Source organism: Pseudomonas sp. CCI3.1 (genome assembly GCF_034313985.1).
In the GTDB taxonomy this organism is placed as follows: Bacteria; Pseudomonadota; Gammaproteobacteria; order Pseudomonadales; family Pseudomonadaceae; genus Aquipseudomonas; species Aquipseudomonas psychrophila.
On the sequence record NZ_JAVIWO010000001.1, the window covers coordinates 2,187,437 to 2,244,026 of the forward strand.

Genomic DNA, 56,590 nt, shown 5'->3' on the forward strand with positions numbered 1-56,590 from the left:
TGCTGGCTTCTCGAAGACCCGGAGACCTTACGCACCCTGCGCCTCAATGCTCGTCGGCATGCCAGCCGCCAAAGCTGGTCAGGGATTGTCGAACAGTTCGAAAGCCAGCTGCAGCGAGCTTGCCAGGGCTCCATGTGTGCAGCCCCGGTGCCCATTCACGTCGTGGTAAAAAAACCTTAAGCCAGGGATTTTTCAATCGCCTGAATCACCGTGGCATCGTCTGGCGCGGTGCGCGGTGAGAATCTCGCCAACACCCGGCCATCCTTGCCGACCAAAAACTTCTCGAAGTTCCAGGTGATCTCCCCCTCAAACTCGGCCCCCTCGCCTGCCAGCAATCGATAGAGCTGGTGACGGTCAGGCCCGTTGACCTCAAGCTTGCTGCTCAGAGGGAAACTGACCCCGTAGTTGAGGCTGCAAAACGCCTGGATTTGCTGTTCGGTACCCGGCTCTTGCCCGGCGAACTGATTGCAGGGCACACCTAAAACGCTGAAACCCTGGCCCTTGAATTGCTGATACAGGTTTTCCAGTGCTGCATATTGAGGGGTCAAGCCGCACTTGGAGGCCACGTTCACTACCAGCACCACCTTGCCTTTAAAGGTTTCCAGTGGGAGCGGCTTGCCATCCAGCGCATCTAGGATAAGTTCGTGAAAAGCACTCATGACGGACTCCAGGATTTCTGTATCTACATTCAAACAATCGTCCGATGCACCGATTGCAGTAATCGACCAGGATAAAAAAAGGCGCCCGTAGGCGCCTTCCTGGCAAGTTCACACGTGAGCGTAGCAGCACTTATCAGTGCTGGTGACCGCCTTCACCGTGTACGTGGCCGTGAGCGATTTCTTCTTCGCTTGCGTCACGAATAGCAACTACCTTGACCTTGAAGTTCAGACGCTGACCAGCCAGTGGGTGGTTACCATCAACGGTCACGTCGTCGCCGTCCAGATCACGGATGGTCACGATCTGCATTTGGCCGTCCGGCGCCGAAGCGTGGAACTGCATGCCAACTTCCAGTTGGTCAACGCCTTCGAACATGCTGGCGCTCAACGTGCTTACCAGCTCAGCGGAGTACTCGCCGTAAGCGTCTTCAGGTTCAACGCTGACGTCCAGCTCATCACCAACAGCCTTACCGATCAGAGCCTTTTCCAGACCCGGAATGATGTTACCTGCACCTTGCAGGTAGACCAGCGGCGCGCCGCCGGCAGAACTGTCGATGACCTCACCAGCGTCATTGGTCAGGGTATAGTCGATGGAGACAGCCTTATTGGCGGCGATCGTCATGGGGCGAGACCTTTTGCAAAAAAATAATGAGTTCGCAAGTTTAACCAAGCAATCGCCCGAAAGCGAACACAACCAAGACCAACGGATAATTTTGAAAACTTCAACGATCATTGGCTGGCGTCAGGATGAAGAGGAGCACTGGGTTGCCGTGCTCTCCTGCGGCCATACCCAACACCACCGTCACCAACCGCCCTGGCAATCAAGACCCTGGGTGCTTGACCCTGAGCAACGCCAGGCAAAAATAGGCCAGCCCTTTGACTGTGGCTGGTGTGCTCAAGACGCGGATAGCGCTAATCTTGGCAATTGATTCAGGCACAAGCCCGCTTAAAGGGTGTTGCCCTTGCACTGCCACGTCAGGAAGCTCGCATGCAAACTTTCTTTATCGCTCCCACCGACTTTGGTGTGGGTCTGACATCCATTAGTCTGGGCCTGGTTCGCACCCTGGAGCGCGCCGGGTTGAAAGTCGGGTTTTTCAAGCCCATTGCCCAGCCGCATCCAGGCGATCTTGGCCCTGAACGCTCTACCGAGCTGATTGCCCGCACCCATGGCCTCAAGCCGCCTACCCCGCTGGGGCTGGCGCATGTGGAGCGCATGCTCGGTGACGGCCAACTGGATGAGCTGCTCGAAGAGATCATCAACCTCTATCAACAGGCCGCCATCGGCAAGGACGTTCTGATCGTAGAAGGCATGGTGCCCACCCGTACCGCCAGCTATGCGGCACGGGTCAACTTGCACCTGGCAAAGAGCCTGGATGCAGAAGTGATCCTGGTCTCGGCACCTGAAAACGAAGTGCTGACCGAGCTTTCCGGCCGGGTTGAGTTGCAGGCACAGCTGTTTGGCGGGCCCAAGGACCCGAAAGTGCTCGGTGTGATCCTCAACAAGGTGCGCACCGACGAAAGCATGGAAGTTTTTTCGGCACGCCTTAAAGAGCATTCGCCCTTGCTGCGTAGCGGCGATTTCAAGCTGCTGGGCTGCATTCCGTATCAGCCTGAACTCAACGCCCCGCGCACCCGGGATGTCGCCGAACTGCTTGGCGCCCAGGTGCTCAATGCCGGAGATTATGAAACCCGACGCATGTCGAAAATCATTTTGTGCGCCCGCACCGTGCTCAACACCCTGCAACTACTCAAACCAGGCGTGCTGGTCGTCACCCCCGGTGATCGCGACGACATCATCCTGGCCGTCAGCCTGGCCGCGATGAACGGGGTTCCGTTGGCGGGTCTGCTGCTGACCAGCGACACCCAGCCCGATCCGCGCCTGATGGAGCTTTGCCGTGGGGCATTGCAAGCAGGGCTGCCCGTGCTGTCGGTGAGCACGGGGTCGTACGACACGGCCAACCGCCTCAATGGTCTGAACAAGGAAATTCCGATCGATGACCGCGAGCGTGCGGAGATCATCACCGACTTTGTCGCCAGCCACCTCGACGCCCATTGGTTGCATCAGCGCTGTGGCACGCCACGGGAAATGCGCCTGACCCCTGCCGTCTTCCGCTATCAACTGATCCAGCGCGCCCAGCAAGCCAACAAGCGCATCGTGTTGCCCGAAGGCAGCGAGCCGCTGACCGTGCAGGCGGCAGCCATATGCCAGGCTCGCGGCATCGCCCGCTGTGTATTGTTGGCCAAGCCCGAAGAAGTCCACGCGGTGGCCAAGGCCCACGGTTTCGAACTGCCCGAGGGCCTGGAGATTCTCGACCCGGACCTGATCCGCGCCCGCTACGTCGAACCCATGGTGGCCCTGCGCAAAACCAAAAGCATCAACGCCCCCATGGCGGAGCAACAGCTGGAAGACCCGGTGGTGATTGGCACCATGATGCTGGCGCTGGATGAGGTCGACGGTCTGGTGTCAGGGGTTATCCACTCCACCGCCAACACCATCCGCCCTGCCCTGCAGTTGATCAAAACGGCACCGGGCTGCACGCTGGTGTCGTCGGTGTTCTTCATGCTGTTCCCCGAACAGGTGCTGGTGTACGGCGACTGCGTGATGAACCCGCACCCCTCGGCCACCGAACTGGCCGAAATCGCCCTGCAAAGCGCCGACTCTGCCGCAGCGTTCGGCATCACCCCGCGGGTGGCCATGATCAGCTATTCGAGCGGTGAGTCCGCCAGTGGCGAGGAAGTCGAAAAAGTCCGTGAAGCCACTTTGCTGGCTCACGAAGCCCAGCATTCACTGCTGATCGACGGCCCGCTGCAATACGATGCCGCCGCCAACGAAGTGGTCGCCAGGCAACTGGCCCCCAACAGCAAGGTGGCAGGCCGGGCCACGGTTTTCGTGTTCCCGGACCTGAATACCGGCAACACCACCCACAAAGCCGTACAACGCAGCGCCGATTGCGTCAGCCTTGGGCCGATGCTGCAAGGCCTACGCAAGCCGGTGAACGATCTGCCACGCGGCGCTCAGGTGGACGACATTGTCTACACCATCGCTCTCACGGCGATTCAAGCCGCCAACCGACCTATGGATATTTAAATGCTGGACTTCTTGCCTGCACCGTTACGCGGCGTCATTGCTTCGCTGCTGCTGGCGCTCAACACCATCGTGTGTTGCACGCCATTGTTTATCGTCGCGATTTTCAAACTGTGCCTGCCATTCCCGGCAGCCCAGCGGGTAACCGACGAATTGATGCGCCGTATCCATGAAGCCTGGATCGCCAATAACAATCGCTGGATGGACTTGCTGCGCAAGACCCGCTGGCACATCAAGGGCCTTGAAGGGCTGGACTATGAGCACTCGTATCTGGTGACCAGCAACCACCAGAGCTGGGTCGACATCATGGTGCTGCAATACGTGCTCAACAAACGTATCCGCCCGCTGAAGTTTTTCCTCAAGCAAGAACTGATATGGGTGCCGGTCATTGGCCTGGCGTGGTGGGCGCTGGGCTTTCCGTTCATGAAGCGTTACTCCAAAGCCTACCTGGCCAAGCACCCGGAAAAAAAAGGCGCGGACCTGGCGACCACTCGTAAAACCTGCGCCAAGTTCAAGAATAAGTCCGTGGGGATCTTCAACTTCGTAGAAGGCACGCGGTTTACCGAGGCCAAGCACGCGCAGCAGAATTCGCCGTTTCGCTACCTGCTCAAGCCCAAGGCCGGCGGCATCGCCTTTGTGCTGGATGCGATGGGTGAACAACTGCAATCGATCGTCAACGTGACCATTCACTACCCGGGCGGGCGTCCAGGGTATTGGGACTTGCTGTGCGGCAATGTGAAGGACGTGGTCGTGGTGTTTGAAGAGGTGCAGATCCCGGCTGAGTTTCTGGGTAAAAACTACGATCAGGACCCCGAGTACCGGCTGGCGTTTCAGGGCTGGATCAACCAGTTGTGGGAAGACAAAGACCGGCTGCTGGAGGAGTTGCATCGCGAGTTTCCCAACACCTGATGTCTCTGGATCTTGTGGGAGCGGGCTTGCTCGCGATGCTTTCAACTCGGTTATTCAGTCAAACCGGGGCGCCTGTATCGCGTGCAAACCCGCCTCCACAACGGCGTTTTATCCGTACTAATAAACGAGGCTTGGTGAATTCAGTGCTCTAATAGGTGGAAAGGGATTAAATAATAACGCCTCAAAATCTACGGGATAACCGTGAAACATCCCAAAATCAATAGATCCAAGCTCATACTGTTTCGAGGTGAAATACTCAATCGTTAGCCACTTCCACTTTTCCAGACAGCCATCACCAGCAACCGTCGGATGTCGTGTCAGCACTTCTGGAATCAACACATCCGTATGATACCAAGCAGAATACTTCTTAACAGAAAACCCCTCAGGAACAGTACTTGGCCGATCATGAAACGGACAAGTATTATCTGGATCAATATTATGCCAACTGGTAGTGCTTTCCTTGCCCAATGAATGCCCGCCATTACCAATGGACTGCCATGCCAGCCGTTTTATACTTTCGATAGCCGTATCCAAATCAGAAGCAAGCCCTGTACGAATCAAGTTATTGGCATAATGCCCCACCGAGTTTATAGATATGACTGCCCCACCCGGAACACGCCTATCGTGGTTCGCCGTATTATGGGCCGTTGTGTGAAAAAAATTTACACCTGCCTTATATAAAAACAACTTGCCATTGAAAACCAGCGGCGCTGCCTCTGTATAGATAACATCCGTACTGACAGGGGCATACTCTTGAAATATTAGATCTGACAGCCCCTTAAAAACCTCTACGAGACCATCAGAAGGGGAAGCATCAACCAGCTTCTTTAAATTGAAAAAATACAACACCGCATCACTTTCACCCTTGGCGCACGCTTGCTTCCAGGTTTTTCGACACACTTGCAGATACTCTTCAAGGCGCACGACGCCCTGAGCAATATCACTTTCATCTATCACATACACTTTCAACTTCAAGCCTTTATTATTCGATGCCGCTATACGTCCAAACATGCAAGGCTGATTGCGTTTAACCCATGATCGCAGTATTTCTTCTTTTTTCGACTTGCTCTCCGCAGAAAAAAGCAAGTTGTTGGTTCTGTCAATGTCATCGCCGTAAGAGAGCGCCTCGCCTTCTCGAACTGGCAGAGCATCCAAAAGATCAATAACATTCATCTGATCACCTCATATCAATATTTGACATCCCTCTAAACAAATCCATTAACCTTTTTATGCGGCGTAGCGTTTGTTTGTGCCGACACACTAATAAGAACCAAAGCGATTAAAACCAGCGACGCACCGCCCAACTGAAGTAATGAAAGCTTTTCATCCAGAAAAATAAAAGCCCCCGCGATTCCGACCAGCGGCACAAAGTTCAAATAGACGCCTGCAAGTCCAGCGCTTATATGCCGTAACGCAACCATGTAAAAAACAAAGGCCAGTGCGTATTGTATGACGCCAGAAAGCAAAGCCAAACTCCACGCCCCCCACGTAATGGAAGGCAAAGGGACGCTGACGTCACCAGAGTACCCCGTCCATTCAAACGGCAGAATAAGAGCAGTCACAAATAGGGCTAGCGTTTGCTGACTGGCAACAATATAAAAAACATCATACTTTCGTGCTATCCGAGAAGAGAGCACCACATAAAATGCGGCTGCCAACATGCCCAACGTAATAAGTATCGTCCCTCGCCACTCCTTAGCAATTAAATGACCCTCCGCCCCGAGCACAGTAGAGAGGCCCAGTAAAACCAGCACAGAATAAAAAATAAACTTCCTCGTCGGAAATTCGCGAAACATCAAAGCAGCAATCAATATAATCATTATTGATTCCAGCGACTGCAGCAGCGATGCCTCGCTCGCACCTGAGTACGTCATACCTGTCAACACTAACAAGTAAGTCAAGAAAGGCTCGAGCAAACCAAGCCAACATGACTTCGTAAATTCAGACAAGCCCGGACGTGCACGGCGCCTTAACAATACGACACACCATAAAAATATAACACTCGATAACAACTGAACGAACAGGAGTGTTATCGGCGGAAAATCATTCAATGCGCCTTTTGACATAACTATTGCAACGCCCCAGCAGAGCGTTGCTAAAAATGCAGCTGCAACTCCGATATTCTTGCTTAAAATTGGCACACTAGCGTCCTCATAGAATGAATTGCGCTTGATGGCAGTGCGTTATCGATAGACGCTCAACATACTGCACTCTTGCTTTTCGTGGACTCGATCAAAAAATCAATAGGAGCAATTGAATCGACTCTGCACGATTTAGCATTTTGCGTATGTCGTCCAGCTCCATTAATCACATCAGAAATTTCGTCAAACCCGAAGCATTACCAGGTAAGGATGATTGACTGTGTTTGAAATGTGCCCCTCACTACTCGAGCCGACTTGCTATGCGGCAATGTGAAAACCCAGTGGTGTTTGAAAAACTGGATACCCCGGCTGAGTGTCTGGGTAAAAACTACAACCAGCTATGGGAAGACAAGGACCGGCTGCTGGAGGAGTTGCATCGCGAGTTTCCCAACACCTGATGTCTCTGGATCTTGTGGGAGCGGGCTTGCTCGCGATGCAGGCGCCCCGGTTTGGCTGAAGAACCGGATTGATACCATCGCGAGCAAGCCCGCTCCCACAGGGGCATTTCCGGCATCTGAAACCCAATAAAAAGCCCGCCACCGATCTCTCGGTGGCGGGCTTTTTAGTGCGGCTTAAATCGCGCCGCGTTGACGCAACAGGTCCAGGACCAACTTGACGCTCTCTTCCAGCGACAGCGATTGGGTATCGACCACTAGGTCGGCATCTAACGGCACGTCATACGGGAAGGATTCACCCGGAATGTTGTCACCACCCGCTGCATAAAGCCCTTGCGGGTCACGCTCGGCGCACACGGCCGGGGAGGCCTGAACATAAACGGTCACCAGGCGGTCGCTGCCAATCAGCGCCTTGGCCTGTTCACGGCCTTCGGCATCCGGGGCCACGAAGGCGGCCAGTGTCAGTAGACCGGCTTCGTTGAACTGACGCGCCACGTGAGCCGCACGACGCCAGTTTTCAGTGCGCCCGGCACGATCCTGTGGCAGGCCCTTGTTCAGGTCATGGCGCAGGTTCTGGCCATCCAGTACAAATACCGCACGCCCCATATCGAACAACTTGCGTTCAACCGCATAGGCCAAGGTGCTTTTACCAGCACCCGACAGGCCGCTGAACAACACGGTGGCCGGTTGCTGACCAAAACGCTGGGCACGCTCTTCAACAGCCACGTGCGCCAGTTTGCCGTGATGGGTTGCGCTGCCATGACTCAACGGCTGGGCAACGATCATGCCTGCACCCACGGTGCCGTTGGTCAGGCGGTCGATGATGATGAACGAACCGGTGGTGCGGTTGCTGTCATAACCATCCAGCGCAATTGGCGCGTCGAGGCTGATTTTGACCTTGCCGATTTCGTTCAGCTGCAAAGCGCTGGCCGGACCTTCTTCCAGGGTGTTCACATCGACTTTGTTGACGATGCTGGCAATCGAACCCGGTACGTAGCTGGTCGCGCGCTTGATGTCGTACTTCTTGCCCGGCAGCATCGGCTCTTCAGCCATCCACACCAGCATGGCTTCGAAGTTGTCAGTCACCAGCGGCACGTTGTCGGCATGCACCAACAGGTCGCCACGGGAGATATCGATTTCGTCTTCCATGGTCAGCGTAACTGCCTGCCCGGGGCCTGCGTGCTCCAGCTCACCCTCAAAGGTCACGATGGATTTGACACGGCTGCTCTTGCCCGACGGCAGCACAACGATTTCATCGCCCTTGTGCACAATGCCGCTGGCCAGGGTGCCGGCAAAACCACGGAAGTTGAGGTTCGGACGGTTCACGTACTGCACCGGGAAGCGCAGGTCGGTGAGGTTGCGGTCGGCCGCCACTTCCACGGTTTCAAGGATTTCCATCAGCGACTGGCCGGTGTACCACGGCGAGCGCTCGGACTTGTTGACCACGTTGTCGCCCTTGAGGGCTGACATCGGCACAAAGTGCAGACTGGTCGGCTTGAGCTTCAAGCCTTCGGCAAATTTCAGGTAGTCGGCCTTGATCGATTCGAACACACCTTCGTCAAAACCCTTGAGGTCCATCTTGTTGATGGCCACGACGATATGCTTGATGCCCAGCAACGAGGCAATAAAGCTGTGGCGACGGGTCTGGGTCTGCACGCCGTAACGGGCATCGACCAGAATGATCGCCAAGTCACAGGTGGACGCACCGGTGGCCATGTTGCGGGTGTACTGCTCATGGCCAGGGGTGTCGGCAATGATGAATTTGCGCTTGGCGGTAGAAAAATAGCGATACGCAACGTCAATGGTGATGCCCTGCTCGCGCTCGGCTTGCAGACCGTCTACCAGCAGTGCCAGGTCGATATCGTCGCCCGTGGTGCCGCTTTTTTTCGAATCGCGGGTTATGGCTTCCAGATGGTCTTCGTAAATCATCTTGGAGTCGTGCAGCAGGCGCCCGATCAGGGTGCTTTTGCCGTCGTCGACGTTGCCGCAGGTCAGGAAGCGCAACATCTCTTTGCGCTCGTGCTGGCCCAGGTAGGCGAGGATGTCCTCGCTGATCAAATCAGATACATGCGACATGACAACCCCTTAGAAATAACCTTGACGTTTTTTATCTTCCATTGAGCCTGCGCCATCGTGATCGATGACTCGGCCCTGGCGCTCGGAAGTTCGCGTCAGGAGCATTTCCTGGATGATGTCGGTCAGGGTTTCAGCCTCTGACTCCACAGCTCCCGTCAGCGGGTAGCATCCCAGGGTACGGAAGCGGACCTTTTTCTTGACGATTCGAGCCTTGTCTTCATCAGACAGGTGCTCAAGGATGCGTTCGTCGTCGATCATGATCAGCGTGCCGTTCTTCTCGATCACGTCGCGTTCGGCCGCAAAGTACAGCGGCACAATCGGGATGCCTTCGAGATAGATGTATTGCCAGATATCGAGTTCGGTCCAGTTCGACAGCGGGAAAACCCGGATCGACTCGCCCTTGTTGACGTTGCCGTTGTAGACGTTCCACAACTCGGGGCGCTGGTTTTTCGGATCCCAGCGGTGCTTGCTGTCACGGAAGGAGTACACGCGCTCTTTGGCACGGGACTTTTCTTCGTCGCGACGGGCGCCACCAAAGGCGGCATCGAAGCCGTACTTGTCCAGAGCCTGCTTAAGGCCCTCGGTTTTCATGATGTCGGTGTGCTTGGCACTGCCGTGGGTGAAAGGGTTGATCCCTTGAGCCACGCCGTCCGGGTTAACGTGAGTGATCAGGTCCAGACCCAGCTCGGCGACCATCTTGTCCCGAAAGCTGTACATCTCCTGGAATTTCCAGCGAGTGTCGACATGCATCACCGGAAACGGCAGCTTGCCAGGGAAAAATGCCTTGCGTGCAAGGTGCAGCATCACGGCGGAGTCTTTACCGATCGAGTACAGCATCACCGGGTTATCGAACTCGGCGGCCACCTCGCGGATGATGTGGATGCTTTCCGCCTCCAGCTGTTTCAGGTGCGTCAGTTTGTCGACCATGGCTACTCACGAAAGCTATCTTATGAACGGCCTGCGGGCCGTGTTCGAGCGGGGAATGCTAGCACAGCGCCCCCTTATATAGATGACCCCAACTAGATCGAAACGGTCTAAGAATAGACCCCGGAGTTTGGGCTGTAATTGCCTGTGGGAGCGAGCCTGCTCGCGAAAGCGATGCAGCTGATGACCTCTACGCGAGCAGGCTCGTTCCCACGCGTTTAGGATTCAGATCGGATTTGGGCAATCGATAAACAAGTGCTCAACGGCAAAGCGCCGCGCCAGGTAGTCACCCAATGCCTGCACGCCATAGCGCTCGGTCGCGTGGTGCCCGGCGGCAATAAAGCTGATGTCGTTTTCCCGGGCACTATGGAAAGTCTGCTCCGAGGCTTCGCCGCTCAGGTACAGGTCAACGCCCGCCAGCACCGCCTGATCGATGTAACCCTGCCCGCCACCGGTGCACCAGCCCACGCGGCGGATCATTTCACTGCCTTCAATCAGCAGCGGCTCACGCCCGAGCGCCTCTTGCACACGGCGCGTAAAATCACGGGCGGTCACAGGTTCGGCCAAAGAGCCCACCAACCCCACCACTTTCGAATTACCAGGATCAAGCGGGCCTTCGACGGTGATATCCAGTTGCCGCGCCAGTTGCACGTTGTTGCCCACCTCGGGATGCAGATCCAGTGGCAAGTGATACGCCAGCAGGCTGATGTCGTGCTTGAGCAGGGTTTTGAGGCGACGCTGCTTCATCCCGGTCACGCAGGGATCTTCACCCTTCCAGAAGTAACCATGATGCACGAGCACCAGATCAGCCTGGGCTTCGACGGCGGCATCCAGCAAGGCCTGGCTGGCGGTCACGCCACTGACGATGCGCATCACTTGGGGGCGGCCTTCGACCTGCAGACCGTTGGGGCAGTAATCACTGATGGCGGCGCAATTAAGGTAACGATTTGCTTCTTCTACCAGCGTGCTCAGAGCGACAGCCATAAAAGACTCCTAAATATAGCGTTCAGAGCCGGGCGGCCCTCGTATAATGGCGCCATTATGGGCCGTCAGAATGGCTCTGCAACCTTCAGGACTGAGTTCAATGTTTAAGGCTTTGCGTTTTTTTGGCTGGCCATTGCTGGCTGGCGTGCTTATCGCTTTGCTGATTATTCAGCGTTACCCGCAATGGGTTGGACTGCCGAGCCTGGACGTTAATCTGCAACAAGCCCCGCAAACCAGTTACGTACAGCAGGGGCCGGTGACCTATGCCGACGCGGTGGTGCGTGCCGCGCCTGCCGTGGCCAACCTGTACACCACCAAGGTGGTGAACAAAAATGCCAGGCCATTGTTTGAAGACCCGCAGTTCAGGCATTTTTTCGGTAACAACGAGCCCAAGCAAAAACGCATGGAGTCCAGCCTCGGTTCGGCGGTGCTTATGAGCCCCGAAGGCTACTTGCTGACCAATAACCACGTGGTCGCAGGTGCAGACCAGATTGTGGTGGCGCTAAAGGACGGTCGTGAAACACACGCCCGGGTCATCGGCAGCGACCCCGAAACTGACCTTGCAGTGCTGAAGATAGACCTCAAGAATCTGCCGGCAATCACCATCGGCCGCTCGGACACTCTGCGTATCGGTGACATTGCCCTGGCGATTGGTAATCCGTTTGGCGTGGGTCAAACCACCACCATGGGCATCATCAGCGCTACAGGCCGCAACCAGCTGGGCCTGAACAACTACGAAGACTTTATCCAGACCGATGCCGCGATCAACCCGGGCAACTCGGGCGGCGCACTGGTCGATGCCAACGGCAACCTGACCGGGATCAACACCGCGATTTTCTCCAAGTCAGGCGGCTCGCAAGGCATCGGCTTCGCAATCCCGATCAATCTGGCGATGGAGGTCATGAAGTCGATAATCGAGCACGGCCAGGTCATTCGCGGCTGGCTGGGGATTGAGGTGCAGCCCTTGACCCAGGAACTGGCCGAGTCGTTTGGTCTCAGTGGACGCCCGGGAATTGTTGTCGCGGGCATTTTCCGTGGTGGCCCGGCGCAAAAAGCCGGCCTTGAACTGGGGGACGTGATTCTGAGCATCGATGGCGAGCCTGCCAGCGATGGTCGTCGATCAATGAATCAGGTAGCGCGGATCAAACCTTCGGACAAGATCACGATCCAGGTCATGCGTAACGGCAAAGAGCTCAAGCTCACCGCCGAAGTGGGCCTGCGCCCGCCGCAAGAACAGCCGCCACAGAAAGAAGAGTAAGCAACGAGCCCTCACCGCCTGATGTGGGAGCGGGCTTGCTCGCGATGGTATCGCCGCGGTTTGCCTGAACTACCGCGGCGCCTGCATCGCGAGCAAGCCCGCTCCCACAAGAGCCGCGGTCAACCTCTATTCGATATCCGACAACCCTTCAATCAACGCCGCATTCTGCTCCGGCGTGCCGATGCTGATACGCAGGAACTGAGCAATGCGCAGATGCTTGAAGTGGCGCACGATCACGCCCTGCTCCCGCAACTTGGCCGCCAGCGCCGCGGCATCGTGCTCCGGGTGACGAGCGAAGATAAAGTTCGCCGCCGATGGCAGCACTTCAAAACCCAACGCCTGCAACTGCCCTACCACGTGTTCGCGACTGTCGATTACTTGCTTGCAGGTGTGCTCGAAGTATTCACGGTCGGCAAACGCAGCCGCAGCGCCCGCAATGGCGATACGGTCCAGCGGGTAGGAGTTGAAGCTATTCTTGATCCGCTCCAGCGCTTCGATCAGATCCGGGTGGCCCACTGCCAACCCGACCCGCAAGCCGGCCAGGGAGCGCGACTTGGACAGGGTTTGGGTCACCAACAGGTTCGGGTAACGATCCACCAGACTGATGGCCGTCTCGCCACCAAAGTCGATGTACGCCTCATCCACCACAACCACTGAATCAGGGCTGGCCTTGAGGATCTGCTCGATGGCCTCCAGCGCCAACAGGCAGCCGGTCGGGGCATTAGGGTTCGGGAAGATGATCCCGCCATTAGGCCTGGCATAGTCCGCAGGCTGGATCTGGAACTGCTCATCCAACGGCACTGCGTCAAATTCGATGCCGTACAAACCGCAGTAAACCGGATAGAAGCTGTAGCTGATATCCGGGAACAGCAGCGGTTTATCGTGTTGGAACAGACCATTGAACACATGGGCCAGGACTTCGTCCGAGCCGTTGCCCAGAAACACCTGAGCGGTCTGCACGCCGTAGTAATCGGCCACCGCCTGCTTGAGCAAGTCGCTGTTCGGGTCAGGGTACAAACGCAGGTTGTCGTTGATCTCGGCCTGCATCGCCAGCAACGCCTTGGGCGATGGGCCGTAAGGGTTTTCGTTGGTGTTGAGCTTGACCAACTTGGTCAGCTTAGGTTGCTCACCCGGTACGTAGGGCACCAGATCCTTAACGAATGGACTCCAGAACTTGCTCATGCTTATTGCCCCTTTTCGTCGGCGATGATGCGGTATTCGGCACTGCGGGCGTGACCGGTCAGCGATTCACCGCGGGCGAGAATCGACGCCGTCTTGCCCAGGTCGGAAGCACCCTGCTCGGAGCAGAAGATGATCGAGGAGCGCTTCTGGAAGTCATACACCCCCAGCGGCGACGAAAAACGTGCCGTGCCGGAAGTTGGCAATACGTGGTTGGGGCCCGCGCAGTAATCACCCAGGGCTTCAGACGTGTGTCGGCCCATGAAGATCGCGCCAGCGTGACGGATCTGCGGCAGCCAGGCTTGCGGGTCAGCCACCGACAACTCCAGGTGCTCCGGAGCAATGCGGTTGGCAACATCGATGGCTTGCTGCATGTCATTAACCAGAATCAGTGCGCCACGACCATTGATCGAGGTTTCGATGATTTCGGCCCGCTCCATGGTCGGTAGCAGCTTGGCGATGCTGGCCGCGACCTTGTCGAGGAACTCGGCGTCGGGGCTGACCAGAATCGCTTGCGCGTCTTCGTCATGCTCGGCCTGGGAGAACAGGTCCATGGCGATCCAGTCCGGATCGGTCAGGCCGTCGCACACCACCAGAATTTCTGAAGGGCCGGCGATCATGTCGATACCGACTTGACCAAACACGTGGCGTTTGGCGGTGGCAACATAGATATTGCCCGGGCCGACCACTTTGTCGACTTTCGGGACGCTTTCTGTGCCATAAGCCAGTGCCGCAACAGCTTGCGCGCCGCCGATGGTGAACACGCGATCAACGCCCGCAATGCAAGCGGCAGCCAGCACCAGCTCATTGATTTCACCACGGGGGGTCGGCACTACCATCACCACTTCGGTAACGCCTGCAACTTTGGCAGGAATGGCGTTCATCAGCACCGACGACGGGTACGAGGCTTTGCCGCCCGGTACATACAAACCCGCACGGTCCAGCGGCGTGACTTTTTGGCCCAGCACCGTGCCGTCGGCTTCGGTGTAGCTCCAGGAGTCCTGCTTCTGTTTTTCGTGATAGCTGCGTACACGTTGCGCGGCTTTTTCCAGCGCATCACGTTGCGGCGCGGTGATGCGGGTCAGGGCCAGCTCCAGGCGCTCGCGGGGCAGGATCAAGTCCGCCATTGAGTTGACGCTCAGTCCGTCAAAGCGTTGGGTGAACTCAACCAGTGCAGCGTCGCCACGCTCGCGCACGGCTTTGATGATGTCGAGCACACGCTGGTTGACCGAGTCGTCAGACACACTTTCCCAGCTCAGCAGATGATCCAGATGCTGCGCGAAATCCGGGTCAGCAGCGTTGAGTCGGCGAATTGCAGTGGGAGCGGTCATAGCGAGGGCCTCGGTATTGGGCGGATGCTTAGAATGGATGATGTTACACAGTGAAGGCAGCAAGACTACCAAGCCATCCGCGCAGGTCGCTGAAATTTCTGGCTATTACACGGATAGATGGGCGCGACTCAAGGTCGCGCAGGTGAGTCAGCCGCGGTGTCGGGATTCCACTGCCTTGCGCAGGGTATCGATCAGGGCTTGAATACGGGCGTGCTGCATTTTCATCGAAGCCTTGTTAACCACCAGGCGGGAGCTGATGGCGGCAATGAATTCCTGAGGTTCCAGGCCATTGGCACGCAAGGTGTTACCGGTATCGACAACGTCGATGATCTTGTCTGCCAGGCCAATCAGCGGGGCCAGTTCCATCGAGCCGTACAGCTTGATGATGTCGACCTGACGGCCTTGCTCAGCGTAATAACGCTTGGCGACATTGACGAACTTGGTGGCAACGCGCAGGCGGCCTTTTGGCTCAACGGCACCGATGGCACCGGCAGTCATCAGCTTGCACTGGGCAATCTGAAGATCCAGCGGCTCGTAAAGGCCCTGGCCACCGTATTCCATCAGCACGTCTTTACCCGCGACACCGAGGTCTGCCGCGCCATGTTCAACGTACGTCGGCACGTCAGTGGCGCGTACGATCAGCAGACGTACATCGGGCTGGGTAGTCGGAATAATCAGCTTGCGGCTTTTGTCCGGATTCTCGGTCGGCACAATGCCCGCTTCAGCGAGAAGCGGCAGGGTGTCGTCAAGGATACGGCCCTTGGACAGTGCAATGGTCAACATGGGAAACGTAAGTCCTTATCAGGGTACTTTTGCCCGGGCGCAATCGGCGCCGGACAAGCATCGAGCCTGATATCAGGCACGACTTGAACGATTCGAGGCCAGGTAAGGTAACGCTTGCAAGCCATTACGTCACCTGGCGGCTGGACACTATCCCTGTGCCCATGATGCCAAACAGCAAAAACTAGCCCGGAACGCGGCGAATTTTGGCGCCCAGCATTTGCAGTTTTTCTTCGATGCACTCGTAACCACGGTCTATGTGGTAGATGCGGTCGATCAGGGTATCGCCTTCAGCGACCAGAGCCGAGATGACCAGGCTGGCCGAAGCACGCAGGTCAGTCGCCATTACCGGTGCGCCTTTAAGGGTCTCAGTACCGGTGACGATGGCAGTGTTGCCTTCGACCTGGATCTTGGCACCCATGCGGTGCAGCTCGTAAACGTGCATGAAGCGGTTTTCGAAGATGGTCTCGATCACTGCCCCCGTGCCTTCGGCAATGGCGTTCAGGGAAATGAACTGCGCCTGCATGTCGGTCGGGAACGCCGGGTACGGAGCCGTACGCACGTTCACCGCTTTAGGGCGCTTGCCGTGCATGTTCAGCTCGATCCAGTCTTCACCGGTGGTGATTTCTGCACCCGCTTCCTTGAGCTTTTCAAGAACGGCTTCGAGGATGGTCGGATCGGTGTCCTTGACCTTCACGCGGCCGCCGGTCACGGCAGCAGCTACCAGGTAAGTACCGGTTTCGATACGGTCCGGCATCACGCGGTAAGTTGCTGGGTGCAACTCTTTAACGCCATCAATGGTGATGGTGTCAGTGCCTGCACCGCTGACCTTGGCGCCCATGGCGTTCAGGAAGTTGGCCAGGTCGACGACTTCAGGCTCGCGAGCAGAGTTCTGCAAGACGCTGCGGCCATTGGCCAGAGCTGCGGCCATCATGATGTTTTCAGTACCGGTCACACTGACGGTATCGAAGAAGAAGTTGGCACCGCGCAAGCCGCCTTCCGGAGCCTTGGCCTTGATGTAGCCGCCCTCAACGTCGATCACTGCGCCCATGGCTTCAAGGCCGCGGATGTGCAGGTCAACCGGACGCGAACCAATGGCGCAACCGCCTGGCAAGGCAACTTCGGCATAACCGAAGCGCGCAACCATCGGACCCAGAACCAGGATCGAAGCACGCATGGTTTTAACCAGTTCGTACGGCGCAACCAGGGTTTTGATGGTGTTCGGGTTGATTTCGACGCTGAGTTTCTCATCGATCACCGGCTCAATGCCCATGCGACCGAACAGCTCGATCATGGTGGTGATGTCATGCAAGTGCGGCAGGTTGGCCACAGTGACCGGGCCATTGCACAGCAAGGTCGCTGCCAGAATCGGCAGGGCGGAGTTCTTCGCCCCGGAAATGCGGATTTCGCCATCTAGACGAACACCGCCGGTAATAATCAATTTATCCATAACAATCTCGACGCCAATGGGCTCAGGGGGCTCAGGTGCGCTCGGCCCAGGCCGCGCTGCTGAAGAATTTCATAGTGACCGCATGGATGCTGCCATCAGCAATCCACGGGTTCAAATGGGCATAGATGCTTTGTTGACGCTTGACCGGGCTCAGGGCCACCAGTTCGTCACTAATCACGTTCAGCTGAAAGTTGCAGCCTTCGCCCTCAACTTCTACCTGGGTTCCAGGCAGCTTTCCCTCAAGAAAGCTCTTCACTTCTACGGCCTGCATGCTCAACCTCAATCGGCGCCTAACGCGCGCGGGTCGGCCATCATACAAAAAAGCCCCGCGCCTGCGAACCCCGTACAACAGGACTCTGACGGGGGGACTTTTCTACACGTGGCTATTAATGATGTGCCAGCAGCTCGGTCAAGCCCGAGACCTGGGCGATTTCACGCATGTCTTCGGGCATGTCACGAATGCTCAATGGCTTGTTCAGGGCTTGCGCATCACGGATGTAACACAGCAGCAGCGACAAACCGACGCTGCTGGATTTTGTGACACCCGAGCAGTCAACGACCAATGCCTTGGCCAAGGCTTTTTTGATCAGGGCCTGGCCTTCTGTGCGCAAACGAGGGCCGGTCTGATAATCGAGCACGCCACAGAGGCGCAACTCACTCTCGCCGGCCAGGGTTACAGCCGCTTCACTCATTGGCCTGCAGCCTTGGGCGAAGCCGCATCGGTAGTTTCCTTGGCCTTGGCAACTTCGCCAGCCCAGTTATCGATGGTTTTATCCAGATTATTGCCGTTGCGCTGCATGGCGTCGGCGAACTGATCACGGAACAACTTGCCGATGTTGATGCCATTGATGATCACGTTGCGCACCTTCCACTCGCCATTCACCTTGTTAAGGGTATAGGACAGAGGGTAAATGGCACCGTTATCGCCTTTGACGGTCATGTCGACACTGGTGCGATCCCCGCTTTCATCCTTGGCGGGCGAAACGGTGATGCCCTTGTTGTTGAACTCAAGCAAGGCATTGCCATAGAACTGCATCAGGCTGCGCTTGAAGTTCTCTTGAAAGCGTTGCATTTGCGCGGGGGTCGCGTTGCGCGAGTACTTCACGGTCATGATGCTTTTGGAAATACCGTCGACATCCACCACCGGTCCGACAATACCGTTCAAGGCATCGTAGAACTTGCTCGGGCTTTGCTTGTACTGCTCTTTATTAGCAGCTAGGTCAGCCAGCAACCGGGTTGTCGTGTCTGAAACGATGTCGTGAGCAGACTGCCCCGGTGCCGCGTTCGCCACCAGAGGGAGGGCTGCAGCCATAATTACCAACAGGCCACGGCGCAAGAGAGAAATCATCTTAAAGCTCCTTATTTGGCGTCTTTGCTAACGGTATTGAGCAGGAATTTACCGATCAGGTCTTCAAGGACCAGCGACGACTGAGTGTCGTGAATGGTGCCACCGTCCTTGAGCACAGTGTCTTCGCCACCCACGCTCAAACCGATGTATTTCTCGCCCAGCAGGCCCGCTGTGAGAATAGACGCAGTCGAGTCGGTCGGCAGGTTATCCACCGCTTTTTCGAGCTGCAGTGTGACACGGGCCATGTAGTTGTCACGGTCCAGATCAATCGCCGTAACCTTGCCTATGGTCACGCCCGCCATGGTGACTTTGGCGCGCACGGTCAGGCCGGCAATGTTGTCAAAATTGGCATACAGCTTGTAGGTGTCGGTACTGGCGGTCGGGGACAGTCCGCTGACCCGCAGGGCGAGCAGTAGCAAAGCCAGGATGCCAGCCAGCAGGAACAGGCCGACACCGATTTCCATGGTGCGGTTTTGCATCAGAAATCTCCAAACATCAAGGCAGTCAAAATGAAGTCCAGCCCGAGTACTGCCAGAGAGGCATACACCACGGTCTTGGTAGTGGCACGGCTGATCCCCTCTGATGTGGGCTCACAGTCATAACCTTGAAACACGGCAATCCAGGTCACCACAAAAGCAAAGACGATGCTTTTGATGATCCCGTTAAGTACGTCACCACTGAAGGTCACGCTATTTTGCATATTGGCCCAGTACGAGCCGTCATAGACACCCAGCCAGTCCACTGCAACCCATGAACCGCCCCAAATGCCGACCACACTGAAAATCATCGCCAGCACAGGCAGGGAAATAAACCCGGCCCACAACCGTGGCGCAATGATGTACTTGAGGGGGTCGACCCCAATCATTTCCAGACTGGACAACTGCTCGGTCGATTTCATGTTGCCGATTTCAGCGGTCAACGCAGAACCTGCCCGCCCGGCGAACAGCAAAGCGGTCACCACCGGCCCCAGCTCACGCAACAGAGTAAGGGCCACCATCTGCCCAACCGCCTGCTCGGAACCATAGCTGGACAGAATACTGAAACCTTGCAGCGCCAGCACCATGCCGATGAATATGCCGGACACCACGATGATCACCAGCGACATGACGCCAACGGAGTGCAGTTGCTTGATCAGCAACCCAAACCCGCCGCCAAGACCGCCCCGCCCAAGCAGTGCATGAAACAGGAAAATCGTCGACCGCCCCAGCACCGAGACGATGTCGATTCCGGCTCGACCAAACAAGCCGATACGGTCCATTAATGAATGTCTGCGCATCAGCGCTTCCCCAGTAGATCGGTTCGGTAGTCCGACGCCGGAAAGTGAAACGGAACCGGGCCATCCGGATCGCCGGTCATGAACTGACGAATGCGCGGGTTATCGGCGTTCATCAATTCTTCAGGCGTCCCCTGCCCCAGCACCTGACCATCACCGACTACATATAGGTAGTCAGCGATACTCGCGGTTTCAGCCAGGTCGTGCGACACCACAATACTGGTGATACCCAGCGCATCATTAAGCAGACGAATCAGCCGTACCAGCACCCCCATTGCAATAGGGTCCTGGCCCACGAAGGGTTCGTCATACATCAGGATTTGCGGATCCAGGGCAATCGCGCGCGCCAAGGCCACCCGACGCTTCATGCCGCCGGACAACTCGTCGGGCATCAGATCGATAGCCCCGCGCAAGCCCACCGCCTGCAATTTCAGCAGCACGATGTCACGAATCATTTCTTCAGGCAGTTGGGTATGCACCCGCAGCGGGAAGGCAACGTTCTCGAATACATCCAGATCAGTGAACAGCGCACCACTCTGAAACAACACACCCATGTGCTTGCGGGCATCAAACAAATCACTGCGCGACAGAGTCGGCAGGTTTTGATTGTTGACCCACACTTCGCCGCTGCTGGGACGCAGTTGCATGCCCATCAGGCGCAATAGTGTGGTTTTGCCGCAGCCCGACGGGCCCATGATTCCCGTGACCTTGCCACGGGGAATTCGAATATCGACATTATTGAAGATGCTGCGCGTACCGCGCTTGAAGGACACTCCCTTCAGCTCGACCGCGTAGGCGTTATCGGCGCTCATCTAAACTCCTTGCGATGCAGCCTCTGCCTCTCACCCGGACACCAAACTTCTTATCAAGAAGCACGCGTTCCCTGGCGGGCCGAACTGGCGGCGAACTATACCACTGCTCATAGTGACCGCCCAAGACCGAAGGAGTGCCGGTTAAGCCTCAATACAGCGAAATAAAGACGGTTTTTCTGTAAACACACGAACACTTTACCTATGCAGGCAATAAAGCACTGCGATCAAGCGTGAGGGAACGCCACATAACCGCTATAATCGTTGCCTTTTCTCAGGCTACCCGACTTCAACCATGAGCCAATCCAGCGACCTGATTCAATCTGCCCAACGTACCATCCGCCTCGAACTGGAAGCCGTAGAGGGCTTGCTGACTCATATCGACGCAGATTTTGTACGCGCTTGCGAGATGATTTTGGCAAGTAAAGGCCGGGTAGTCGTGGTCGGCATGGGCAAGTCAGGGCACATAGGCAACAAAATTGCCGCCACCCTGGCAAGCACCGGCACCACGGCTTTTTTCGTCCATCCGGCAGAAGCCAGCCACGGTGACATGGGCATGATCACCCGCGATGACATCATCCTCGCGCTGTCCAATTCCGGCTCAACCGCCGAAATCGTCACCTTGCTGCCTTTGATCAAGCGCCTGGGCATCAAATTGATCAGTATGACGGGAAATCCGCAGTCGCCCCTGGCCAAGGCTGCCGATGTGAGCCTTGATGCAAGCGTGGCCCAGGAGGCCTGCCCGCTAAACCTAGCGCCCACCTCCTCCACCACGGCCACCCTGGTGCTGGGCGACGCACTGGCCATAGCACTGCTCGAAGCCCGTGGTTTTACGGCCGAAGACTTTGCCTTCTCCCATCCTGGTGGAGCACTGGGCCGCCGTTTGCTGCTCAAGGTCGAAAACGTCATGCACTCTGGCGATGAGTTGCCGCAAGTCATGCGTGGCACCCTGCTCAAAGAAGCGTTGATGGAAATGACCCACAAGGGCCTGGGCATGACTGTCGTCATTGAAGAAGATGGCCGTCTGGCCGGGATTTTCACTGACGGTGACTTGCGCCGCACCCTGGACCGCGAAATCGATATCCGCAACGCAACCATCGATGCTGTCATGACCCCCCACGGCAAAACCGCCCGCGCCGACATGCTGGCAGCCGAAGCCCTGAAGATCATGGAAGACCACAAAATCAGCGCACTGGTTGTTGTCGACAAGCAAGACCGCCCGGTTGGCGCCTTGAACATGCACGATTTGCTACGCGCAGGAGTAATGTAATGACCCAGGACCTTCTCAAGCGCGGCAAGGGCATCAAGCTTGCCATTTTTGACGTTGACGGTGTGTTGACCGACGGCCGCCTGTACTTTCTCGAAGACGGCAGCGAATTCAAAACATTCAACACCCTCGACGGCCAAGGCATCAAAATGCTGATGGCGGCCGGTGTTCAGACCGCAATTATCAGCGGTCGCAAAACCCCTGTAGTCGAACGCCGCGCGCAAAATCTGGGCATCCCGTATCTCTATCAGGGCCGGGAAGATAAATTGGTGGTGTTGGACGAGCTTCTTGGCCAACTCAACCTAAGCTATGAACAGGTTGCCTATCTGGGCGACGATTTGCCTGACTTGCCGGTTATCCGTCGCGTCGGCCTTGGCATGGCAGTAGCCAATGCCGCAAGTTTTGTTCGCGAGCACGCCCATGGCGTTACCCAGGCACGTGGTGGCGAAGGTGCCGCCCGCGAATTCTGCGAGCTGATTCTGCGTGCCCAGGGCAGCCTGGACGCAGCCCACGCCGCCTACCTATAGAGCTTTATATGCTGAGCAAAAAGATTCGCCAAATACTGCTGTTCGCGGTCATTGCTTCGCTGTTTGCAGCAGTTGGCTATTGGAATATCAGGCCAGAACGCTTTCTCGACGCCCCGACCGTGGCCGTTGACGAAAATGCTATCGACTATTTCGCAACCAACGCACGCAGCCTACAGTTTCTGCCCGACGGCAAGCTGCAGTACGAGATGACCTCCGAGAAGCTTGAACATTTGAAAGCCTCGGAGGTCACTCAACTGACCAACCCGAAAATGCAGCTTTATCGCGGTACGGCTTACCCATGGGACGTGAAAAGTGAGCGCGGCGAAGTCAATCCGGACGGTACCGAGGTCGAGCTGATCGACTCGGTGCGCATAGCCCGTACCGACGAGAAAAAACGCACCACTATTATTACCAGTACACGCATGACTGTATTCCCGCAGAAGCAATATGCGCAGACCGAGCGAGACGTTAGAATCGACGGTGCTGGCGGCGTTACTACTGGCAAGGGAATGAAAGCATATTTGAAAGACGGCAGGATGGACCTGCTGTCCAACGTAAGAGGACAGTATGAGTCTCGTTAAAACCCTCCCTTTATTGCTCAGCTTGAGCGCAGCACTGGGAAGCGTGAGCGCCTGGGCTCTGCCGAACGACAACGAGCAACCTATCCGCATTCAGGCCAACGAAGCACAACTGGATGACAAGCAAGGCATCGCCACCTACAAGGGCGATGTGATCATCACCCAGGGCTCGATGAAAATCACCGGCAACACCGTCACCATCACCCGTAACGCAGCGGGCGAAATCGACGTGGTGACCTCCGTAGGCAACCTGGCTTACTTCGAGCAACTGCAAAAAGCCACAGATCCTAAACCGGTTCAGGCTTACGCCGTGACCATTCAGTACCATGCGCCGCAAAATCGCATCGTGCTGATCGACAAGGCCAAAGTCATCAACGACGGCAACACCACCGAAGGCGAGAAAATCGTTTACGACACGGTGAAACAAGTCGCCAACGCCGGTCGTGCAAATGGTAGCCAGGTAACAGCGCCTCGCCCACGCATCGACATGGTGATCCAGCCCAAGAAGAAAACCGACCCGCAGAAGGCCCAGTAATGGCAACTCTGAAAGCCCAGCATCTGGCCAAAAGCTACAAGAGCCGTCAGGTAGTACGTGATGTCAGCCTGTCGATCGACAGCGGGCAAATCGTGGGCTTGCTCGGCCCTAACGGTGCGGGCAAGACTACGTGCTTCTACATGATTGTCGGCCTGGTGCATGCCGATCAGGGTCGCGTCCTGATCGATGATCTGGATGTCAGCCACGAACCGATGCACGGCCGCGCACGCGCCGGCATTGGTTACTTGCCGCAGGAAGCCTCGATTTTCCGCAAACTGTCTGTAGCGGATAACATCATGGCGATCCTCGAGACACGCAAGGAGCTCGACAAGGCCAGTCGGCGCAAAGAGCTGGAAAGCCTGCTGCAGGAGTTCCACATCAACCACATCCGCGACAACCTGGGCATGAGCCTGTCGGGTGGTGAACGTCGCCGGGTCGAAATTGCCCGCGCCTTGGCCACTGCGCCCAAGTTCATCCTCCTCGACGAGCCGTTCGCCGGGGTTGACCCGATTTCGGTGGGCGATATCAAGCAAATCATTCATCACCTCAAGGCCAAAGGCATTGGCGTGCTGATCACCGATCACAACGTGCGCGAAACACTCGATATCTGCGAAACCGCTTATATCGTGAACGACGGACAGTTGATCGCTGAAGGTGATGCAGAAACGATTCTTGCCAACAAACTGGTGAGAGAAGTTTACCTGGGCCACGAGTTCCGCCTGTAAATCCAGGCATGGAGCGTGTTGCCAGAGCACCAGGGGCAGTAAAAAGTCCCCATGATTTTTATTGCCCAGCCGCTCATTGGCGCGCTCTAAATTGGTTTGCCCATCGCCGTGGAAACTAATTGAGAACGCCCCCTAGGCAAACGCACCGGTTTCAGGCATATAATTTGCTTATGTTTGGCGCTCACGCGCCCTGTAGTGGATGGCGCCATGTGCGCCGGCGAATAAGGTGTTAAGCCCCTGCCATGAAACCATCGCTAGTCCTGAGAATGGGCCAGCAGCTGACTATGACACCTCAGCTGCAACAGGCCATCCGCCTGCTCCAATTGTCGACCCTCGACCTGCAACAGGAAATCCAGGAAGCCCTGGAGTCCAATCCGATGCTCGAACGCCAGGAAGAAGGCGACGACTTCGACAATGCAGACCCCTTGGCCGACAACATCGAGCAAAAACCCAATACCGACGTTCAGGAGCCCACCTATCAGGAGTCCGCACAGACTGTAGACAACCTGGAAGACGGCGACTGGGGCGACCGCATCCCCAACGAGCTGCCTGTGGACACGGCCTGGGAGGATGTTTATCAGACCAGCGCCAGCAGCCTGCCAAGCAACGACGATGACGAGTGGGACTTCACCACCCGTACGTCTGCTGGCGAGAGTCTGCAAAGCCACTTGCTATGGCAGTTGAACCTTGCACCGATGTCCGACACCGACCGACTGATCGGTGTAACCCTCATCGACTGCATCAATAACCAGGGCTACCTGGACGAAACCCTCGAAGAGATTCTCGAAGCGTTCGACCCTGAGCTGGATATCGAACTCGACGAAATTGAAGCCGTATTACACCGCATTCAGCAATTCGAACCCTCCGGCATTGGTGCTCGTAATCTTGGCGAGTGCCTGCTGCTGCAATTGCGCCAGCTCCCGGCCAAGACGCCGTGGCTGAGCGAAGCCAAACGCCTGGTCACGGATTACATCGACTTGCTGGGCGCACGCGACTACAGCCAGCTCATGCGCCGCATGAAGCTCAAAGAAGACGAGCTGCGCCAGGTCATCGAACTGGTACAAAGCCTCAACCCGCGCCCCGGCTCGCAAATCGAGTCCAGCGAAGCCGAGTACGTCGTTCCGGACGTGATCGTGCGCAAGGATAACGAACGCTGGCTGGTAGAACTCAACCAGGAATCAGTGCCACGCCTGCGGGTGAACCCGCAATACGCAGGCTTCGTGCGCCGTGCCGACACCAGTGCCGACAACACCTTTATGCGCAACCAGCTGCAAGAAGCGCGCTGGTTTATCAAAAGCCTGCAGAGCCGCAACGAAACCCTGATGAAAGTGGCGACCCAAATCGTCGAGCATCAGCGCGGTTTTCTGGAGTATGGCGACGAGGCCATGAAGCCACTGGTACTGCATGACATCGCAGAAGCAGTGGGCATGCACGAATCCACCATTTCGCGTGTTACCACACAAAAATTCATGCATACCCCGCGTGGTATTTATGAGCTGAAGTATTTTTTCTCCAGCCACGTCAGCACCTCTGAAGGCGGCGAATGCTCCTCCACTGCCATCCGTGCCATCATCAAAAAACTGGTTGCCGCTGAAAATCAGAAAAAGCCGTTGAGTGACAGCAAGATCGCTGGTTTACTGGAGGCACAAGGTATTCAGGTAGCCCGTCGCACCGTCGCCAAGTACCGCGAATCCCTAGGGATAGCGCCTTCGAGCGAACGCAAGCGTTTGATGTAAGCCACGGACCCCGGCGTTTCAGTGGCAGGCTGCTCGGCCTGCCACTTTATGCAATGGCATCAAAGGAGAAACTGTATGCAAGTCAACATCAGTGGACACCAACTGGAAGTCACCGAACCGCTACGCGCTTACATCGGCGAAAAACTCGACCGACTTGAGCGTCATTTCGACAAGATTACCAACGTACAGGTAACGATGGCGGTCGAAAAACTGAAACAGAAAATCGAAGCTACCTTGCATATCCATGGAGGAGAAGTCGTTGCCAACGCCGAGCATGACGACATGTATGCCGCCATTGATCTGCTCACTGACAAGCTTGATCGCCAACTGAAAAAGCATAAGGAAAAGACCCAAAGCCTGCTCCAGGGCGCGACCGGTCGTTAATACTCCCTACCCATGATCCGACTTGAAAGTATCCTGACCCCCGGCCGTTCCTTGGTGAACGCGCCGGGCGGCAGTAAAAAGCGCGCACTCGAACACATTGCCAACCTGATCAGCCGCGAAGTGCCTGGTCTCGAAATGCAGGATGTTTTTGAGAGCCTTATCGCCCGTGAAAAACTGGGTTCCACTGGTTTTGGTAACGGCATCGCCATACCCCATTGCCGCCTCAAGGGCTGTGAGTCGCCTGTAAGCGCCTTGCTTCACCTCGACGCCCCTATAGATTTCGACGCCATCGATGGCGCGCCGGTCGACCTGCTTTTCGTTTTGCTGGTGCCAGAAGCGGCAACCGATGCACACCTGGAACTGCTTCGGCAGATTGCCAGCATGCTCGATCGTAAAGACGTGCGCGAAAGACTGCGCACCGCACCCAGCAACGAAGCGTTGTATCAGGTTGTTCTGGACGTACAGAACGGTCATTAATCATGCGCTTAGTAATTGTCAGCGGACGCTCCGGCTCCGGTAAAAGTACTGCCCTCGCCGTCCTTGAAGACAACGGTTTCTATTGCATCGACAACCTGCCGGCAGGTTTGCTGCCGGAACTGGCCGAGCGCGCGCTGATTCACACCGAATTGGCTCAGCCGTTGGTGGCCGTGTCGATTGACGCGCGAAACCTGCCAAGCCACTTGTCACGCTTTCCTCAGTTGCTTGAAGAGGTTCGCAACCGGCATATCCAGTGCGATGTCCTGTACCTGGATGCCGACGAAGAAACCCTGCTCAAGCGCTTCTCGGAAACACGCAGGCGTCACCCGCTCAGCAGTGCAAGCCGCTCGCTTGCCGAGGCCATTCGCGATGAAACCCAACTGCTTGGACCGATCGCCGACCTCGCTGACCTGACCATCAACACCACCAATCTGAACCTGTATCAGCTGCGCGACACCATCAAGCTGCGCTTGCTGAACAAACCAGAACCCGGCACCGCCTTTTTGGTTGAGTCGTTTGGCTTCAAGCGCGGGATGCCAGTGGATGCCGACCTGGTCTTTGACGTACGTTGCCTGCCCAACCCGTATTGGAAACCGGAACTGCGTGAGCAATCCGGATTGGATCAGCCGGTTGCCGACTACCTGGCAGCACAACCTGATGTCGAAGAAATGTTCCAGGACATCTCCAGCTACCTGCTGAAGTGGCTACCACGCTTTGCCGCAAGCAATCGTGCCTACGTAACGATTGGGATTGGCTGCACGGGCGGACATCACCGCTCCGTCTACCTGACTGAACGCTTGGGCAAGTGCCTGCAAGAAACTCTGAAGAACGTCCAGGTTCGCCACCGCGACCTTACTTGAAGGATCTACCCTGCGATGCCTGCACTGGAAATACAAATCATCAACAAACTGGGTTTGCACGCCCGGGCATCTGCAAAGTTCGTCGGTATCGCAGGTCAGTTTCCATGCCAGATCCGGGCAGGTCGCACACCTGAGTCAATGGTTGACGGCAAGAGCATCATGGCAATGATGATGCTCGCCGCCGGCAAAGGGACCACCATCCACCTGAAAACCGAAGGCGAGAAAGAACAGGAAGCTTTGGATGCGCTGGTCGCGCTGATCAACAACTTCTTCGATGAAGGTGAGTAGCCGCACGTCAACCTGTAGCCGCTGCCGCAGGCTGCGATAAGGTCCTAAGGACCTTCATTTCCCGAAAACCGCGCCCGATCGCAGCCTGCTGCGGCAGCGGCTAAAGAGATCGGCTCAACCTAACGCTGTATCCATCACCATCATCAGGCAGAAGCCCACACACAACCCCAGGCTCGCCAGCTTTTCGTGACCATTGCGCCGCGACTCCGGGATCACCTCTTGTGTGACAACCAGCAGCATCGCTCCTGCAGCCAATGCCAACCCCAATGGCAACAACACTTCGGCCAGATTGACCAGCCAGGCGCAGAGCACCGCAAACACTGGCTCGACCAAGCCCGAGGCTGCTCCAATCAGGAAGGCCTTGACCCGCGACATCCCAGCCCCAGCCAGCACCAAGGCAATCACCAGCCCTTCCGGCACATCCTGCAACGCAATCCCCATTGCCAAGCTATCGGCATCAGGCATTCCGCCACCCGCTGACACCCCGACCGCCATGCCCTCAGGAATGTTGTGCGCCACAATCGCGATTACAAACAGCCATATTCGTGGTGCAATAACCGGCTCGCCGGGACGGCTGGCAAAAACCTCCGGCCCGGCGCCCGATACCTTTCGATCTACCAGAAACAGGCAAAATGCACCCAGCAGGATGCCCACACTGATCAGACCGCTTGAGGCCCAGGGCGACAACCCCAGACTTTGAGCTGCAGCAATACCCGGCACAATCAGCGAAAAAGCCGTGGCGGCCAACATCACCCCGGCACCAAAGCCCAGCAAGGTGTCGCTGACCGCAACTGGCATTTTACGAATGACCAAAACCGGCACCGCGCCCAACGCAGTACCTAACGCACAAAGCGAACCGCCTTGCAGCGCCCGCAGTAATCTGGGCTCAAGGTCCAGCCAGACCAATCCTTTGGCCACCAGCAAAGCTGTGCCCGCCAACAACAAGAGCGTGCCGAGGGCATAACGAAACATCCGAACACCACCGACTGCCAACATTTGCGTGCCCATAATCCGCCTGAATCCTGTTAAGTGGGCTCAGCCAATCGCGGCTTGATAACGACGCGCCACTTCTGGCCAATTAATCACGTTGTAGAACGCGTTAATGTACTCCGGACGGCGATTTTGATAACGAAGGTAGTAGGCATGCTCCCACACATCCAGCCCCAGAATTGGCGTATTGCCATTCATTAACGGGCTGTCCTGGTTACCACTGCTTTCTATCACCAGTGTTTTTTGCGGCGTCACGCTCAACCACGCCCAGCCACTGCCAAAGCGCGTCAACGCAGCCTTGGTGAAATTCTCCTTGAACGTCTCCAGCCCACCCAGTTGCTGGTCAATCGCCTTGGCCAGCGCACCTTCTGGCTTGCCTCCGCCCTTCGGGCTCATGACCTCCCAAAACAGCGAGTGGTTGGCATGCCCGCCACCCTGGTTGATCACCGCAGCCTGCAGCTTCTCGGGCAGTTGATGAACACTGGCCACCAGTTTTTCTACAGGCCATTGCGCCCACTCCGTCCCCTCTACCGCCGCATTCAGATTATTGATGTAGGTCTGGTGATGCTTGGTGTAGTGGATTTCCATGGTTTGCGCATCAATATGCGGCTCAAGCGCGTCATAGGCATAAGGCAAGGCAGGCAAGGTATAAGTCATATCAATGTGCTCCTAAGTGATGACCGCTAATTGTCGAGAACTCATGGCTGCTCTGAGCCACATTGCGTTTGAGCAAAAGATTTGAGCGCGGGTATTCGCCGTGCTCACTGATGAAATTCAAAAGCTCGACATAAGTTTTACTGCTCTGACGCAACGCTGCTTCACGCAACGCTGACGACAGACGGGCGTTCTGCATGGTTTGCAATAAGCGCTGATGGATCGCACAGAGGTACTCGACGCTTTCCTCCGGCTGATTGAGGCGCAAATGCAGATCCGCCAGGTTGTGATGCGAAATGACACAGGCCGCCACTGCTTCGTCGGCATCACTCCAGCGCTCGAACAACACTTGAGCCAGCGCAAGCGCCTGCAAATAGTGCTCCCGGGCATCGACCAGTTCGCCTTCTGCGAAACAGCGGTTGGCTCTTTCGATCGTGCGTTTCCAGTGCTCCATGTGAACCTCCAAAGCAGTGTCGATGGATTAAACGCCGCCGGCGGTCAGTTTCTCGGGGTCGAGCAAGACCTCGAGCTGGCTGCGTGGCAAATCCGTGTATTCAAGGGCCACATCAATCACCGGGCGCCCCTGCTGGTATGCGGTCTTGGCGATTTCGGCGGCTTTTTGATAACCGATGATCGGGTTCAGGGCCGTCACCAGAATCGGATTGCGCGAAAGCGCCTCTTTAAGCTTGGCGTCGTTAACCTTGAAGCTGGCAATAGCCTTGTCGGCCAGCAAGCGACTCGAATTTGCCAACAACTCAATGCTGCTCAGCAGGTTCTGGGCAATGACCGGCAACATCACGTTCAGCTCAAAGTTGCCGGACTGACCTGCAACGGTAATCACCGTGTCGTTACCGATAACCTGAGCCGCAACCATTGCAGTGGCTTCCGGAATCACCGGATTGACCTTGCCTGGCATGATCGAAGAACCTGGCTGCAAGGCCTCAAGTTCAATCTCGCCGAGGCCCGCCAACGGCCCGGAGTTCATCCAGCGCAGATCGTTGGCGATTTTCATCAAGGACACGGCAGTGGCTTTGAGCTGCCCCGATACCGATACGGCCGTGTCCTGCGAACCAATCAACGCGAACAGGTCCTTACCCGGCGTGAACTGCACGTGAGTCAGGGCGCTGAGCTGCTGACTGAACAACCTGGCGAATTGCGGGTGCGCATTAATCCCGGTGCCCACCGCTGTACCGCCCTGCGCCAGGGATTGCAGCGCAGGCTGCAGGTTGTGCAAATGCTCGATATTGGCCTTGAGCTGTTGCGCCCAACCGTTGAGCACCTGGCTCATGCGCACGGGCATGGCGTCCATCAAATGTGTTCGACCGGTTTTAACGTACACGTGGACCTGCTCAGCCTTGTGCTCGATCACCTGTACCAGGTGCGTCAGCGCGGGCAACAGTTGTTCGTGCAGGCCCAACGCCGCGCTGACATGAATGGTGGTCGGGATGATGTCGTTGCTGCTTTGCCCGCAATTGACGTGATCGTTGGGGTTAACCTCCTCGCCCAGCAGCCGCGTGGCCAGCGTCGCGATCACTTCATTGGCATTCATGTTGGAACTGGTGCCCGAACCGGTCTGGAAAATATCCACCGGGAAGTGCTCCATGAAATCGCCGGTCAGCAGGATCTGTGCCGCCTCGACAATGGCCTCGCCCTGGGCAGCACTGATCTGCTTGAGTTCGACGTTAGCCTGAGCAGCAGCGGCTTTGGCCAGGATCAGCGCGCGAATGAATTGCGCTGGCATGCGTTGATGACTGATGGGGAAGTTGTCGACCGCACGCTGTGTTTGAGCGCCATACAGCGCCGCCTCAGGTACGCGCAACTCACCCATGCTGTCACGTTCGATACGAGTGTTACTCATCAGGAAATCCTTGCACCAGTTCTGTTAAAGAAATTGAAGGTTCGAGCTCGCAGGTAGCCAACAGCCAGGCAAAGCTTTGCCAGCGCTTGAGTCGGCAGGTACACAGGGCTTGGGTTTCGAGGTCACGCAGCGGGCGCCACGCGTGGTCCAGACACAAGGTGCGCCAATGCCATGGCAGCGCAGTGTCAGTTGCGGTATCCAGCAACAACCGGAACGAGGTAACGGCAATCATCCAGGGAGAGGTCGCCGTACAGCCTGCAAGATAGCGGCCTTCGGCCAGGTAATGCTCGATCAGGCGCGGTTCGTCCGGCGCCAGTGCGCAGCGGATCTGGCGGCTCATCCAGCGCCAGCTTTCTAGATACGGCCCTTCACGCAACGCAGAACTCATGACTCAAGCTCACTCGATAATGAGATTCATTATTAAGCGATATTGATTATCAAAACAAGCCTGCCAAGGGTTTAGCGCCCGCCATCCAGCCCCTTGAAGCCCCGCTCATTGACCGAGGATATTTTTAAAGTCGTGAAAAACCTTACATAAACTGTGTATTTATCGCGCTTTGGCACTGTCGCCTTCATATCAATCTTCGGGTATCCCCTACAAACCAATAGGGCATGCCTCGCATCCTATCTACAGCCAAGAACCTATTATTCGCGCGTATTCACGCAGCCTCTAACGCAACTTCCCGCGACTTTAAAGGTTACACATGAAAAAGCTAATACTTGTCTCCAGCATTATTGCAGTCACTTCTTTTATGCAGTTGTCTCAGGCTAAAACAGGTGACATCAACTTTACCGGCAGCCTGACGGCAGCCACATGTTCCGCAACGGCTCCAGGCAGCACGGCCAACAATATTAACGTCCCAATGGGCATTGTCTCCATTGCTGATCTTGAAGATGGTTCTACGGGACAGGCGTCTACAACGACCCAACTTCAACTGGACATTAACTGCACGGGCGCGACCGATTTATCCAATGCACATATGTCATTCGACCCGGTGAGTGGTTCAGGCATGGATGCTGACGATACACGTCTGCTGAAGATCAATACCGGTGGTGCTACTGGCGTCGGTATTGCACTGATGGATGGCACTGACAAGATCTTGAATCTTGGTGCAGGCGATCGACTGACTACGGCACTGATCGTTGATGGCACCGGTGCAGCCACTGCGAAACTTGATCTGCGCGCAGCCTACATCAAAAACGGCACTCCACTGGCCGCCGGTACTGCCAATGCAAACATGCCTTTTACCTTCATTTATGACTAAGTAACAGATAAGGGAAGACCTGTGTCTTCCCTGAACGTTCACACGCGCAGTGAGACTATTGACATGTTACTTCCAAACTTAAACACGGTAGCCCTCTTAATTACCCTGTTTCTGTGCAGCCAGGCACAGGCTGCAATTACACTCAGTTCAACCCGAGTGGTATTTGAAGGAAACAAAAAAGAAGCCAGCGTCACTGTCCGTAATTTGGGCACCGACGAAAGGCTGATTCAATCCTGGCTGGATAGCGACCTGCCGGGTATGAGTTCAGCGTCTATCCCGTTTGCCATAACCCCGCCGTTGGCCCATATGGCCGGTCAAAGCAGGCAGATTCTGCGAATCCTGTACAAAGGGGTTGGGGTGCCTACCGATAAAGAGTCGGTGTTTTGGCTGAATGTTCAGGAAATACCAAAAACCGCTGAGGGTGAAAACATACTTCAACTTGCCGTGCGTCAGCGCATCAAGTTTTTCTACCGCCCAACCGGACTGCCTGGCACCGCAAAAGAGGCACCCGAAGTTCTAACCTGGACGATTGAAGGCAGGAACCTGATCATTAAAAACCCCACTGCCTATTACGTGACGCTGACCGACATCCATATCAAGTCTGCCGATTACACCAGCGCCCCTATCAACAACTTCATGCTTGCACCGGGCGACACCAAGTACCTCGATATACCAGGACTTCCTCGTACCAGCGCCATGACACTCACGACTGGCAGCATTGATGACTTTGGCGCAAAAAACGTGTACAGCACATCGTTAAGCACAACGCCAACACACCTGAAGCCTCTTCAACCCTAAGCGCTTACTCACAACTTTTTTAGCCGACACGTAACAATACTTTACCGGGCTATGACATCGAACTGCCTATGCGCAACATCAGTACCGAGGCGTTACATGACTGCTTTAATTGTATTAAACAACCGCACTTCTCCTCATCGGTTATCACGATCAGCAAGTGTCGACGCGCCCACTCAAGTCAGCGTACTTTTGCACTCTCTGGTGTTGGGCACTGTTGTTTTTTCTTCGACAGTCACTTTTTCCAGTTCTAATGAACCTACTAAAAAACCAACATTCAGCACCCACTTTCTACAAAAAGGCGGGCAAGGTGTAGACCTTAATGACTTTCTGCAAGGTAGTACTGTGGCGGCGGGTAGTTACCGGGTCGATATTTATATAAACCGCTCATTAGTTGGGCGCCAGGATGTCAGCTTTACCAAACAGGAATTAACTGGACAAGTTGAGGCCTGTTTGACAGTTCCTATTTTTAAATCACTTGGGCTGGATCTCAAGTTGCTTCGAGACGCCGGAAAACTGGATGAAACCCGACCCGAGCTTTGCTACGACCTGCTCAGCCTGATCGAGCAAAGCAGCGTCGACTATGACGCCAGTCGCCAACACCTGAGTATTAGCGTGCCGCAAGCTTCCATGCTGCGTAGCGCACGGGGCTTTGTAGACCCGGCTTTATGGGATGAAGGCGTTACGTCAGCCTTTGCCAACTACAACATCACCGGTCGTCGCAATACCACCCGGGCAGGTGATAACGACAGCTACTCGATTGGCCTGAACAACGGCATCAACCTAGGGCCATGGCGCCTGCGCAATGACTCAAACATCAGCAGTACCGAGGCCAATGGCGTCAAGCTGACGAGCAACCGCACCTTTGCTCAGCGCGATATCACCTCACTGAAGAGCCAATTGACCCTGGGCCAGACCTTCACCAGCTCGCAAGTCTTCGACAGCGTTCGTATCAAAGGCCTGACCCTGGCATCCGATGACTCCATGCTGCCAGACAGCCTGCGCGGTTATGCCCCCACTATCCGGGGTGATGCCGAAACCAATGCGACCATCGAGGTGCGCCAGAACAACTACTTGCTGTACAGCACCACCGTGGCCCCCGGCCCCTTTGTGATTGACGACATCTACCCCAACGGATCCAACGGCGATCTTGAAATTACCGTGATCGAGGCTGACGGCCGCCGCCGGGTGACCACCCAGGCATTCGCGTCCTTGCCACAAATGGTGCGCCGCGGCACGTTTCGCTACAACTTGGCCATGGGGCAATACGACAGCAATGGCTACTTCGGGGTTACACCCATGGTGGGCATCGCCGGGCTGACGTATGGCGCGGCCGATAACACCACCCTGTTCGGCGGCGTGCAATGGGCGCCGGATTTCAGTGCCATCAATCTGGGCGCCTCGCAGAACACGGCCATCGGTGCGTTCTCGGCGGATGTCACCCAATCCACCAGCACCAACGCTGTCGGTCAACGCAACAAGGGCCAGAGTGCACGCCTGCTGTACTCCAAAACCCTTGCCAGCACCGACACCACCTTCAGCCTGGCCAGCTATCGCTACTCGACCGAGGGCTATCGCACCTTGAACGAGCACGTCAGCGATATGGACATCACTCATCGGCACCGCCGAGATGGCCGAGCAAAAACGCGTTTTGACCTCACCCTCAACCAAAGTCTGGGCGGGCGTCAATACGGTGCGCTTTACCTGAGAATGGGCGAGCAGCGCTATTGGAACCTGCCAGGCAAAACCCGGCAATTTACCCTGGGATATGGCGGCAATTGGGGGTCTATGACCTACCACCTGAATGCCACGCAAACACTGAGCCCTGACGCCTCCCGGGAAAAGTCGGCAGGCACACGGGTTTCGTTGTCGCTGTCGTTCCCGCTGGGCAGCAGCAGCCGACCTACCCGGGTCAGCAGCACGCTGGCGACTGACAACAATGGTGCTCATAGCCTGCAAACCGGTGCCAATGGCTCAGTCATGGACCGTGGCGATTTGTTCTATTCGGTGAATGCTGGTCACGAAAGCCTGGGCGGCAAAACCTTCAGCGGCAATCTCAATGGCACCACCCCCGTGGCCCAAGTGGGTGCCGGATACGCCCAGGGGGACACCTTCAAGTCCCTCAACGGTACAGCCGCCGGCTCCATCGTGGTGCACGCTGGCGGGATCAACTTCGGTCAAACCGTGGGCGAAAGTTTTACCCTGGTAGAAGTCCCGGGCGTGGTCGGGATCCCGGTGGGCAACAACGCCGGAGTCACCACGGGCGCCAATGGCTATGCCGTGGTGCCGAACGCGCAACCCTACCGCACCAACTGGATCAACCTGGACTCCAGCCAGTTGGGCTCGGACATCGAAATCGACAACACCACCCAGCAAGTCATTCCGCGCCGTGGCTCGGTGACCGTAGCCCGGTTCAACATCAAGCAGGGTCGCCGCGTGCAGTTCGAGCTGGTCAAGGCCGATGGCACGCCAATGCCCTTTGGCACCCGCGTAGAAAACGCCGAAGGCACGCTATTGGCCATCGCCGATCCAAGCGGCCAGGCGCTGGTACTGGTCGAGTCGGACAAAGGCACATTGAACATCAAGTCGGGTGCGCTGGCGTGTGAGGCGGGTTATGCATTGCCGGAACGCAGCAGTACCCAGGGTTATGACCAGATGAAGTTGGTGTGCCGATAATTAATTTACGGGTCACAGCACAAACTTTTAATATATTTAGAGCGGGGAACATAATGAACACTCTTACATATCGAGCACCTCGTAAATTTTGTTGCCCGGCTAAAACAGCAAAAAAAATCATCATGACGCTCGTCGTTATGGGCGGGAGTTTTTTTAGTTATGCGGCATTGGCTAGCTGCACTGTCGAAGGTGCAATTGATCGATTGATGGACAACGCAGGTTCTTGGATAGTGCAAGTTGACGGATCGGCTCCTGTGGGTAGTTTTTTAGCGTTGATTAAATTTAACAGCTCGTTAACGGATACAATAATTACATGTGACGCGACTGGCTCCGAGCTCGAAATAAACTCTGATTACCCACTGGTATTCACGACCCCTGATTACAATGTTTATGAGAGCGGTATTCCTGGAATCGGGATGGGCTTTCATATATCGACAACCCTCTTCACAGGGAAAGTACCTCATTTTTTCACCACCCTCAGCGATACTTACACAATAGAATCATTTATATATAACGAAATAGCCCTCTTCAAAACAGGCGAAATACTCACAGGCGGCAAAATACTTCCCACCCATATAGCCATGAGAGGTACTATCCGCAATCACGACTACACTAACTTTTTGAACATTACATTAGCACAACCCATAACAGTGACCATACTAAGGCCAACTTGCGTAGCAAACACCCCAATTCTCAATGTCAATTTGGGTGAGGTTAACATTTCAGATTTCAATCAAAGTGGCCGAACAACACCTCAAAATTTCAGTATCGATCTGAACTGTACGGGAGGTTCTGGAACGAGAGATGTACATGTAACGCTCACCGACGCCAACAACCCGGCCAACCTTACAACCCAGTTAAATCTGTCACCGGACTCCGGGGCTCAAGGGATTGCACTCGAAGTTCACAACAAATTTGGTGCTGTCAGCTTCGGTCCGGACTTGTCTGGTACGGGCAACCCAGGACAGTGGCTCGATGGCGCGGCGGGCGTGGGCAGTTATTCAATCCCGCTGTCGGTGAACTATGTAAGGCTCCCCGGCCCCATAAAAGGCGGCACGGCAAATTCCGGAGTCACTTACACGCTTAATTATGACTAGCCTGCGGGTGCAGCAAGCCCTGTACCGCTGACGAGGAACGAAGGCTGCGTACGAGGGTGCAACGGCTTTCCAATTTGGTTTTGAAGAACGACTTCAACGGTGGGAGCGAGCCTGCTCGCGAATGACCTTCGCGAGCAGGCTCGCTCCCACCGTGTAGTCCGAGAGCGCAAGCATGAGCATACGCAGTCCCGCTGTTTAGCTACCTGCCACCATCATGCGTTCGATCAGCACCGAGCCAGTGCGGATGTTGCTGCGTAGTTCCAGGTCGTTGCCCACGGCCACGATCTGTTTGAACATGTCGCGCATGTTGCCGGCAATGGTCACTTCCTGAACCGGGAATTGGATCTCGCCATTCTCGACCCAGAAACCCGCCGCGCCACGGGAGTAGTCGCCCGTAACCATGTTCAGGCCACTGCCCATCAGTTCAGTGACGAACAGGCCGCGGCCCATACGGCGAATCAGCGCCGCCTGATCTTCATCACCGTGGGTCACAAACAGGTTGTGCACACCGCCAGCGTTGGCTGTGCTCGGCATACCCAGCTTGCGGCCGGAATAGGTGCTGAGGATGTAGGACACCAACTCGCCGTCCTTGATAAAAGGTTTGGCGTATGTGGCCAAGCCATCGTTATCAAACGACGAACTGCCCATGGCGCGCATCAGGTGCGGACGCTCATCCAGGGTCAGCCATTCAGGGAAGATCTGCTGGCCCATTGCATCCAGCAGGAAGGACGACTTGCGATATAGATTGCCGCCCGAAATCGCACCCAGGAAGCTGCCAAACAAACCACCGGCCAACTCGGCCGAGAACAGCACCGGCACTTCGCACGTAGGCACCGGACGCGAGCCCAAACGGCGAGCAGCACGCTCAGCAGCTCGCTGACCGATGGTGGCGGCGTCCATCAACAACTCGCCCTGGCAGTTGACGTCATACCAGTAGTCGCGCTGCATCTGGCCGTCGCCTTCGGCAATCATTACGCAGCTGAGGCTGTGACGAGTCGAAGCCGAGCCACCAATAAAGCCGTTGCTGTTGCCATACACGCGGCAACCCTGATGGGTGCTTAAGGTCGTGCCATCGGCGTTTTTGATCCGGCTGTCAGCCTCGAACGCCGCGGCTTCACACGCCAGCGCCTTTTCGATGGCCTGCTCGGGAGTAATATCCCAAGTGTGGAACACGTCGAAGTCTTGCAGGTCACGGGCCATCAAGCTGGCATCCGCCAGACCCGAGCTCTCGTCTTCGGAAGTGTGCTTGGCAATCGCCAAGGCTGCCGCGACGGTTTCGCGGATGGCCTCAGGGCCGGTGGACGAGGTGCTGGCCGAGCCTTTGCGCTGCCCTACGTAGAGAGTGATCCCAAAACCCTGATCGCGATTGAACTCAACGGTTTCGACCTCGCGCTGACGCACCGAGGTCGACAGGCCCTGTTCCAGGGACACTGCCACTTCACAGGCGCTGGCACCCTGGCGCCTGGCTTCGGCGATGATTTGCTCGACCTGCTCCTGCAGTGCCGGCAAGGCCTGCGGGCCGACGCTTTGTACTGCACTCATGGTTTTCTCCACTCAAATTCTGTTTTCGGCAGGGCCGCCGAGCGACCGGGCCGGACAAGCGGCCCCCGACTGGTTATCATGGCGGCGTTTCTTTGCGGACTGCCACCATGGTTGATTCTTACGACGACGCCTTCGACGGCGAAAAAAGCAAATCGCAGGTCAAGCGCGAGCTTCATGCTCTGGTTGATCTGGGCGAGCGTCTCACGACACTCAAGCCTGACTTGCTGAACAAAATGCCCCTGACTGACGCAATGCGAAAGGCTCTGGCAGATGCTCCAAAACACACGGCCAATATTGCGCGCAAGCGCCATATGATGTTCATCGGCAAACTGATGCGCGATCAACCGCTTGACGAAATTCTTGCTTTGATCGATCAAGTCGATGCCTCTTCTCGCCAGTACAACGAACGTTTCCACAACCTCGAGCGCTGGCGTGATCGCCTGATCGAGGGTGATGACGCTGTACTGGAAAAGTTTGTCGCCGAGTTCCCTGAAGCCGATCGCCAGCAAATGCGTTCGGTCATACGTCAGGCCAAACACGAGCTGGCTCAGAACAAGGCACCGGCCTCAAGCCGCAAATTGTTCAAGTACATCCGTGGGTTGGACGAGACTCAACGCGGTCTGCGTTAAGCCTCGTAGCCAGGAAGGTTGCCTTGCAGCCTTCCGGGCAACTTCCATCAACCGCCCGTACCGCCCACTGTAATCGCGTCAATTTTCAACGTTGGCTGCCCAACGCCGACCGGCACCGACTGCCCGTCCTTGCCACATGTGCCCACGCCGCTGTCCAGCGACAGATCGTTACCGACCATCGACACCTTGCTCATTGCTTCCGGCCCGTTGCCAATCAGGGTCGCGCCTTTGACTGGGCGAGTGATTTTGCCGTCTTCGATCAAGTAGGCCTCGCTGGTGGAGAACACAAACTTGCCGCTGGTGATATCGACCTGACCACCGCCCAGATTGGCGCAGTAGATGCCCTTTTTCACCGACGCAATAATTTCAGCCGGATCGCTTTCACCGCCCAACATGTAAGTGTTGGTCATGCGTGGCATCGGCAGGTGGGCATAAGACTCGCGACGGCCGTTGCCGGTGCGGGCCACGCCCATCAGGCGGGCATTGAGCTTGTCTTGCATATAGCCCTTGAGCACGCCGTTTTCGATCAGCGTGGTGCACTCGGTCGGGGTGCCTTCGTCATCCACGCTGAGCGAGCCACGACGACCGGCCAGGGTGCCGTCATCGACGATGGTGCACAGCTTGGAGGCAACCATTTCACCCATGCGGCCGCTGTAGGCCGAACTGCCCTTGCGGTTGAAGTCGCCTTCCAGGCCATGGCCCACGGCTTCGTGCAGCAGTACGCCCGACCAGCCTGAACCAAGGACCACCGGGAACGTGCCCGCCGGTGCCGGTACGGCTTCAAGGTTGACCAATGCCTGACGCAGCGCCTCGCGGGCATAGCCCATGGCACGGTCGTCGGTGAGGAAATAACGGTAGTCGGTGCGTCCGCCACCGCCATGGCCACCGCGTTCGCGACGGCCATTTTGCTCGACGATGACACTGACGTTGAAACGTACCAGCGGACGAATATCTGCCGCCAGGCCACCGTCAGTGGACGCCACCAGAATCCGCTCCCAAACCCCGGCCATGCTCACGGTAACCTGCTGAATCCGCGGATCAAGAGCGCGGGTAGCAGCATCGATACGCTTGAGCAGCTCGACTTTTTCTGCGCGGCTGATGACTTCGAGCGGGTTATCCGGGCCGTACAACTGGGCCACGTCCTGAGTGGTGAACGCCTGCACCGTGCCGTTTTGTCCGGCCCGGGAGATCGATCGCGCAGCGCGTGCGGCCAGGCCCAGCGCTTCCAGGGTGATGGCGTTGCTGTATGCAAAACCGGTCTTCTCGCCAGACTGAGCGCGTACGCCCACGCCCTGATCGAGATTGAAGCTGCCTTCTTTGACGATGCCGTCTTCGAGTGCCCATGACTCGGAAATCTGGCCCTGAAAATACAGGTCTGCCGCGTCGATGCCCGGTCCGGCCAGGTCGCCCAATACGCTTTGCAGGCTTTCGATGGTGACACCGCCCGGTGCCAACAGGTGTTCGCTGACTGAGGTCAACAACTCGCTCATATTCACTCCGTCTTGGCCCCTGCTTCAGCATCTTTGAGTGCTGAACACACGGACCTGAAAATTAGTCCTGCCTGGATCTGTGGGAGCAAAAAAAACCGCTCCCACCTAAATCAAATGGGTGTTAAACCGCCGATGGCTCACCACCGGCATGCGCGCTCTGATATCGGCTTGCTCACCCGCATCGCGGCGGGCCAGCAATACGCCCTCGCCTTGTGCCTGCTCGGCCAGCACCCGCCCCCAGGGGTCGATAATGGCAGCATGCCCGTATGTCTCGCGAGGGCCCGGATGAACGCCGCCCTGGGCCGCTGCAAGCACGTAGCACTGGGTTTCGATGGCACGGGCACGAATCAGGATGTCCCAATGCGCGGCCCCGGTTACGGCAGTGAATGCCGACGGTGCGGTAATCAGTTCGGCACCAGCGGCTCGAAGCTCACTGTACAACTCCGGGAAGCGCAGGTCATAACATACGGTCAGGCCCAGCTTGCCGACCGGGGTATCAACTACCACCACGCGTTTACCATGAGCATAGTCATCGGATTCACGGTAGCGACCACGATTGTCTGACACATCGACGTCGAACAAATGCAATTTGTCGTAACGTGCCACAGGTTCGCCGTCGGCGTTGATCAGCAGCGAACAGGCGTTAACCTTGCCCTCAGGCTGCCCTTCGGGTGGCAGGGGTAAAGTCCCTGCAACTATCCATAAGTTGAGGTCGCGAGCAGCCTGTTTCAACCATGGCAGGACAGGACCTTCGCCCAATGCCTCGGCACGACCGATATCGGCAATATCGCGACGGCCCATGGCCGCAAAATTCTCGGGCAACACGGCCAGTTGTGCACCACCGCGCGCAGCCTCTTCCAGCAGGCGCCGAGCCTGAGCCAGGTTGGTCAGAACATCGCTCTGACTGACCATTTGAATAACGGCTAACGACATCGCGGCGCGCTCCTAGTTTTTCTCAAAAGGCTTGTCGAAGGTAATCTTGGGATCATTCCACTGGCCTTGAATGCTGTACTGCACGCTGGCGAATCGCGACACCTGATCACCAATCAGCTTGTTGAGCAAGAACATAGCCCCACCCGCTGCCGGCCCACCCACCAACAATGCGGCAAGGGGCAGGTTGTTGGTCACTGGTAACGTCACCAGCAACTTGGCATTGACCTGGTCAGTGATCATATTCAACGTGCCATTAAGCTCCAGGTTGGTGGACGGCCCGGTCATCCGGATCGGCTTGCTGGTGGTGTAGACGCCGCTGCTGGCATTGAGCACGCCCTTGACCCGGTCATAACTCAGCCCCTTGCCGAACAGGTCGGAGAAGTCCAGGCGCAGTCGACGGCCAATGGCATTGAAGTTCAGAAGGCCAAAAATGCGCAGTACTTGGGCGCTGCCATCGACCTCCACAAACTGGCCTTTATTGAGCGAAGCGTCCAGGGTGCCGGAGAAGCGCTTGAGACCGATCCAGGCAGGTGAACCGGGCCAGTTACCATCTATGTCGACGTGAAAGTTGTCGCTGGTCACGCTCGGCGCAAAGCCCCAGCTCTTGAGTACATCGGCCAAATTCCCTCCGCCCAGACGGCCCTGATACCAGCTCTTGCTGTTACCGGCGACGCCTTCCCAGCCGCCGGCGCCTTCGAGCAGCATGCCCTTGAGCCCAAGGTTCAAGTTGCTCAGGCTGATGCCCCGACTGGTGGGCCGCACCTTGAGTGACCAGGCGCCGAGCAGGTCTGGCCCCTGGTAGAGCTGACGAATAATGATGTCCAGTGCCGGAATTTTTCGCGGATCAACCGTGGCCAGTGGGTCGGGGGCATTTTCGTCAGCCACGGCCTTTGGATCGGGAGCAGGCAATCTGATGCTCTGCATCGTGACCACAATCGGGGCGTTTTTGGCATCCGGCAAAGTCACTGCACCGATGGCCTGTTTACTGTCGATTTGCAGCGCCCAGGATGCCGCGTTGCGCTTCATGACCAGGCGAGCCTTGTCCAGCTGGGTGCCGAAGGCAATCAACTTGCCGACTTTAAAGTCCGCACTGCTGAGCATTTGTTTGGCACTGCCCCCCGGATCCTTGCCTGCATAGCGCTCGACCAGCGCCTGCCACGGGGCCACGTCCAGTTCCGACAGTACGCCACGAATTCTCAGGCCTTTGGTCGCAGGCAATATCGGATCGCCATCACCCAGAAACAGCTCACCGCGTCCGTCTTCAAACTTGCCGTTGGGAGCGGCAAAGGTCAGGTTGGCGAGGTCACCGTAATCAAACCAGTAACGACGCTCGGCACCTTGCAGGGTCATGCGAAACACACTGTTGCGGCTTTCATTGGCTGCCAGACCAAAAGGCGCAGGCAAGTCCACCACTGCGCCTTTGAGACTGGAGCTGACGCGTAGCTGGCTGTCGGCGCCGTCCAGGGTGAGTTGCAATTGATAGGGCAAGTCACCCGTCACCGGGATCGGCTGATTGAACTTGAGCCAGTCCGTGAGCTTTTTGACCCCCACTTGACCGCTGGCCACGACCCGGGTGCTGAGGCGGCCGGGCTTGCCGTCGGCAAAAATCTGCGCCGTAACCGGACGATCAAAAGCACGGGCGCTGATGCCCTTACCGGTCAGTCCCTTGGAACTGTCAAAGCGAAAGCTGCCTTTGAGCTGAGTCAGTTCAAACTCGGGATCGCTGATTTTCAGGCGCGCCTTATCGGTGTTGAAATCCACCAGAATTTTAGGCTCAACGCCTTTCTCCAGAGGGATATCCAGGTCGACGCGGCCTTTGAGCGAGCCCTCTCCCTGCCAGCCAGCAAAAGTTTCAGCGGTGCCAATGGGCGCCTCCTGAAGAATTTTCAGGCCGTCACCCAGCCCGCCCTCAAAGTCGCCGTCCAAAAACAGATGGCTGACCTTACCGCTGGGTACATGGGGAATTCTGACCGCAACGTTACGAACCTGAGTGTCGAGCAACTGGCCCTTGCTGGCCATGATGCGTACGCCACTGTCTTCGATAAACACATCACCCGAGACGTTACGCACATGGGGCCAGCCGGGCTGGAACGCCAGTTCGGCGCCATGCACTTTAAAAAACAGGCTGATATTGCGCGCAGCCGCAACGGCATCGTGGCTCAGAGAACCTTGGTACTGGAAGAAGCCCTCTTCGACCGCGCCCTTTATGATTGCCGTACTCAACCATTCGGTCAGTGCCGGGCTCAACACTTCGGGCAGGTATTTGGGGGTGAAACTGCCATCACCCTCCGTGAGGCCGACCCTCAGGTCCATGTAGTCTTCTTGGGAATGGTCGAGGTGGATACGGATCAAAAAGTCCGCCGCGATCTTGCCCTCTTCGCCCAGCACTTTGATGTACGGCGCGATCAGGGTGAAGCTGTCCTTGTTCAACGTCCAGGTCAGCAAGGCGTTGGCTTGCTGGTACTGCCAGGGTTTGGCGAAGATCGGGTCCAGATGCAGCATGAAATCCTTGCTGTCGAGCCGCAGTTCGCCCTTGCCCAGGTCGCCGCTGATCAAGCCGCTGACATTGCGTGCAGCCGGGGCGCCGTGGGTAGCGTTAAAGCCGACCTGCTCCAGATTCGCCGCGAAGCTGAGTTTTTGATCATCGCTCGCCTGTGGGCGGTAATCAGCCAGCACATTGCGCAGCGTACCCGTGACCTTGAGTTGGTCAATAACCTTGGCCACACCGTCCGGCCAGGGTGCCAGGGAGTCGAGCAATGGCGTGATCGGGGTCAGGTCCAGGCGGTCGGCCTGTAAATGCCAGCGCTCCTGCTCCTTGTCGGAGGCCGCAAACTGCTGCAGTTGCAGGCGGGTTTCCCAGCGGGTCTTGTCCAAATTCATGGCCAATGAATCGAGCACCACATTGAAACCTTGCTTACCCCGTTCGGCCCAGGCATGCAGGGCCAGGTTCTCGATGGTTTCAGGTTTGCGGTCGGCGTAGGCACCTTTCAGTTTTGGCGCATTCAAACGCGCTACCGCGCTCTGTACCGAGCCCTGGCCCCAGTTGAACCAGAGTTCGCCGCCCGCCTTCAGCTCAGAGACTTTCCAGGGTGCAATCAGTGAGGCTGGCAGCCATTTGGCCCAATCACTTTGCGGCAGGCTCACGTAGGCCTGGGCCGCGCCATCACGCCAGCGACTGGCCTGGACCTGGGTCTTGAGGCTCAGCGCGACTGGCTGGCCATCGGGCAGGGTCAGGCGCGCATCGAGACGCTGATCCGAGGGGCCAACGTCCAGCGTAAGCCCTACATAGGTCAGGGTCAGCGGAGCTTGTTTATAGGGTTCAAGGGTCACCTGGCTGTCGAGCACCGACAACTGCGCCACGTGCTGCAACTGCTTGAGCAACTGCTCGGGATCCAGCGGCTGATCATCCTGCACTGGCAGCCCTTCAAGGCTCCAGTGACCACTCTCGTCCTGGCGCAGGCTCAGTTGCAGGCCGTTGAGTTGTACGCGGGCGATGCGGATGTCACGGTTCAACAGGCTGGCCCACACGTCGGGCACCACCTGCACTTCATCCAGACGCAGGGCACTGTTGCCCTCGCCGATCATCACGTCGTGTGCCAGCAACACCGGCGCCATGACACTCCAGCGGCCTTCAAGGCTACCGATGGTCAATGGCATCCCCAAAGTTTCGCGGGCCTTGTTCTGCACTTCTACGCGGTATTCAGCAATCAGGGGGGTGAGTTCTCGGCCCAGGCTGACGTACAGCGCCGTCAGCACCAAAACCAGGGCGCACAGACCCAACCCCCAACGGGTCAGCGCGGCAAAAAAGCGTGTCAGACGCTCCATGTCATGTGGCCCCTTCAGTAGTAATCGAAGGGGCCGGATTCAGCCCCTTTAAAACGCTATATGACGCCTGATACTTCAGAGCAGCACCACGTCGTATTGTTCCTGGGAATACATGGTTTCGACCTGAAAACGAATCGTACGCCCGATAAACCCTTCAAGCTCAGCAACGTTACCCGACTCTTCGTCCAGCAAACGATCGACCACTTTCTGGTTGGCCAGTACCCGATAACCCGTTGCCTGATAGGCACGCGCCTCGCGCAGGATTTCACGGAAGATTTCATAGCAGATGGTTTCAGGGGTTTTCAACTTGCCACGGCCCTGACAGCACACACACGGCTCGCACAAGACCTGTTCCAGGCTCTCACGGGTGCGTTTGCGGGTCATCTGCACCAGGCCCAGCTCGGTAATCCCGATGATGTTGGTTTTGGCGTGATCACGTTCGAGCTGTTTTTCGAGGGTGCGCAACACCTGGCGCTGATGCTCTTCATCTTCCATGTCGATGAAGTCGATAATGATGATCCCGCCCAGATTACGCAGGCGCAGTTGCCGGGCAATGGCGGTGGCCGCTTCGAGGTTGGTCTTGAAGATGGTTTCTTCAAGGTTTCGATGGCCCACGAACGCACCGGTATTGACGTCAATGGTGGTCATGGCTTCAGCAGGATCGACCACCAGATAACCGCCGGACTTGAGCGGCACCTTTCGGTCCAGGGCTTTCTGGATCTCGTCTTCGACACCATACAAATCAAAAATCGGCCGCTCGCCCGGATAATGCTCAAGGCGGTCGGCAATTTCCGGCATCAGCTCGGCAACAAACTGCGTGGTTTTCTGGAAGGTCTCGCGCGAGTCAATACGGATTTTCTCGATCTTGGGGCTCACGAGGTCTCGCAGTGTGCGCAGTGCCAGCCCCAAGTCCTCGTAGATCACCGTCGGCGCGCCAACGGTTTTGATCTGAGCTTCGATCTGGTCCCACAAGCGGCGCAGGTATCGAATGTCCATCAGGATTTCATCCGCCCCGGCACCCTCGGCCGCCGTACGCAGGATAAAACCACCGGTTTCCTTGATGCCTTCTTTGGCAACGCAGTCGCTGACCACCTGTTTGAGGCGCTCACGCTCGGCTTCGTCTTCGATCTTCAGCGAAATGCCGACATGGGCAGTGCGCGGCATGTACACCAGGTAGCGTGACGGAATCGACAGCTGAGTGGTTAGACGCGCACCTTTGGAAGCAATCGGGTCTTTGGTGACTTGCACCACCAGGCTCTGGCCTTCGTGCACCAGTGTGCTGATGCTTTCGACGGCCTGGCCTTCGCGCAGGGAAATTTCTGAAGCATGGATAAAAGCAGCGCGATCCAGACCGATATCAACAAAGGCGGCCTGCATGCCGGGTAAAACCCTGACAATCTTGCCCTTGTAGATATTGCCCACAATACCCCGGCGCTGGGTACGTTCGACATGCACCTCTTGCAGAACACCGTTCTCTACCACCGCCACGCGCGATTCCATCGGCGTGATGTTGATCAGGATCTCTTCACTCATGGCTGGGTCTCGTTCAGGCGTCATCACAGTAGTGCCACGTCTCGTAGGTGCGGTATTCAGCGCACGGTAAGGTTTTGCCAACAGGGTATGCCGAAATGCCCGAGCAGTTCTGCGGTTTCGCACACAGGCAGGCCCACAACGGCAGAATAACTGCCATTGAGCCCCGCCACGAACACCGCGGCCAACCCCTGAATGGCGTAACCACCGGCTTTATCCTGCGGTTCACCACTGGCCCAATACAGTTTGGCTTCTTGTTTGCTGATGTGTCGAAAGCGCACGCGGCTGCTGACCACTCGGGTTTCACAGCGATCGGCGTCGATGATTGCGATGGAGGTCAACACTTCATGCTCCCGACCAGACAGCGCCATGAGCATAGCCAAGGCATCGGCCTCGTCGACCGGCTTGCCAAGAATGCAGTCATCAAGAACCACGGCAGTGTCGGCGCCCAGCACGCAAAACGCGCTGTCCGGCAGTGTGGTCAGCAGTTGTTGGCGACCAGCCCGGGCCTTTTCGCGCGCCAGGCGCTCGACATAGGCCACAGGGGGCTCATTCTGGAGGGGAGTTTCATCAATGGCCGCGCTGACCGTTTTGAACGGCACGCCGATTTGAGTCAGTAGTTCTCGTCGGCGTGGTGAGCCAGAGGCCAGATAAAGCGAAGTCATCAAGACATCTCCCTGTCGAAGTGCACAAACCAGGAAATGGCTCGTATCCCGTTAATTGATTTTAAAACGTCGGCACAGCCCACGAAGCCCGTAACTGATCCAGGGCCACAACAAGGCGCTGACCAACGCGGGCAACACCAGCGCCAGGGTTGGCTGACGGTTCCCGGTCAATGCACTGAGCCACAACTGGGCAAGCTGGGCCAGACCGAAAATCACCAGAAGCACCAGGCATTGCTGCCACATCGGGAACACCCGCAGGCGTTGCTGAAGTGACAACACCAAGAAGGTGATCAGTGTCAGGGTCAGGGCGTTCTGCCCCAACAACGTGCCGTACAGCACGTCTTCGGCCAGGCCCAGGCAAAACGCAGTAACCATACCCACTTTATGCGGCATGTATAAAGCCCAAAAGGCCAACAACAGGGCCAGCCAGAGCGGGCGCAGGATTTCCATGAATTGCGGCATCGGTGAAATGCTGAGCAACAAGCCGATGGCAAACGTCAGCCAGATCAGCCAGCCATTGCTCGAACGCGTATTCGCCATTATTGCCTCTCCCGTGTAGTGGCCGGCACAGCGGCAGGCGTCCTGGCTGCGGCGGGGGTTGCAACTGGCGCAGGTTTTTTCACGGCCTTGGGATCGGTGACCACAGCCGCTGGTGCGGCGGGTGCAGCGGCCGGTGCAACGGGTACTGCGGTCGATGCAGGCAGGGCCGGCTTGGGCACCGTCGTCGGAACGATCGCGGGCGCTTCACCGCTTTGCTCAGCTTCCTGGGCCTGGGCCGCATCGTTGGCCCGCTCTTCAGGGGTTCGACTATCGCTGAACACCAGTAGCAGGTAGCGACTGCGATTTAATGCCGCCGTGGGAACCGCACGCACAATGGCAAAAGGCTGACCCGAGTCGTGGATCACTTCTTTGACCGTAGCCACCGGATAACCGGCCGGGAAACGCTGCCCCAGGCCCGAACTGACCAGCAGGTCGCCCACTTTGATGTCCGCAGTGTCGGCCACATGACGCAATTCCAGACGCTCGGGGTTGCCCGTACCGCTGGCAATCGCACGCAGGCCATTACGGTTTACCTGCACCGGAATGCTGTGGGTGGTATCGGTGAGCAACAGTACACGGGAGGTGTAGGGCATCAACTCAACCACCTGCCCCATCAAGCCCCGTGCGTCGAGCACAGGCTGACCCAGCACCACGCCGTCGCGCTCACCCTTGTTGATGATGATGCGATGGGTAAAGGGGTTAGGGTCCATGCCGATCAACTCGGCCACTTCCACCTTTTCATTGACCAGCGCAGAGGAGTTCAACAACTCGCGCAGGCGAACGTTCTGCTCGGTCAAGGCGGCCAGCTTTTGCATGCGGCCTTGAAGCAGAAGGTTTTCGGTTTTGAGTTTCTCGTTTTCAGCCACAAGCTCGGTACGGCTGCCGAACTGACTGGCCACGCCCTGCCACAATCGCTGCGGCAAATCGGTGATCCAGTAGGACTGCATCAGCACCAGCGACATTTGACTGCGCACAGGCTTGAGCAACGTGAAGCGAGCGTCCACTACCATCAGCGTGACGGATAGCACGACCAGCACCAGAAAGCGCACGCCCAATGACGGGCCTTTGGAAAAGAGCGGTTTAATAGGCCGCTCCTCCCGGGCAAGTGTTCAATTTATTCATACGGCTTCAAGCGGCCTGGATGAAGATTGACAGAAGATAAACGCCAAAAGGCAGCACTGCAAAGTGCTACCTTCTGGTGATAACCAAAGGACTGCACCACGCGATCTTATTCGCTGGAGAGCAGGTCCATTGTGTGTTTATCCATCATTTCCAGCGCACGGCCACCGCCACGCGCAACGCAGGTCAGCGGGTCTTCGGCAACAATCACCGGCAGACCGGTTTCCTGTGCCAGCAGCTTGTCGAGGTCACGCAGCAAGGCGCCACCACCGGTCAGTACCAGACCACGCTCGGCGATATCCGAAGCCAGCTCTGGCGGAGACTGCTCCAGCGCGCTTTTCACTGCCTGAACGATGGTTGCCAGCGACTCTTGCAGAGCCTCAAGCACTTCATTGGAGTTCAAGGTGAAGGCACGAGGAACACCTTCTGCCAGGTTACGGCCGCGTACGTCGACTTCACGTACTTCGCCACCCGGGAAGGCAGTACCGATTTCAGTCTTGATGCGCTCGGCCGTCGATTCACCAATCAGGCTGCCGTAGTTACGACGCACATAAGTGATGATCGCTTCGTCGAAACGGTCGCCGCCAACCCTTACGGATTCGGCATAAACCACACCATTCAGGGAGATCAGCGCGATTTCAGTGGTACCACCACCGATATCGACAACCATCGAGCCGCGAGCTTCTTCAACCGGCAGGCCAGCACCGATGGCAGCAGCCATTGGCTCTTCGATCAGGAACACTTCACGGGCGCCCGCGCCGAGTGCCGATTCACGAATGGCGCGACGCTCTACCTGAGTCGACTTGCAAGGGACACAGATCAGTACGCGAGGGCTAGGTTGCAGGAAGCTGTTTTCATGCACCTTGTTGATGAAGTACTGCAGCATTTTTTCGCAAACGCTGAAATCGGCAATAACGCCGTCCTTCATCGGACGAATGGCAGCAATGTTGCCCGGTGTACGGCCGAGCATACGCTTGGCCTCGGTGCCAACGGCAACGACACTTTTCTGGTTACCGTGTGTCCGAATAGCCACAACCGATGGCTCATTCAGGACGATACCGCGCTCACGCACGTAAATAAGGGTGTTGGCAGTGCCCAGGTCGATGGAAAGATCGCTGGAAAACATGCCACGCAGTTTCTTGAACATGGGAAAGGGACCCTAGGCAACGCGTGGGTAAAAAAGTGCGGCAAACTCTAACAACGACAGGGATTTTGGGCAAGGCGCCAATATGTTAAATTGGGCGCTTTTCTGAGCACCAACTCCCACAATCGCGGCCATATGACCGTAGAAATGCGGTAGTGTTCCGACAATCTAACACACGGATAGCATCCGTCCTGTTTTCCACTGGAGAATCCCATGGCGCTAGACCGCTCCGACGTGGAAAAAATCGCTCATTTGGCCCGTCTTGGCCTCAATGATGCCGATATTCCACGCACCACCGAAGCCCTTAACAGCATTTTGGGGCTGATTGATCAGATGCAGGCTGTCGACACTACAGGTATCGAGCCAATGGCTCACCCCCTGGAAGCCAGCCAGCGCTTGCGTGCAGACGTCGTGACTGAAAGCAATCATCGCGAGGCTTATCAGTCCATCGCTCCAGCGGTCGAAAACGGCCTCTATCTGGTTCCGAAAGTCATCGAGTAAAGGGAAAGAGCCTGCATGCATCAATTGACTCTGGCCGAGATCGCCCGCGGACTCGCCGATAAAAAGTTTTCTTCCGAAGAGCTGACCAAGACCCTGCTGGCGCGTATCGCCCAGCTCGATCCTCAGCTCAACAGTTTCATCACCCTCACCGAAGACCTTGCTCTAGAGCAGGCCAAGGCTGCCGACGTACGTCGCGCCAACGGTGAAACCGGTGCCCTGCTGGGCGCACCGATCGGTCACAAGGACCTGTTCTGCACCCTGGGCGTACGCACCAGCTGCGGTTCCAAAATGCTCGACAACTTCAAGGCTCCCTACGACGCCACTGTCGTTGCCAAGCTGGCGGCTGCAGGCGCTGTGTCCCTGGGCAAGACCAACATGGACGAATTCGCCATGGGGTCGGCCAACGAGTCGAGCTACTACGGCGCAGTTAAAAACCCGTGGAATCTTGAGCACGTACCGGGTGGTTCGTCGGGCGGTTCTGCCGCTGCTGTTGCCGCTCGCCTGCTCCCTGCAGCAACAGGCACCGACACGGGCGGATCTATCCGACAGCCGGCAGCCCTGACCAACCTTACCGGCCTGAAACCGACATACGGTCGTGTTTCGCGCTGGGGCATGATCGCTTACGCCTCCAGCCTCGATCAGGGCGGCCCATTGGCGCGCACTGCCGAAGACTGCGCCATCCTGCTGCAAGGCATGGCCGGCTTCGACCCGCAAGACTCCACCAGCATCGACGAACCCGTACCGGACTTCAGCGCCAACCTTAATGGTTCGCTGCAAGGCCTGCGCATCGGCGTGCCAAAAGAGTTCTTCAGCGAAGGTCTCGACGCGCGCATTGCAGAGCTGGTTCACAACAGCATCAAGGCACTTGAAAAGCTCGGTGCCGTGATCAAACCCATCAGCCTGCCGAACATGCAGCACGCCATTCCGGCGTACTACGTGATCGCGCCAGCAGAGGCTTCGTCCAACCTGTCGCGTTTTGACGGTGTGCGCTTCGGCCATCGCTGCGAAGACCCGAAAGACCTCACTGACCTGTACAAGCGCTCGCGCGCCGAAGGCTTTGGCCCGGAAGTACAGCGCCGGATTCTGGTCGGTGCCTACGCCCTGTCGGCGGGTTACTACGACGCTTACTACCTGCAAGCGCAAAAAATCCGCCGCCTGATCAAAAATGACTTCATGACCGCATTCAACGAAGTCGACATCATCCTCGGTCCAACCACGCCTAACCCGGCCTGGAAAATCGGCGCTAAAAACAGCGACCCGGTTTCTGCCTATCTGGAAGACGTCTATACCATTACCGCCAACCTCGCAGGTCTGCCAGGCCTGTCGATGCCAGCCGGTTTTGTCGATGGCTTGCCCGTAGGCGTGCAGTTGCTTGCGCCTTATTTCCAGGAAGGCCGCCTGCTCAACGTCGCTCACCAGTATCAGCTCAACACTGACTGGCACACGCGCTCACCTGCCGGCTTCTGAGGAGAAACATATGCAATGGGAAGTTGTGATCGGGCTGGAAATTCACTCCCAGCTCGCCACCCAATCAAAGATTTTCTCCGGTAGCGCCACCACCTTTGGCGCAGAACCGAACACCCAGGCAAGCCTGGTTGACCTGGGCATGCCCGGCGTACTGCCCGTACTGAACCAGGAAGCCGTGCGTATGGCGGTCATGTTCGGTGTAGCCGTTGATGCCGAAATCGTTCAGCACAACGTGTTTGCCCGTAAGAACTACTTCTACCCGGACCTGCCCAAGGGCTACCAGATCAGCCAGATGGAACTGCCAATTGTCGGCAAGGGCCACCTGGACATCACCCTGGAAGATGGCACCGTAAAACGTGTCGGCATCACCCGTGCCCACCTGGAAGAAGACGCCGGCAAAAGCCTGCACGAAGACTTTAGCGGCTCCACCGGCATCGACCTGAACCGTGCTGGCACACCGTTGCTTGAAATCGTTTCCGAACCGGACATGCGCAGTGCCAAAGAGGCCGTGGCCTACGTCAAGGCGATGCACGCGCTGGTGCGTTACTTGGGTATTTGCGACGGCAACATGGCTGAAGGCTCCCTGCGTTGCGATTGCAACGTATCGATTCGCCCGGTCGGCCAGGCCGAGTTCGGTACTCGCTGCGAGATCAAGAACGTCAACTCGTTCCGTTTTATCGAGAAGGCGATCAACAGCGAAATCCAACGCCAGATCGAGCTGATCGAAGACGGCGGCAAGGTCATTCAACAGACCCGCCTGTACGATCCGAACAAGGACGAAACCCGCGCCATGCGCAGCAAGGAGGAAGCCAACGACTACCGTTACTTCCCCGACCCTGACCTGCTGCCGGTGGTGATCGAAGATTCGTTTATCGAAGACGTGCGCGCCACCCTGCCGGAACTGCCGCCGCAAAAGCGCGAACGCTTCCAGTCGCAATTCGGCCTATCGGCCTACGACGCCAGCGTCCTGGCCTCGAGCCGCGAGCAAGCGGACTACTTCGAAAAAGTCGTGAGCATCAGTGGCGACGCCAAGCTGGCAGCCAACTGGGTGATGGTCGAGTTGGGCAGCCTGCTCAACAAACAAGGCCTGGACATCGACCAGTCACCGGTCACCGCTGACCAACTGGGCGGCATGCTGCAGCGCATCAAGGACAACACTATCTCCGGCAAAATTGCCAAGGTTGTGCTCGAAGCGATGGCCAATGGTGAAGGCAGTGCAGACGAGGTCATCGAGAAGCGCGGCCTCAAGCAAGTGACCGACAGCGGCGCCATTGAAAAGGTGCTGGATGAAGTACTGGCGGCGAACGCTGAGCAAGTCGAGCAGTACCGTGCGGCAGACGAAGCCAAGCGCGGCAAGATGTTCGGCTTCTTTGTGGGCCAGGCGATGAAAGCCTCCAAAGGCAAAGCCAACCCGCAACAGGTCAACGAGCTGCTCAAAAGCAAACTCGAAGGCTAAACCACTCAACTGTGGGAGCGGGCTTGCTCGCGATGAGATCGATGCGGACCTTACAGAAACACCGCGCCGCCCGCATCGCGAGCAAGCCCGCTCCCACAGGGTTTTGTGGTTTTTTTCCCGCAACATAAGGACTACCCCATGAAGCGGCTACTCGGCGCCTGCGCCCTGCTCGGCTTGCTCGCTGGCTGTGCCAGCCATGACATAGACCCTCGTGGCTATGACAAAACAGGCATAGCCTCTTATTACGGTGCTCGCCATCACGGCAAGCGAACCGCCAGCGGTGAACCTTTCGACCAGAATGCCCTTACCGCCGCCCACCCCGCCCTGCCATTCGGGACGCGGGTACTGGTCACCAATCTGAGCAACGACAAATCTGTTGTGGTACGCATCAATGATCGCGGACCGCACACACGCGGGCGTTTGATTGATGTTTCGCGCAAGGCCGCCCAGCAGCTGGGTATGCTGCGCACCGGCACCGCCAAGGTCCGGGTTCAGGGCTTGGGTGATTAAATGAGGGAGTTGCCGCCATTTTGGGCTTAAGCGCGCTATCACCATGGAACCTGCTGCAATTGCTCTGCGGCCTCGTCATGCTGATTGCTGGGGCCGAATTGCTGGTGCGTTGCGCCGTGCGCATGGCCGCCAACATGAAAGTGCGCCCGTTGCTGATCGGCTTGACCGTGGTCGCACTGGGCAGCAGTGCCCCGCAGATGACCGTCAGCCTGCAGGCCGCGCTCAATGACACCTCGGACATAGCCGTGGGCAGTGTGATCGGCAGCAATATTTTCAACATCCTGGTCACCCTGGGGCTTTCGGCGCTGATCATACCCCTGCGCGTATCCCGCCAACTGGTGCGCCTGGACATCCCCCTGATGATCCTCGCAAGCGCCCTGGTGTTTGCCCTGGCACTGAACAAACAGCTCGATCGCATGGACGGAGCTGTCCTGTTGTGCGGCCTGTTGGTCTACCTGGCCCTGCTTCTGCGCCAATCACGTCACAGCGGCCATCATCACAACAGCCATGAGCACCCGCCTACCCCCTGGCTGCACAACATCCTGTTAATGCTGGCGGCCCTGATCCTGCTCGGGGCTGCAGGGCACCTGCTACTGGGCGCGGCAGTCACGGTTGCCACGGAACTGGGACTGTCGGAGCGGATTATCGGGCTGACTATCATTGCGGTCAGCACCTCACTACCGGAACTGGCCACCTCCTTGATCGCAGCATTTCGCGGGCAGCGTGAAATCGCTGTCGGCAATGTGATTGGCAGTAATGTCTTCAGCCTGTTGGGGGTACTGGGCCTGACCGCACTGATAGCTCCGGCGCCCTTGTCAGTCTCCCCCAATGCCCTGGCGTTCGACTTGCCGGTAATGCTGGGTGTTGCGGCGCTGTGCCTGCCCGTGTTCTACACGGGCTACCGTGTGACCCGAGGTGAGGGCTTGCTGTTTCTGGGGCTGTACCTGGCCTATGGGCTGCACGTGGTGTCCTTCACAACCGGCATGCCTTTGGCCGGCAAGCTTGAACACCTGATGCTGTATTTTATCTTGCCGGCGCTGCTGGTGTTCCTGCTGTTCAGTACCTTGCGCGCCTGGCGCCGACAGCACTGAGCCTGCAGTCGCTAAATCCAGCCGCCCCACTGCAACACAAAAATCCCGATATTGGTCGTGATGGCGGCCATCAACGTGGTGATCACGATAATTGCGGCCGCCAGTTCGTGATTACCGTTGGCCGCCCGCGCCATGACATAACTGGCAGCGGCCGTCGGGCTGGCAAAATAAAGAAACAAAATCCCCAATTCCGGCCCGCGAAAGCCACAAAACCAGGCCCCCAGGGTGGCCAGCAACGGCATGCTGACCATTTTCACCAGGCTGGCGCTCAGTGCCATATCGCCACTTTTGCGCAAACTTGCCAGCGACAGTGTGCCGCCGATACAGATCAGCGCCAGCGGCAAGGTCATCGCCGCCAGGTAGCCACCCGATGCGAGCAACCAGCCGGGCAAACCAATCTTGAAGACGGCAAAAGGGACCGCCGCCAGTACGCTGATGATCAGCGGGTTCTTGACCACACTCTTACAAATACTCCACGGGTCGGACTTGATCACCGGGCTGTATACCGCCAAGACGATGGTCGACAAGGTGTTGTAGAGCAGAATCACCAGACCGGCGAGTACCGCGCCCAGAGAAATCCCGTAGTCGCCGTACATGCTGGCCGCCAGGGCCAGGCCAACAACCCCGTTGTTCCCGCGAAACGCGCCCTGGGTGTAGATCCCGCGATCCACACGGGGGCAACGCCAGATCGCCCATCCCCAGGCAAGCGCAAAGCTTGCAAGGGTCGCCACGACAAAATAACCCAGCACCTTGGGCTGCAAGGCCGCTCTGAGATCGGCATGCAAAATACCCAGAAACAACAACGTCGGCATGGTGACGTTAAACACCAGTGCCGACG

The 56,590-nt window shown here is 57.0% G+C and carries 57 protein-coding genes and 1 pseudogene (2 of these 58 cut by a window edge); 26 read left to right on the top strand and 32 right to left on the bottom strand.

From position 1 onward, the window contains the following. Window positions 1–180, top strand: a pseudogene (locus RGV06_RS10050) (glycosyltransferase family 4 protein) (it extends 1,010 nt beyond the left edge of the window). Here the strand turns inward: RGV06_RS10050 and RGV06_RS10055 are convergent. Beyond that, a complete protein-coding gene (locus RGV06_RS10055) occupies window positions 177–659 on the bottom strand; it encodes a glutathione peroxidase (protein ID WP_019824978.1) in 483 nt (160 codons plus the stop codon). The pseudogene RGV06_RS10050 and the gene RGV06_RS10055 sit on opposite strands and share 4 nt — an antisense overlap. Window positions 660–792: 133 nt before the next feature. Next, window positions 793–1,278 (bottom strand): FKBP-type peptidyl-prolyl cis-trans isomerase, encoded by a 486-nt coding sequence (locus tag RGV06_RS10060; protein ID WP_019824979.1) that lies wholly within the window; start codon window positions 1,276–1,278, stop codon window positions 793–795. Between RGV06_RS10060 and RGV06_RS10065 the strand changes: the two genes are divergently transcribed. From RGV06_RS10065 to RGV06_RS10075, 3 genes are read left to right on the top strand one after another with little or no spacing between them, the layout of a single operon-like run. Next, complete coding sequence (locus RGV06_RS10065) at window positions 1,247–1,585, top strand: DUF3565 domain-containing protein (RefSeq protein WP_019824980.1); 339 nt, start codon at window positions 1,247–1,249, stop codon at window positions 1,583–1,585. The genes RGV06_RS10060 and RGV06_RS10065 overlap by 32 nt on opposite strands. Before the next feature lie 59 nt (window positions 1,586–1,644). Continuing rightward, entirely contained in the window at window positions 1,645–3,744 is a 2,100-nt protein-coding gene (gene pta / locus RGV06_RS10070) for a phosphate acetyltransferase (protein ID WP_019824981.1), read from the top strand. Beyond that, window positions 3,745–4,650 carry an acyltransferase gene (locus RGV06_RS10075; protein WP_046810024.1) on the top strand — a complete coding sequence of 302 codons (906 nt, stop codon included), beginning with the start codon at window positions 3,745–3,747 and terminating at the stop codon, window positions 4,648–4,650. It begins immediately after the preceding gene. Between the two features lie 117 nt (window positions 4,651–4,767). Here RGV06_RS10075 and RGV06_RS10080 read toward each other — a convergent pair whose 3' ends face one another. Further along, on the bottom strand, window positions 4,768–5,823 hold the full coding sequence (locus RGV06_RS10080; RefSeq protein WP_019824983.1) for a hypothetical protein: 1,056 nt from the start codon (window positions 5,821–5,823) through the stop codon (window positions 4,768–4,770). Window positions 5,824–5,855: 32 nt separating this feature from the next. Then, window positions 5,856–6,791 carry a DMT family transporter gene (locus RGV06_RS10085; protein ID WP_322149923.1) on the bottom strand — a complete coding sequence of 312 codons (936 nt, stop codon included), beginning with the start codon at window positions 6,789–6,791 and terminating at the stop codon, window positions 5,856–5,858. 260 nt (window positions 6,792–7,051) lie between these two features. On the opposite strand from RGV06_RS10085, the gene RGV06_RS10090 reads away from it, so the two are divergent. After that, the gene (locus RGV06_RS10090; protein ID WP_416194558.1) at window positions 7,052–7,189 is read left to right on the top strand and encodes a hypothetical protein; all 138 of its coding nucleotides are present in this window, start codon (window positions 7,052–7,054) and stop codon (window positions 7,187–7,189) included. Between the two features lie 174 nt (window positions 7,190–7,363). Here the strand turns inward: RGV06_RS10090 and cysN are convergent, their stop codons facing one another. From cysN to RGV06_RS10105, 3 genes are all read right to left on the bottom strand, one after another. Beyond that, window positions 7,364–9,262 (bottom strand): sulfate adenylyltransferase subunit CysN, encoded by a 1,899-nt coding sequence (gene cysN, locus RGV06_RS10095; protein WP_019824988.1) that lies wholly within the window; start codon window positions 9,260–9,262, stop codon window positions 7,364–7,366. Window positions 9,263–9,271: 9 nt separating this feature from the next. Continuing rightward, entirely contained in the window at window positions 9,272–10,189 is a 918-nt protein-coding gene (cysD, locus tag RGV06_RS10100) for a sulfate adenylyltransferase subunit CysD (protein ID WP_019824990.1), read from the bottom strand. A 222-nt stretch (window positions 10,190–10,411) separates the two neighbouring features. Then, the gene (locus RGV06_RS10105) at window positions 10,412–11,170 is read right to left on the bottom strand and encodes a Nif3-like dinuclear metal center hexameric protein (RefSeq protein WP_322149924.1); all 759 of its coding nucleotides are present in this window, start codon (window positions 11,168–11,170) and stop codon (window positions 10,412–10,414) included. 100 nt (window positions 11,171–11,270) lie between these two features. On the opposite strand from RGV06_RS10105, the gene algW reads away from it, so the two are divergent. Further along, entirely contained in the window at window positions 11,271–12,428 is a 1,158-nt protein-coding gene (gene algW, locus RGV06_RS10110) for a Do family serine endopeptidase AlgW (protein ID WP_019824995.1), read from the top strand. A 126-nt stretch (window positions 12,429–12,554) separates the two neighbouring features. On the opposite strand, the gene hisC is transcribed toward algW, so the two are convergent. From hisC to RGV06_RS10160, 10 genes are all read right to left on the bottom strand, one after another. Further along, window positions 12,555–13,610: a histidinol-phosphate transaminase gene (gene hisC, locus RGV06_RS10115; RefSeq protein WP_322149925.1), complete on the bottom strand. Its 1,056-nt coding sequence runs from the start codon at window positions 13,608–13,610 to the stop codon at window positions 12,555–12,557. A gap of 2 nt (window positions 13,611–13,612) precedes the next feature. Further along, window positions 13,613–14,938, bottom strand: a complete 1,326-nt coding sequence (hisD, locus tag RGV06_RS10120; RefSeq protein ID WP_322149926.1) for a histidinol dehydrogenase — start codon at window positions 14,936–14,938, stop codon at window positions 13,613–13,615. Between the two features lie 147 nt (window positions 14,939–15,085). Next, window positions 15,086–15,721, bottom strand: coding sequence for an ATP phosphoribosyltransferase (hisG, locus tag RGV06_RS10125; protein WP_019825000.1), 636 nt, complete (start codon window positions 15,719–15,721; stop codon window positions 15,086–15,088). Between the two features lie 181 nt (window positions 15,722–15,902). Beyond that, window positions 15,903–17,168, bottom strand: coding sequence for a UDP-N-acetylglucosamine 1-carboxyvinyltransferase (murA, locus tag RGV06_RS10130; protein ID WP_019825002.1), 1,266 nt, complete (start codon window positions 17,166–17,168; stop codon window positions 15,903–15,905). A gap of 31 nt (window positions 17,169–17,199) precedes the next feature. Then, window positions 17,200–17,439, bottom strand: coding sequence for a BolA family protein (locus RGV06_RS10135; protein ID WP_003439919.1), 240 nt, complete (start codon window positions 17,437–17,439; stop codon window positions 17,200–17,202). A 115-nt stretch (window positions 17,440–17,554) separates the two neighbouring features. After that, window positions 17,555–17,860, bottom strand: coding sequence for an STAS domain-containing protein (locus RGV06_RS10140; RefSeq protein ID WP_198822230.1), 306 nt, complete (start codon window positions 17,858–17,860; stop codon window positions 17,555–17,557). Continuing rightward, a complete protein-coding gene (locus tag RGV06_RS10145; protein ID WP_019825008.1) occupies window positions 17,857–18,516 on the bottom strand; it encodes an MlaC/ttg2D family ABC transporter substrate-binding protein in 660 nt (219 codons plus the stop codon). Before RGV06_RS10145 ends, RGV06_RS10140 begins: the two co-directional genes overlap by 4 nt. An 11-nt stretch (window positions 18,517–18,527) precedes the next feature. Further along, window positions 18,528–18,995 carry an outer membrane lipid asymmetry maintenance protein MlaD gene (gene mlaD, locus RGV06_RS10150; protein WP_019825010.1) on the bottom strand — a complete coding sequence of 156 codons (468 nt, stop codon included), beginning with the start codon at window positions 18,993–18,995 and terminating at the stop codon, window positions 18,528–18,530. Then, window positions 18,995–19,792, bottom strand: a complete 798-nt coding sequence (gene mlaE, locus RGV06_RS10155) for a lipid asymmetry maintenance ABC transporter permease subunit MlaE (RefSeq protein ID WP_019825012.1) — start codon at window positions 19,790–19,792, stop codon at window positions 18,995–18,997. The genes mlaD and mlaE overlap by 1 nt, the downstream gene beginning before the upstream one ends. Then, a complete protein-coding gene (locus RGV06_RS10160) occupies window positions 19,792–20,601 on the bottom strand; it encodes an ATP-binding cassette domain-containing protein (protein WP_046809022.1) in 810 nt (269 codons plus the stop codon). The genes mlaE and RGV06_RS10160 overlap by 1 nt, the downstream gene beginning before the upstream one ends. 292 nt (window positions 20,602–20,893) lie before the next feature. On the opposite strand from RGV06_RS10160, the gene RGV06_RS10165 reads away from it, so the two are divergent. The 10 genes from RGV06_RS10165 to RGV06_RS10210 all read left to right on the top strand — a co-directional run bounded on the left by RGV06_RS10165 (window position 20,894) and on the right by RGV06_RS10210 (window position 27,975). Beyond that, entirely contained in the window at window positions 20,894–21,868 is a 975-nt protein-coding gene (locus tag RGV06_RS10165; RefSeq protein WP_019825016.1) for a KpsF/GutQ family sugar-phosphate isomerase, read from the top strand. Next, window positions 21,868–22,392, top strand: coding sequence for a KdsC family phosphatase (locus tag RGV06_RS10170; protein ID WP_019825018.1), 525 nt, complete (start codon window positions 21,868–21,870; stop codon window positions 22,390–22,392). The genes RGV06_RS10165 and RGV06_RS10170 overlap by 1 nt, the downstream gene beginning before the upstream one ends. A gap of 8 nt (window positions 22,393–22,400) precedes the next feature. Beyond that, the gene (gene lptC, locus RGV06_RS10175) at window positions 22,401–22,973 is read left to right on the top strand and encodes an LPS export ABC transporter periplasmic protein LptC (protein WP_019825020.1); all 573 of its coding nucleotides are present in this window, start codon (window positions 22,401–22,403) and stop codon (window positions 22,971–22,973) included. Then, entirely contained in the window at window positions 22,960–23,505 is a 546-nt protein-coding gene (lptA, locus tag RGV06_RS10180) for a lipopolysaccharide transport periplasmic protein LptA (RefSeq protein WP_019825022.1), read from the top strand. Before lptC ends, lptA begins: the two co-directional genes overlap by 14 nt. Next, window positions 23,505–24,230 (top strand): LPS export ABC transporter ATP-binding protein, encoded by a 726-nt coding sequence (gene lptB, locus RGV06_RS10185; RefSeq protein ID WP_019825024.1) that lies wholly within the window; start codon window positions 23,505–23,507, stop codon window positions 24,228–24,230. Before lptA ends, lptB begins: the two co-directional genes overlap by 1 nt. Window positions 24,231–24,472: 242 nt before the next feature. Then, entirely contained in the window at window positions 24,473–25,966 is a 1,494-nt protein-coding gene (locus RGV06_RS10190; RefSeq protein WP_019825026.1) for an RNA polymerase factor sigma-54, read from the top strand. 75 nt (window positions 25,967–26,041) lie between these two features. Next, window positions 26,042–26,350, top strand: a complete 309-nt coding sequence (gene hpf, locus RGV06_RS10195; RefSeq protein WP_016781796.1) for a ribosome hibernation-promoting factor, HPF/YfiA family — start codon at window positions 26,042–26,044, stop codon at window positions 26,348–26,350. A 12-nt stretch (window positions 26,351–26,362) separates the two neighbouring features. After that, window positions 26,363–26,827, top strand: a complete 465-nt coding sequence (ptsN, locus tag RGV06_RS10200) for a PTS IIA-like nitrogen regulatory protein PtsN (protein ID WP_019825029.1) — start codon at window positions 26,363–26,365, stop codon at window positions 26,825–26,827. 2 nt (window positions 26,828–26,829) lie between these two features. Then, window positions 26,830–27,687, top strand: coding sequence for an RNase adapter RapZ (rapZ, locus tag RGV06_RS10205; protein WP_019825031.1), 858 nt, complete (start codon window positions 26,830–26,832; stop codon window positions 27,685–27,687). 15 nt (window positions 27,688–27,702) lie between these two features. Next, complete coding sequence (locus RGV06_RS10210) at window positions 27,703–27,975, top strand: HPr family phosphocarrier protein (protein WP_019825032.1); 273 nt, start codon at window positions 27,703–27,705, stop codon at window positions 27,973–27,975. A 114-nt stretch (window positions 27,976–28,089) separates the two neighbouring features. Here the strand turns inward: RGV06_RS10210 and RGV06_RS10215 are convergent, their stop codons facing one another. From RGV06_RS10215 to RGV06_RS10235, 5 genes are read right to left on the bottom strand one after another with little or no spacing between them, the layout of a single operon-like run. Beyond that, complete coding sequence (locus RGV06_RS10215; RefSeq protein WP_046809023.1) at window positions 28,090–28,983, bottom strand: ZIP family metal transporter; 894 nt, start codon at window positions 28,981–28,983, stop codon at window positions 28,090–28,092. 27 nt (window positions 28,984–29,010) lie between these two features. After that, on the bottom strand, window positions 29,011–29,622 hold the full coding sequence (locus RGV06_RS10220; protein WP_046809024.1) for a superoxide dismutase: 612 nt from the start codon (window positions 29,620–29,622) through the stop codon (window positions 29,011–29,013). Window position 29,623: 1 nt separating this feature from the next. Continuing rightward, on the bottom strand, window positions 29,624–30,073 hold the full coding sequence (locus tag RGV06_RS10225; protein ID WP_048351318.1) for a hypothetical protein: 450 nt from the start codon (window positions 30,071–30,073) through the stop codon (window positions 29,624–29,626). Window positions 30,074–30,100: 27 nt separating this feature from the next. Then, complete coding sequence (locus RGV06_RS10230) at window positions 30,101–31,477, bottom strand: class II fumarate hydratase (protein WP_019825040.1); 1,377 nt, start codon at window positions 31,475–31,477, stop codon at window positions 30,101–30,103. Beyond that, entirely contained in the window at window positions 31,470–31,865 is a 396-nt protein-coding gene (locus RGV06_RS10235; RefSeq protein WP_019825042.1) for a hypothetical protein, read from the bottom strand. Before RGV06_RS10235 ends, RGV06_RS10230 begins: the two co-directional genes overlap by 8 nt. Window positions 31,866–32,181: 316 nt before the next feature. Here RGV06_RS10235 and RGV06_RS10240 point away from each other — a divergent pair, with 316 nt between their 5' ends. The 4 genes from RGV06_RS10240 to RGV06_RS10255 all read left to right on the top strand — a co-directional run bounded on the left by RGV06_RS10240 (window position 32,182) and on the right by RGV06_RS10255 (window position 37,310). After that, the gene (locus RGV06_RS10240; RefSeq protein WP_048351316.1) at window positions 32,182–32,742 is read left to right on the top strand and encodes a fimbrial protein; all 561 of its coding nucleotides are present in this window, start codon (window positions 32,182–32,184) and stop codon (window positions 32,740–32,742) included. 63 nt (window positions 32,743–32,805) lie between these two features. After that, window positions 32,806–33,540, top strand: a complete 735-nt coding sequence (locus RGV06_RS10245; RefSeq protein WP_322149931.1) for a molecular chaperone — start codon at window positions 32,806–32,808, stop codon at window positions 33,538–33,540. 201 nt (window positions 33,541–33,741) lie between these two features. Then, window positions 33,742–36,213 (top strand): fimbria/pilus outer membrane usher protein, encoded by a 2,472-nt coding sequence (locus RGV06_RS10250; protein WP_416194576.1) that lies wholly within the window; start codon window positions 33,742–33,744, stop codon window positions 36,211–36,213. Between the two features lie 53 nt (window positions 36,214–36,266). After that, complete coding sequence (locus tag RGV06_RS10255; protein ID WP_322149933.1) at window positions 36,267–37,310, top strand: fimbrial protein; 1,044 nt, start codon at window positions 36,267–36,269, stop codon at window positions 37,308–37,310. Window positions 37,311–37,505: 195 nt separating this feature from the next. On the opposite strand, the gene pmbA is transcribed toward RGV06_RS10255, so the two are convergent. Beyond that, window positions 37,506–38,852: a metalloprotease PmbA gene (pmbA, locus tag RGV06_RS10260; RefSeq protein ID WP_322149935.1), complete on the bottom strand. Its 1,347-nt coding sequence runs from the start codon at window positions 38,850–38,852 to the stop codon at window positions 37,506–37,508. Window positions 38,853–38,959: 107 nt separating this feature from the next. Here pmbA and yjgA point away from each other — a divergent pair, with 107 nt between their 5' ends. Beyond that, the gene (gene yjgA / locus RGV06_RS10265; RefSeq protein WP_019825053.1) at window positions 38,960–39,481 is read left to right on the top strand and encodes a ribosome biogenesis factor YjgA; all 522 of its coding nucleotides are present in this window, start codon (window positions 38,960–38,962) and stop codon (window positions 39,479–39,481) included. Window positions 39,482–39,528: 47 nt separating this feature from the next. Here the strand turns inward: yjgA and tldD are convergent, their stop codons facing one another. From tldD to mreB, 8 genes are all read right to left on the bottom strand, one after another. Next, window positions 39,529–40,971, bottom strand: a complete 1,443-nt coding sequence (gene tldD, locus RGV06_RS10270) for a metalloprotease TldD (protein WP_019825054.1) — start codon at window positions 40,969–40,971, stop codon at window positions 39,529–39,531. Between the two features lie 105 nt (window positions 40,972–41,076). Beyond that, window positions 41,077–41,904, bottom strand: a complete 828-nt coding sequence (locus tag RGV06_RS10275; RefSeq protein ID WP_019825056.1) for a carbon-nitrogen hydrolase family protein — start codon at window positions 41,902–41,904, stop codon at window positions 41,077–41,079. Between the two features lie 12 nt (window positions 41,905–41,916). Then, window positions 41,917–45,729 (bottom strand): YhdP family protein, encoded by a 3,813-nt coding sequence (locus RGV06_RS10280; RefSeq protein WP_322149936.1) that lies wholly within the window; start codon window positions 45,727–45,729, stop codon window positions 41,917–41,919. Window positions 45,730–45,804: 75 nt separating this feature from the next. Then, window positions 45,805–47,262, bottom strand: coding sequence for a ribonuclease G (rng, locus tag RGV06_RS10285; protein WP_019825058.1), 1,458 nt, complete (start codon window positions 47,260–47,262; stop codon window positions 45,805–45,807). Window positions 47,263–47,318: 56 nt separating this feature from the next. After that, on the bottom strand, window positions 47,319–47,924 hold the full coding sequence (locus RGV06_RS10290; protein WP_019825059.1) for a Maf family protein: 606 nt from the start codon (window positions 47,922–47,924) through the stop codon (window positions 47,319–47,321). 51 nt (window positions 47,925–47,975) lie between these two features. Then, a complete protein-coding gene (gene mreD / locus RGV06_RS10295; protein ID WP_019825061.1) occupies window positions 47,976–48,464 on the bottom strand; it encodes a rod shape-determining protein MreD in 489 nt (162 codons plus the stop codon). After that, window positions 48,464–49,549 (bottom strand): rod shape-determining protein MreC, encoded by a 1,086-nt coding sequence (gene mreC / locus RGV06_RS10300; RefSeq protein WP_082113370.1) that lies wholly within the window; start codon window positions 49,547–49,549, stop codon window positions 48,464–48,466. The genes mreD and mreC overlap by 1 nt, the downstream gene beginning before the upstream one ends. Window positions 49,550–49,692: 143 nt before the next feature. Next, window positions 49,693–50,730, bottom strand: coding sequence for a rod shape-determining protein MreB (gene mreB / locus RGV06_RS10305; protein WP_003439856.1), 1,038 nt, complete (start codon window positions 50,728–50,730; stop codon window positions 49,693–49,695). A 210-nt stretch (window positions 50,731–50,940) separates the two neighbouring features. Between mreB and gatC the strand changes: the two genes are divergently transcribed. The 5 genes from gatC (at window position 50,941) to RGV06_RS10330 (ending at window position 55,752) form a co-directional block, all read left to right on the top strand. Beyond that, window positions 50,941–51,228, top strand: coding sequence for an Asp-tRNA(Asn)/Glu-tRNA(Gln) amidotransferase subunit GatC (gene gatC, locus RGV06_RS10310; RefSeq protein ID WP_019825066.1), 288 nt, complete (start codon window positions 50,941–50,943; stop codon window positions 51,226–51,228). Between the two features lie 15 nt (window positions 51,229–51,243). Beyond that, on the top strand, window positions 51,244–52,695 hold the full coding sequence (gene gatA / locus RGV06_RS10315; protein ID WP_019825067.1) for an Asp-tRNA(Asn)/Glu-tRNA(Gln) amidotransferase subunit GatA: 1,452 nt from the start codon (window positions 51,244–51,246) through the stop codon (window positions 52,693–52,695). Between the two features lie 10 nt (window positions 52,696–52,705). Then, entirely contained in the window at window positions 52,706–54,151 is a 1,446-nt protein-coding gene (gene gatB, locus RGV06_RS10320) for an Asp-tRNA(Asn)/Glu-tRNA(Gln) amidotransferase subunit GatB (RefSeq protein WP_019825069.1), read from the top strand. A 138-nt stretch (window positions 54,152–54,289) separates the two neighbouring features. Continuing rightward, the gene (locus tag RGV06_RS10325) at window positions 54,290–54,661 is read left to right on the top strand and encodes a septal ring lytic transglycosylase RlpA family protein (protein ID WP_019825071.1); all 372 of its coding nucleotides are present in this window, start codon (window positions 54,290–54,292) and stop codon (window positions 54,659–54,661) included. Window positions 54,662–54,711: 50 nt separating this feature from the next. After that, window positions 54,712–55,752: a calcium/sodium antiporter gene (locus RGV06_RS10330; protein ID WP_046809111.1), complete on the top strand. Its 1,041-nt coding sequence runs from the start codon at window positions 54,712–54,714 to the stop codon at window positions 55,750–55,752. A gap of 11 nt (window positions 55,753–55,763) precedes the next feature. Here the strand turns inward: RGV06_RS10330 and RGV06_RS10335 are convergent, their stop codons facing one another. Beyond that, a protein-coding gene (locus RGV06_RS10335; RefSeq protein WP_019825075.1) for an AEC family transporter crosses the window boundary here: on the bottom strand, window positions 55,764–56,590 show its 3' portion. Its footprint extends 115 nt past the window's final position; only the last 827 of its 942 coding nucleotides appear in the window; its start codon lies beyond the right edge, outside the window; its stop codon occupies window positions 55,764–55,766.

Coding starts and splice junctions, on each gene's coding strand:
- RGV06_RS10060 (WP_019824979.1), bottom strand. CDS start 1,278: ATGACGATCGCCGCCAATAAGGCTGTCTCCATCGACTATACCCTGACC.
- mreB (WP_003439856.1), bottom strand. CDS start 50,730: ATGTTCAAGAAACTGCGTGGCATGTTTTCCAGCGATCTTTCCATCGAC.
- gatB (WP_019825069.1), top strand. CDS start 52,706: ATGCAATGGGAAGTTGTGATCGGGCTGGAAATTCACTCCCAGCTCGCC.
- lptB (WP_019825024.1), top strand. CDS start 23,505: ATGGCAACTCTGAAAGCCCAGCATCTGGCCAAAAGCTACAAGAGCCGT.
- hisG (WP_019825000.1), bottom strand. CDS start 15,721: ATGTTGACCATTGCACTGTCCAAGGGCCGTATCCTTGACGACACCCTG.
- gatC (WP_019825066.1), top strand. CDS start 50,941: ATGGCGCTAGACCGCTCCGACGTGGAAAAAATCGCTCATTTGGCCCGT.
- RGV06_RS10090 (WP_416194558.1), top strand. CDS start 7,052: ATGCGGCAATGTGAAAACCCAGTGGTGTTTGAAAAACTGGATACCCCG.
- RGV06_RS10280 (WP_322149936.1), bottom strand. CDS start 45,729: ATGGAGCGTCTGACACGCTTTTTTGCCGCGCTGACCCGTTGGGGGTTG.
- lptC (WP_019825020.1), top strand. CDS start 22,401: ATGCTGAGCAAAAAGATTCGCCAAATACTGCTGTTCGCGGTCATTGCT.
- RGV06_RS10290 (WP_019825059.1), bottom strand. CDS start 47,924: ATGACTTCGCTTTATCTGGCCTCTGGCTCACCACGCCGACGAGAACTA.
- rng (WP_019825058.1), bottom strand. CDS start 47,262: ATGAGTGAAGAGATCCTGATCAACATCACGCCGATGGAATCGCGCGTG.
- RGV06_RS10075 (WP_046810024.1), top strand. CDS start 3,745: ATGCTGGACTTCTTGCCTGCACCGTTACGCGGCGTCATTGCTTCGCTG.
- mlaD (WP_019825010.1), bottom strand. CDS start 18,995: ATGCAAAACCGCACCATGGAAATCGGTGTCGGCCTGTTCCTGCTGGCT.
- RGV06_RS10140 (WP_198822230.1), bottom strand. CDS start 17,860: ATGAGTGAAGCGGCTGTAACCCTGGCCGGCGAGAGTGAGTTGCGCCTC.
- RGV06_RS10235 (WP_019825042.1), bottom strand. CDS start 31,865: ATGAGTTCTGCGTTGCGTGAAGGGCCGTATCTAGAAAGCTGGCGCTGG.
- gatA (WP_019825067.1), top strand. CDS start 51,244: ATGCATCAATTGACTCTGGCCGAGATCGCCCGCGGACTCGCCGATAAA.
- RGV06_RS10170 (WP_019825018.1), top strand. CDS start 21,868: ATGACCCAGGACCTTCTCAAGCGCGGCAAGGGCATCAAGCTTGCCATT.
- murA (WP_019825002.1), bottom strand. CDS start 17,168: ATGGATAAATTGATTATTACCGGCGGTGTTCGTCTAGATGGCGAAATC.
- hisD (WP_322149926.1), bottom strand. CDS start 14,938: ATGACCGCTCCCACTGCAATTCGCCGACTCAACGCTGCTGACCCGGAT.
- mreD (WP_019825061.1), bottom strand. CDS start 48,464: ATGGCGAATACGCGTTCGAGCAATGGCTGGCTGATCTGGCTGACGTTT.
- RGV06_RS10240 (WP_048351316.1), top strand. CDS start 32,182: ATGAAAAAGCTAATACTTGTCTCCAGCATTATTGCAGTCACTTCTTTT.
- hpf (WP_016781796.1), top strand. CDS start 26,042: ATGCAAGTCAACATCAGTGGACACCAACTGGAAGTCACCGAACCGCTA.
- RGV06_RS10135 (WP_003439919.1), bottom strand. CDS start 17,439: ATGCAGGCCGTAGAAGTGAAGAGCTTTCTTGAGGGAAAGCTGCCTGGA.
- RGV06_RS10160 (WP_046809022.1), bottom strand. CDS start 20,601: ATGAGCGCCGATAACGCCTACGCGGTCGAGCTGAAGGGAGTGTCCTTC.
- RGV06_RS10080 (WP_019824983.1), bottom strand. CDS start 5,823: ATGAATGTTATTGATCTTTTGGATGCTCTGCCAGTTCGAGAAGGCGAG.
- yjgA (WP_019825053.1), top strand. CDS start 38,960: ATGGTTGATTCTTACGACGACGCCTTCGACGGCGAAAAAAGCAAATCG.
- RGV06_RS10215 (WP_046809023.1), bottom strand. CDS start 28,983: ATGGGCACGCAAATGTTGGCAGTCGGTGGTGTTCGGATGTTTCGTTAT.
- pta (WP_019824981.1), top strand. CDS start 1,645: ATGCAAACTTTCTTTATCGCTCCCACCGACTTTGGTGTGGGTCTGACA.
- ptsN (WP_019825029.1), top strand. CDS start 26,363: ATGATCCGACTTGAAAGTATCCTGACCCCCGGCCGTTCCTTGGTGAAC.
- RGV06_RS10190 (WP_019825026.1), top strand. CDS start 24,473: ATGAAACCATCGCTAGTCCTGAGAATGGGCCAGCAGCTGACTATGACA.
- cysD (WP_019824990.1), bottom strand. CDS start 10,189: ATGGTCGACAAACTGACGCACCTGAAACAGCTGGAGGCGGAAAGCATC.
- RGV06_RS10230 (WP_019825040.1), bottom strand. CDS start 31,477: ATGAGTAACACTCGTATCGAACGTGACAGCATGGGTGAGTTGCGCGTA.
- RGV06_RS10225 (WP_048351318.1), bottom strand. CDS start 30,073: ATGGAGCACTGGAAACGCACGATCGAAAGAGCCAACCGCTGTTTCGCA.
- lptA (WP_019825022.1), top strand. CDS start 22,960: ATGAGTCTCGTTAAAACCCTCCCTTTATTGCTCAGCTTGAGCGCAGCA.
- algW (WP_019824995.1), top strand. CDS start 11,271: ATGTTTAAGGCTTTGCGTTTTTTTGGCTGGCCATTGCTGGCTGGCGTG.
- cysN (WP_019824988.1), bottom strand. CDS start 9,262: ATGTCGCATGTATCTGATTTGATCAGCGAGGACATCCTCGCCTACCTG.
- RGV06_RS10210 (WP_019825032.1), top strand. CDS start 27,703: ATGCCTGCACTGGAAATACAAATCATCAACAAACTGGGTTTGCACGCC.
- RGV06_RS10245 (WP_322149931.1), top strand. CDS start 32,806: ATGTTACTTCCAAACTTAAACACGGTAGCCCTCTTAATTACCCTGTTT.
- RGV06_RS10275 (WP_019825056.1), bottom strand. CDS start 41,904: ATGTCGTTAGCCGTTATTCAAATGGTCAGTCAGAGCGATGTTCTGACC.
- RGV06_RS10255 (WP_322149933.1), top strand. CDS start 36,267: ATGAACACTCTTACATATCGAGCACCTCGTAAATTTTGTTGCCCGGCT.
- rapZ (WP_019825031.1), top strand. CDS start 26,830: ATGCGCTTAGTAATTGTCAGCGGACGCTCCGGCTCCGGTAAAAGTACT.
- RGV06_RS10220 (WP_046809024.1), bottom strand. CDS start 29,622: ATGACTTATACCTTGCCTGCCTTGCCTTATGCCTATGACGCGCTTGAG.
- RGV06_RS10055 (WP_019824978.1), bottom strand. CDS start 659: ATGAGTGCTTTTCACGAACTTATCCTAGATGCGCTGGATGGCAAGCCG.
- tldD (WP_019825054.1), bottom strand. CDS start 40,971: ATGAGCGAGTTGTTGACCTCAGTCAGCGAACACCTGTTGGCACCGGGC.
- pmbA (WP_322149935.1), bottom strand. CDS start 38,852: ATGAGTGCAGTACAAAGCGTCGGCCCGCAGGCCTTGCCGGCACTGCAG.
- RGV06_RS10065 (WP_019824980.1), top strand. CDS start 1,247: ATGGAGACAGCCTTATTGGCGGCGATCGTCATGGGGCGAGACCTTTTG.
- hisC (WP_322149925.1), bottom strand. CDS start 13,610: ATGAGCAAGTTCTGGAGTCCATTCGTTAAGGATCTGGTGCCCTACGTA.
- RGV06_RS10105 (WP_322149924.1), bottom strand. CDS start 11,170: ATGGCTGTCGCTCTGAGCACGCTGGTAGAAGAAGCAAATCGTTACCTT.
- RGV06_RS10325 (WP_019825071.1), top strand. CDS start 54,290: ATGAAGCGGCTACTCGGCGCCTGCGCCCTGCTCGGCTTGCTCGCTGGC.
- mlaE (WP_019825012.1), bottom strand. CDS start 19,792: ATGCGCAGACATTCATTAATGGACCGTATCGGCTTGTTTGGTCGAGCC.
- RGV06_RS10165 (WP_019825016.1), top strand. CDS start 20,894: ATGAGCCAATCCAGCGACCTGATTCAATCTGCCCAACGTACCATCCGC.
- RGV06_RS10145 (WP_019825008.1), bottom strand. CDS start 18,516: ATGATTTCTCTCTTGCGCCGTGGCCTGTTGGTAATTATGGCTGCAGCC.